At 71.0% G+C, this 56,504-nt stretch carries 49 protein-coding genes and 2 pseudogenes (1 of these 51 cut by a window edge); 28 read left to right on the top strand and 23 right to left on the bottom strand.

What is annotated here, in order from left to right; genetic code table 11:
• Nucleotides 1-418 precede the first annotated feature (418 nt).
• The 6 genes from D1369_RS36425 (at nucleotide 419) to araD (ending at nucleotide 8,234) form a co-directional block, all read left to right on the top strand.
• On the top strand, nucleotides 419-1,561 hold the full coding sequence (locus D1369_RS36425; RefSeq protein WP_007380219.1) for a substrate-binding domain-containing protein: 1,143 nt from the start codon (nucleotides 419-421) through the stop codon (nucleotides 1,559-1,561).
• A 2-nt stretch (nucleotides 1,562-1,563) separates the two neighbouring features.
• Nucleotides 1,564-3,129: a sugar ABC transporter ATP-binding protein gene (locus tag D1369_RS36430; protein ID WP_007380218.1), complete on the top strand. Its 1,566-nt coding sequence runs from the start codon at nucleotides 1,564-1,566 to the stop codon at nucleotides 3,127-3,129.
• Nucleotides 3,126-4,145 (top strand): ABC transporter permease, encoded by a 1,020-nt coding sequence (locus tag D1369_RS36435; RefSeq protein WP_007380217.1) that lies wholly within the window; start codon nucleotides 3,126-3,128, stop codon nucleotides 4,143-4,145. The genes D1369_RS36430 and D1369_RS36435 overlap by 4 nt, the downstream gene beginning before the upstream one ends.
• Nucleotides 4,146-4,229: 84 nt before the next feature.
• Nucleotides 4,230-5,912 carry a ribulokinase gene (araB, locus tag D1369_RS36440; protein WP_037899079.1) on the top strand — a complete coding sequence of 561 codons (1,683 nt, stop codon included), beginning with the start codon at nucleotides 4,230-4,232 and terminating at the stop codon, nucleotides 5,910-5,912.
• A gap of 50 nt (nucleotides 5,913-5,962) precedes the next feature.
• Complete coding sequence (araA, locus tag D1369_RS36445) at nucleotides 5,963-7,480, top strand: L-arabinose isomerase (protein WP_007380215.1); 1,518 nt, start codon at nucleotides 5,963-5,965, stop codon at nucleotides 7,478-7,480.
• A 25-nt stretch (nucleotides 7,481-7,505) separates the two neighbouring features.
• Complete coding sequence (araD, locus tag D1369_RS36450) at nucleotides 7,506-8,234, top strand: L-ribulose-5-phosphate 4-epimerase AraD (RefSeq protein WP_007380214.1); 729 nt, start codon at nucleotides 7,506-7,508, stop codon at nucleotides 8,232-8,234.
• Between the two features lie 87 nt (nucleotides 8,235-8,321).
• On the opposite strand, the gene D1369_RS36455 is transcribed toward araD, so the two are convergent.
• Nucleotides 8,322-9,407, bottom strand: coding sequence for a glycosyl hydrolase (locus D1369_RS36455; RefSeq protein WP_037899078.1), 1,086 nt, complete (start codon nucleotides 9,405-9,407; stop codon nucleotides 8,322-8,324).
• Between the two features lie 293 nt (nucleotides 9,408-9,700).
• Here D1369_RS36455 and D1369_RS36460 point away from each other — a divergent pair, with 293 nt between their 5' ends.
• Nucleotides 9,701-10,288, top strand: a complete 588-nt coding sequence (locus tag D1369_RS36460; RefSeq protein WP_037899077.1) for a hypothetical protein — start codon at nucleotides 9,701-9,703, stop codon at nucleotides 10,286-10,288.
• A 111-nt stretch (nucleotides 10,289-10,399) separates the two neighbouring features.
• On the opposite strand, the gene D1369_RS36465 is transcribed toward D1369_RS36460, so the two are convergent.
• Together D1369_RS36465 and D1369_RS36470 are read right to left on the bottom strand one after the other, a co-directional pair.
• On the bottom strand, nucleotides 10,400-12,457 hold the full coding sequence (locus D1369_RS36465) for a hypothetical protein (RefSeq protein ID WP_007380211.1): 2,058 nt from the start codon (nucleotides 12,455-12,457) through the stop codon (nucleotides 10,400-10,402).
• Between the two features lie 137 nt (nucleotides 12,458-12,594).
• Nucleotides 12,595-14,250: an acyl-CoA dehydrogenase family protein gene (locus D1369_RS36470; protein ID WP_007380210.1), complete on the bottom strand. Its 1,656-nt coding sequence runs from the start codon at nucleotides 14,248-14,250 to the stop codon at nucleotides 12,595-12,597.
• Nucleotides 14,251-14,322: 72 nt separating this feature from the next.
• On the opposite strand from D1369_RS36470, the gene D1369_RS36475 reads away from it, so the two are divergent.
• On the top strand, nucleotides 14,323-15,081 hold the full coding sequence (locus D1369_RS36475) for a PaaX family transcriptional regulator C-terminal domain-containing protein (RefSeq protein ID WP_007380209.1): 759 nt from the start codon (nucleotides 14,323-14,325) through the stop codon (nucleotides 15,079-15,081).
• A 64-nt stretch (nucleotides 15,082-15,145) separates the two neighbouring features.
• Here D1369_RS36475 and D1369_RS36480 read toward each other — a convergent pair whose 3' ends face one another.
• Nucleotides 15,146-15,949, bottom strand: a complete 804-nt coding sequence (locus D1369_RS36480) for a pectate lyase (protein WP_007380208.1) — start codon at nucleotides 15,947-15,949, stop codon at nucleotides 15,146-15,148.
• Nucleotides 15,950-15,997: 48 nt separating this feature from the next.
• Complete coding sequence (locus tag D1369_RS36485) at nucleotides 15,998-16,975, bottom strand: polysaccharide lyase family 1 protein (protein WP_007380207.1); 978 nt, start codon at nucleotides 16,973-16,975, stop codon at nucleotides 15,998-16,000.
• Nucleotides 16,976-17,298: 323 nt separating this feature from the next.
• Here D1369_RS36485 and D1369_RS36490 point away from each other — a divergent pair, with 323 nt between their 5' ends.
• Nucleotides 17,299-18,594 (top strand): PHB depolymerase family esterase, encoded by a 1,296-nt coding sequence (locus D1369_RS36490; protein ID WP_037899076.1) that lies wholly within the window; start codon nucleotides 17,299-17,301, stop codon nucleotides 18,592-18,594.
• Nucleotides 18,595-18,598: 4 nt separating this feature from the next.
• Here D1369_RS36490 and D1369_RS36495 read toward each other — a convergent pair whose 3' ends face one another.
• The 3 genes from D1369_RS36495 to D1369_RS36505 form a co-directional block, all read right to left on the bottom strand.
• Nucleotides 18,599-18,778 carry a hypothetical protein gene (locus tag D1369_RS36495; RefSeq protein WP_037899075.1) on the bottom strand — a complete coding sequence of 60 codons (180 nt, stop codon included), beginning with the start codon at nucleotides 18,776-18,778 and terminating at the stop codon, nucleotides 18,599-18,601.
• A 423-nt stretch (nucleotides 18,779-19,201) separates the two neighbouring features.
• Nucleotides 19,202-20,590: a nucleobase:cation symporter-2 family protein gene (locus D1369_RS36500; RefSeq protein WP_007380203.1), complete on the bottom strand. Its 1,389-nt coding sequence runs from the start codon at nucleotides 20,588-20,590 to the stop codon at nucleotides 19,202-19,204.
• Nucleotides 20,591-20,686: 96 nt separating this feature from the next.
• The gene (locus D1369_RS36505) at nucleotides 20,687-22,024 is read right to left on the bottom strand and encodes an FAD-dependent oxidoreductase (protein WP_037899074.1); all 1,338 of its coding nucleotides are present in this window, start codon (nucleotides 22,022-22,024) and stop codon (nucleotides 20,687-20,689) included.
• Between the two features lie 189 nt (nucleotides 22,025-22,213).
• Here D1369_RS36505 and D1369_RS36510 point away from each other — a divergent pair, with 189 nt between their 5' ends.
• Nucleotides 22,214-22,672, top strand: coding sequence for a DUF6214 family protein (locus D1369_RS36510; RefSeq protein ID WP_007380201.1), 459 nt, complete (start codon nucleotides 22,214-22,216; stop codon nucleotides 22,670-22,672).
• Between the two features lie 27 nt (nucleotides 22,673-22,699).
• On the opposite strand, the gene D1369_RS36515 is transcribed toward D1369_RS36510, so the two are convergent.
• A complete protein-coding gene (locus D1369_RS36515; RefSeq protein ID WP_007380200.1) occupies nucleotides 22,700-23,356 on the bottom strand; it encodes a DUF305 domain-containing protein in 657 nt (218 codons plus the stop codon).
• 107 nt (nucleotides 23,357-23,463) lie between these two features.
• Between D1369_RS36515 and D1369_RS36520 the strand changes: the two genes are divergently transcribed.
• Nucleotides 23,464-24,966, top strand: coding sequence for a hypothetical protein (locus tag D1369_RS36520; RefSeq protein ID WP_007380199.1), 1,503 nt, complete (start codon nucleotides 23,464-23,466; stop codon nucleotides 24,964-24,966).
• Here the strand turns inward: D1369_RS36520 and D1369_RS36525 are convergent.
• From D1369_RS36525 to D1369_RS36540, 4 genes are all read right to left on the bottom strand, one after another.
• Nucleotides 24,954-25,628 (bottom strand): TetR/AcrR family transcriptional regulator, encoded by a 675-nt coding sequence (locus D1369_RS36525; protein WP_037899072.1) that lies wholly within the window; start codon nucleotides 25,626-25,628, stop codon nucleotides 24,954-24,956. The two genes, D1369_RS36520 and D1369_RS36525, sit on opposite strands and share 13 nt — an antisense overlap.
• Nucleotides 25,629-25,865: 237 nt before the next feature.
• The gene (locus tag D1369_RS36530) at nucleotides 25,866-26,558 is read right to left on the bottom strand and encodes an HAD-IA family hydrolase (protein WP_007380197.1); all 693 of its coding nucleotides are present in this window, start codon (nucleotides 26,556-26,558) and stop codon (nucleotides 25,866-25,868) included.
• Nucleotides 26,559-26,753: 195 nt separating this feature from the next.
• Nucleotides 26,754-27,425: a phosphatase PAP2 family protein gene (locus D1369_RS36535; protein WP_007380196.1), complete on the bottom strand. Its 672-nt coding sequence runs from the start codon at nucleotides 27,423-27,425 to the stop codon at nucleotides 26,754-26,756.
• A gap of 230 nt (nucleotides 27,426-27,655) precedes the next feature.
• On the bottom strand, nucleotides 27,656-28,186 hold the full coding sequence (locus tag D1369_RS36540; RefSeq protein ID WP_037899071.1) for a DUF5134 domain-containing protein: 531 nt from the start codon (nucleotides 28,184-28,186) through the stop codon (nucleotides 27,656-27,658).
• A gap of 161 nt (nucleotides 28,187-28,347) precedes the next feature.
• On the opposite strand from D1369_RS36540, the gene D1369_RS36545 reads away from it, so the two are divergent.
• From D1369_RS36545 to D1369_RS36555, 3 genes are all read left to right on the top strand, one after another.
• Nucleotides 28,348-29,961 carry an FUSC family protein gene (locus D1369_RS36545; RefSeq protein WP_118082858.1) on the top strand — a complete coding sequence of 538 codons (1,614 nt, stop codon included), beginning with the start codon at nucleotides 28,348-28,350 and terminating at the stop codon, nucleotides 29,959-29,961.
• Complete coding sequence (locus D1369_RS36550) at nucleotides 29,958-30,497, top strand: MarR family transcriptional regulator (protein WP_118082859.1); 540 nt, start codon at nucleotides 29,958-29,960, stop codon at nucleotides 30,495-30,497. The genes D1369_RS36545 and D1369_RS36550 overlap by 4 nt, the downstream gene beginning before the upstream one ends.
• A 134-nt stretch (nucleotides 30,498-30,631) precedes the next feature.
• Nucleotides 30,632-33,226, top strand: coding sequence for a cellulosome protein (locus D1369_RS36555; protein WP_118082860.1), 2,595 nt, complete (start codon nucleotides 30,632-30,634; stop codon nucleotides 33,224-33,226).
• On the opposite strand, the gene D1369_RS36560 is transcribed toward D1369_RS36555, so the two are convergent.
• From D1369_RS36560 to D1369_RS36570, 3 genes are all read right to left on the bottom strand, one after another.
• Nucleotides 33,223-34,278: an aldo/keto reductase gene (locus D1369_RS36560; protein WP_037899068.1), complete on the bottom strand. Its 1,056-nt coding sequence runs from the start codon at nucleotides 34,276-34,278 to the stop codon at nucleotides 33,223-33,225. The two genes, D1369_RS36555 and D1369_RS36560, sit on opposite strands and share 4 nt — an antisense overlap.
• A 104-nt stretch (nucleotides 34,279-34,382) precedes the next feature.
• On the bottom strand, nucleotides 34,383-35,705 hold the full coding sequence (locus D1369_RS36565) for a diacylglycerol kinase family protein (RefSeq protein WP_118082861.1): 1,323 nt from the start codon (nucleotides 35,703-35,705) through the stop codon (nucleotides 34,383-34,385).
• A 94-nt stretch (nucleotides 35,706-35,799) separates the two neighbouring features.
• The gene (locus D1369_RS36570; RefSeq protein ID WP_007380189.1) at nucleotides 35,800-36,192 is read right to left on the bottom strand and encodes a VOC family protein; all 393 of its coding nucleotides are present in this window, start codon (nucleotides 36,190-36,192) and stop codon (nucleotides 35,800-35,802) included.
• A gap of 71 nt (nucleotides 36,193-36,263) precedes the next feature.
• Here D1369_RS36570 and D1369_RS36575 point away from each other — a divergent pair, with 71 nt between their 5' ends.
• Nucleotides 36,264-36,800, top strand: coding sequence for a GNAT family N-acetyltransferase (locus D1369_RS36575; RefSeq protein ID WP_037899064.1), 537 nt, complete (start codon nucleotides 36,264-36,266; stop codon nucleotides 36,798-36,800).
• A 3-nt stretch (nucleotides 36,801-36,803) separates the two neighbouring features.
• On the opposite strand, the gene D1369_RS36580 is transcribed toward D1369_RS36575, so the two are convergent.
• Complete coding sequence (locus tag D1369_RS36580) at nucleotides 36,804-37,487, bottom strand: glycerophosphodiester phosphodiesterase family protein (RefSeq protein ID WP_007380187.1); 684 nt, start codon at nucleotides 37,485-37,487, stop codon at nucleotides 36,804-36,806.
• Between the two features lie 271 nt (nucleotides 37,488-37,758).
• Between D1369_RS36580 and D1369_RS36585 the strand changes: the two genes are divergently transcribed.
• From D1369_RS36585 to D1369_RS36610, 6 genes and pseudogenes are all read left to right on the top strand, one after another.
• Nucleotides 37,759-39,156, top strand: coding sequence for a DUF6421 family protein (locus D1369_RS36585; protein WP_007380186.1), 1,398 nt, complete (start codon nucleotides 37,759-37,761; stop codon nucleotides 39,154-39,156).
• A gap of 35 nt (nucleotides 39,157-39,191) precedes the next feature.
• Nucleotides 39,192-39,941 carry an SDR family oxidoreductase gene (locus D1369_RS36590; protein ID WP_050789671.1) on the top strand — a complete coding sequence of 250 codons (750 nt, stop codon included), beginning with the start codon at nucleotides 39,192-39,194 and terminating at the stop codon, nucleotides 39,939-39,941.
• Nucleotides 39,938-41,011 (top strand): low specificity L-threonine aldolase, encoded by a 1,074-nt coding sequence (locus D1369_RS36595; RefSeq protein ID WP_007380184.1) that lies wholly within the window; start codon nucleotides 39,938-39,940, stop codon nucleotides 41,009-41,011. Before D1369_RS36590 ends, D1369_RS36595 begins: the two co-directional genes overlap by 4 nt.
• Before the next feature lie 30 nt (nucleotides 41,012-41,041).
• Nucleotides 41,042-41,388, top strand: a pseudogene (locus D1369_RS36600) (GNAT family N-acetyltransferase); the annotation flags it as partial.
• A 110-nt stretch (nucleotides 41,389-41,498) separates the two neighbouring features.
• Nucleotides 41,499-42,083, top strand: a complete 585-nt coding sequence (locus D1369_RS36605) for a transglutaminase domain-containing protein (protein WP_037899061.1) — start codon at nucleotides 41,499-41,501, stop codon at nucleotides 42,081-42,083.
• A 7-nt stretch (nucleotides 42,084-42,090) separates the two neighbouring features.
• Nucleotides 42,091-42,614: pseudogene (locus tag D1369_RS36610) on the top strand (cytoplasmic protein).
• Here the strand turns inward: D1369_RS36610 and D1369_RS36615 are convergent.
• Nucleotides 42,577-43,305, bottom strand: a complete 729-nt coding sequence (locus D1369_RS36615) for a lysophospholipid acyltransferase family protein (protein ID WP_007380180.1) — start codon at nucleotides 43,303-43,305, stop codon at nucleotides 42,577-42,579. The pseudogene D1369_RS36610 and the gene D1369_RS36615 sit on opposite strands and share 38 nt — an antisense overlap.
• A 183-nt stretch (nucleotides 43,306-43,488) precedes the next feature.
• The gene (locus tag D1369_RS36620) at nucleotides 43,489-43,905 is read right to left on the bottom strand and encodes a DUF4395 domain-containing protein (protein ID WP_007380179.1); all 417 of its coding nucleotides are present in this window, start codon (nucleotides 43,903-43,905) and stop codon (nucleotides 43,489-43,491) included.
• Between the two features lie 75 nt (nucleotides 43,906-43,980).
• Here D1369_RS36620 and D1369_RS36625 point away from each other — a divergent pair, with 75 nt between their 5' ends.
• From D1369_RS36625 to D1369_RS36640, 4 genes are all read left to right on the top strand, one after another.
• On the top strand, nucleotides 43,981-44,394 hold the full coding sequence (locus D1369_RS36625) for a thioredoxin family protein (protein ID WP_007380178.1): 414 nt from the start codon (nucleotides 43,981-43,983) through the stop codon (nucleotides 44,392-44,394).
• Nucleotides 44,395-44,602: 208 nt separating this feature from the next.
• Nucleotides 44,603-45,112: a flavin reductase family protein gene (locus D1369_RS36630; protein ID WP_007380177.1), complete on the top strand. Its 510-nt coding sequence runs from the start codon at nucleotides 44,603-44,605 to the stop codon at nucleotides 45,110-45,112.
• 227 nt (nucleotides 45,113-45,339) lie between these two features.
• Nucleotides 45,340-46,128, top strand: a complete 789-nt coding sequence (locus D1369_RS36635; RefSeq protein ID WP_007380176.1) for an electron transfer flavoprotein subunit beta/FixA family protein — start codon at nucleotides 45,340-45,342, stop codon at nucleotides 46,126-46,128.
• Nucleotides 46,129-46,200: 72 nt separating this feature from the next.
• Nucleotides 46,201-47,163, top strand: coding sequence for an electron transfer flavoprotein subunit alpha/FixB family protein (locus D1369_RS36640; protein ID WP_007380175.1), 963 nt, complete (start codon nucleotides 46,201-46,203; stop codon nucleotides 47,161-47,163).
• Nucleotides 47,164-47,221: 58 nt separating this feature from the next.
• Here the strand turns inward: D1369_RS36640 and D1369_RS36645 are convergent, their stop codons facing one another.
• Complete coding sequence (locus D1369_RS36645; protein WP_037899059.1) at nucleotides 47,222-48,115, bottom strand: endonuclease/exonuclease/phosphatase family protein; 894 nt, start codon at nucleotides 48,113-48,115, stop codon at nucleotides 47,222-47,224.
• A gap of 191 nt (nucleotides 48,116-48,306) precedes the next feature.
• Here D1369_RS36645 and D1369_RS36650 point away from each other — a divergent pair, with 191 nt between their 5' ends.
• A complete protein-coding gene (locus D1369_RS36650) occupies nucleotides 48,307-49,611 on the top strand; it encodes an aldolase/citrate lyase family protein (RefSeq protein ID WP_007380173.1) in 1,305 nt (434 codons plus the stop codon).
• Nucleotides 49,612-49,732: 121 nt separating this feature from the next.
• On the top strand, nucleotides 49,733-51,727 hold the full coding sequence (locus D1369_RS36655; protein WP_007380172.1) for a serine/threonine-protein kinase: 1,995 nt from the start codon (nucleotides 49,733-49,735) through the stop codon (nucleotides 51,725-51,727).
• Here D1369_RS36655 and D1369_RS36660 read toward each other — a convergent pair.
• Together D1369_RS36660 and D1369_RS36665 are read right to left on the bottom strand one after the other, a co-directional pair.
• The gene (locus D1369_RS36660) at nucleotides 51,673-52,485 is read right to left on the bottom strand and encodes a hypothetical protein (protein WP_118082862.1); all 813 of its coding nucleotides are present in this window, start codon (nucleotides 52,483-52,485) and stop codon (nucleotides 51,673-51,675) included. The two genes, D1369_RS36655 and D1369_RS36660, sit on opposite strands and share 55 nt — an antisense overlap.
• A gap of 6 nt (nucleotides 52,486-52,491) precedes the next feature.
• Nucleotides 52,492-53,541, bottom strand: a complete 1,050-nt coding sequence (locus D1369_RS36665) for a LacI family DNA-binding transcriptional regulator (RefSeq protein ID WP_118082863.1) — start codon at nucleotides 53,539-53,541, stop codon at nucleotides 52,492-52,494.
• Between the two features lie 195 nt (nucleotides 53,542-53,736).
• Between D1369_RS36665 and D1369_RS36670 the strand changes: the two genes are divergently transcribed.
• Nucleotides 53,737-54,687, top strand: a complete 951-nt coding sequence (locus D1369_RS36670; protein ID WP_118082864.1) for an ROK family protein — start codon at nucleotides 53,737-53,739, stop codon at nucleotides 54,685-54,687.
• A gap of 82 nt (nucleotides 54,688-54,769) precedes the next feature.
• Here the strand turns inward: D1369_RS36670 and D1369_RS36675 are convergent, their stop codons facing one another.
• A protein-coding gene (locus tag D1369_RS36675) for an NPCBM/NEW2 domain-containing protein (RefSeq protein ID WP_202477293.1) crosses the window boundary here: on the bottom strand, nucleotides 54,770-56,504 show its 3' portion. It continues 290 nt past the right edge of the window; 1,735 of the gene's 2,025 nt are visible here — the last part of the coding sequence; its start codon lies beyond the right edge, outside the window; it ends in the stop codon at nucleotides 54,770-54,772.

A 56,504-nucleotide genomic window follows, 5' to 3' on the forward strand; every position in this document is an offset into this window, starting at 1 on the left:
TCTCCTTCGTCAACGTCCTTCCCCGCAAGGCATGTTGTGGGCTGAATGCTGTACGGACCACCGTCGCGCCGATCGTGAGCGAACGGCCGTGACGCCCACCCGGCACGACAGCTCCACCCCGGCACACCGCCCCGAGCGGTCGGCCCCTCCCCGGTCCTGACACTCCGTCAGGCACCACCGCACCGGCGCCCGCGCGCCCTCGCCGCGCTCACCTGATGAGCCCCCCCCGCCCGGCGACGCCGACGCCCTTCGCCACGTACCGCTTCCCTGTGGCCCTCACACCTGTCCCCGCCTGCCCGGCACCGGCATGCCCGTGAACAGGTGTGCGTTCCCGGCGTTCCCGGCGTTCCCAGCCTCCCCAGCCTTTCCACCCGCCCCGAGACCCCTCCAGACACGCCTAGAAGGGCGCTGATCACCCATGATCCGCAGCAGAAGGTCCCGCACCCTGGTCGCCGCGACCGCCGTCCTCATCTCGCTCGCCGCCGCCGGCTGCTCCAAGAACGCGGGCGGCTCCGAGGCCACCGGCTCGACCGGTACGAAGGCCGCCGCCCCCGTCACGCTGGCCGGTTCGGTCACCTTCAACCAGACGAACCTCGCCAAGCTCGACGCGGCGCTGAAGTCCGCGCTGGCCGGCAAGGACCTGTCCAAGGTCGACATCGCGATGGTCGTGAACGTGGCCGCCGACTACTGGAAGGCCGGTCAGGTCGGCTTCCTCAAAGGCTGCTCCGACCTCGGTATCGCGAAGAGCAAGTGCACCTACTTCGCCCCGCCCAACGGCAAGTTGACGGAGCAGAACTCCGAGCTGGAGACCCTGCGCTCGCAGGGCGTCACCGGTTACTCGATCTCGGCGATCGACCCGACCTCGGCCGCGGGGACCATCCACACCGACGTCCAGAAGGGCATCGGCGTCCTCGCCATCGACTCCCCGCTGCCGGGCACCGACGCGGCCTCGCTGTATCTGGGCACCCCCAACTACACCGCCGGCTTCCAGGCGGGCACCGCGATGAAGCAGGTCCTCGGCGGCAAGGGCAAGGTGGCGATCCTCGTCGGCTCGCTCACCGCGTCCAACGCCACCCAGCGCATCGCCGGTTTCGAGGCGGCACTCAAGGGCACCAAGATCACCGTTGCGCAGAAGGTCAACGACAACCTCCAGGCCAGCACGGCGACTTCGGACGCCGAGACCATCCTCGCCAACAACCCCGACGTCAACGGCCTGTACGGCGTCTACTCCTACGACGGCCCCGCGCTGGCGCAGGCGGTCACCTCGGCCGGCAAGACGGCTTCCGTGCACATCGTGTCCGACGACTCCGACGCCCAGACGCTGAAGTTCATCAAGTCCGGCGTGATCTCCGGCACCGTCGTGCAGATGCCGTACCAGCAGGGCTACACGGGGGCGTACATCCTGGCGGCCGAGAAGGTGCTGGGCAAGGACAGGACGATGGCGCTCGTCAAGCCCTACCTGGAGAAGGACGGCTCGACCCTGAGCTCCGGCGTGGGCCTGGTCACCAAGTCCGACCTGAGCGCGTACCAGTCCCTCGAGTCGCAGCTCGGGATCGGCTGAGCATGACGGCCACGAAGAACGCCCCCGGCCGTGCGATCACCGCGCGGCTGCGGGGGGTGCACAAGTCCTACGGCCCGGTGCGCGTCCTCGATCTGCCCGAACTCGACCTCTACGCCGGCCAGGTGGTCGGCCTGGTCGGCGAGAACGGTGCCGGGAAGTCCACGCTGATGGGCACCCTGGCCGGATCGGTGCACCGGGACGGCGGCGAGATCCTGATCGGCGGCGAGCCCCTCGCCGCGGGCTCGACCGAGGCGGCGGGTCAGCTGGGTGTCGCCATGGTCTCCCAGGAGTTCCCGCTGGTCGGCCAGTTGTCGGTGGCCGAGAACCTGCTGCTGGGACGCCGACCGCGCGAGTCGAGGCGCCGGTTCCTGGTGGACCGTGCGGCGCAGCGGGCCGAGGCGAAGGCGATGCTGGCGGAGATCGGTCTGTCCGCCGAGACCATCGCGGTGGGCCGGGAGGTGCGCACCCTTCCGGTGCCGACCCGCCAGATGATCGAGATCGCCAAGGCGTGGGGCCGCGAACCCAAGCTGCTGATCCTGGACGAGCCGACGTCCTCCCTGGGGCCCGTCGAGGCCGAGATGGTGCTGGGCCTCGCCCGGCAACTGGCCGAGCGCGGTGGCACGGTGCTGTTCATCGGGCATCGTCTCGACGAGGTGCGGGAGATCAGCGACCGCGTCCTCGTGCTGCGCAACGGCAGGCTGGTGGCCGACCTCGAACCGGCCGAGGCCACCGAGGAACGGCTGATCCGGGAGATGGTCGGCGGCGAGGTGGCCCAGGGTGAACCGAAGGCACCGCCGGCCACGAGCCCGGTCCTGCTGCAGGTCGAGGGCCTGACCTCGGACGGTCTCGGACCGGTCGACCTGGAGGTGCGCGAGGGCGAGATCCTGGGCGTGGCCGGGCTGATGGGCTCGGGCCGCAGCCGGCTGGTACATACGATCGCGGGCGCGCAGCCCTCGACGGGAGGCCGGATGCGGCTGGGCGGCGAGCCCTACCGGCCGCGCGGGGCGGGGGACGGTGTGGCGGCCGGGATCGCGCTGATCCCCGAGGACCGCAAGGAACAGTCCCTGGTGCTGTTCGCCTCGATCCGGGCGAACGTCCTCGTCTCGGTTCTTCGACGGATCAGCACCCGCGGCCTGCTCGGCCCGGGCCGGGAACGCGTCGAGGCACGGAAGATCACCGAGAACGTCAACGTGCGGATGCAGTCGGTGGAGCAGCCGATCGGCTCCCTGTCCGGCGGCAACCAGCAACGCGCCATCTTCGGCCGCGCCTTCGCCGCCGAACCACGATTGCTGCTGCTCGACGAGCCGACCCGCGGTGTGGACGTCGGCGCGAAGGCGGAGATCTACAAGCTGATCGACCGGGCGGCCGAACAGGGCATGGCGCTGGTGGTCGCCTCCTCCGAGCTGGAGGAACTGCTGTGGATCTGTCACCGCATCGCGGTGATGAACCAGGGGCGGGTGGTGACCGTCATCGACCGGGCCGCTGCCACCAAGGAACGGATCATGACGGCCGCGGCCGGTACCGCTCCTCTTGAGACACACCGAGTGACGAACGGAGCTACAGCATGAGCGCGCAGAGCACGCTCGCCCCGAACGAGGTCGCGTCGCCGTCCCGTTCGGCCGTGTCGACCCTCGCCCGCAGACTCGCCGCCTCCCCGGAGGCCGGCGTGATCATCGCCTGCGTGGTGGTGTTCGTGGCGATCGCCGCCAACGCGGAGACGTACACGGCGGTGGGCAACCTCCAGGTGATGGGCCGCGACCTGTCGCAGGTCGGGATCCTCGCGATCGGTGAATCCCTGGTCATCCTGACCGGTGGCATCGACCTCTCGGTGGGTGCGCTGGCCGGTCTGGCCGGCATCCTGGCCGCCTGGATGAACGTCAACGAGGGCCTGCCCGCCCCCCTCGCGATCCTGCTCACGCTGGTGATCACCGCCGCCGTCGGTCTCTGGCACGGCGTCATGGTCACCCGCCTCAACGTGCCGCCCTTCGTGATCACCCTGGTCACCTACACCGTCGCGCAGGGCACCGCCCTCGCGATCACCAGCGGCTCGCCCATCAACAACCTCGATCCGCTGTTCAGCAGCCTGAGCCAGTACTACGTCGGTGAAGTGCCGGTCCCCGCACTGTTCTTCGTGGGCGCGGCCGCCGTCGCCTGGTTCGTGCTGGAGCGCACCTACGTGGGCCGGCAGATCTACGCGGTCGGCGGCAACAAGGAAGCCGCCCGGCTCGCGGGCATACCGACCGGCCGCCGGATCACCTCGACCTACGTCGCCAGTGCCGTGCTCGCCGGGGTGGTCGGCGTCCTGGTGATCGGCCGTATGAACGTGGCCGATCCCTCGGTCGGCGCGGGCTGGGAACTGACCGCGATCGCCGCCGCGGTGGTCGGCGGGATGTCGCTGTCGGGCGGCGAGGGCCGTATCGCCGGCATCGCGGCCGGCGCGATCCTGCTGGAGTTCATCACCAACGGCCTGCTCGCCCTGAAGGTGAGCCCGTACGACCAGCAGGTGGTGCAGGGTGCGGTCCTCGGCGTGGCCATCTTGCTCGACCGGGCGCGCGCACGCTACTTCGGCAGAAGCCGCGGTTAGGCCGCCGGGCGCCTTGGCTGTCCTGGCACTCGTATTTTTTCGAACGTGGATCGATATGTCGAACACTCAATGTGGAGGAGACTGATGGTGAACGCCGGAGACGAGCCGACCGGGAGCCCGGAACCGTGCGTCGTGGGAGTCGACTTCGGGACGTTGTCCGGACGGGCCGTGGTGGTCCGCGTCCGCGACGGCGAGGAGCTCGCGTCGGCGGAGCACGTCTATCCGCACGCGGTCCTGGACCGGGAGCTGCCGGACGGCACCCGGCTGCCTCCGGACTGGGCCCTCCAGGTGCCCTCGGACTATGTCGACGTCCTGCGGCACGCGGTGCCGGCGGCGCTGGCGGCAGCCGGTGTACGGCCGGACCAGGTGATCGGCATCGGCACCGACTTCACCGCCTGCACGGTGCTGCCGGTGCTCGCCGACGGCACGCCCCTGTGCGAACTGCCCGAGTACACCGCCCGTCCGCACGCCTACGTCAAGCTGTGGCGCCACCACGCGGCCCAGGGCCAGGCCGACCGGATCAACGTGCTGGCCGCCGAACGCGAGGAGCCGTGGCTCGAGCGCTACGGCGGGAAGATCTCCTCGGAGTGGGAGTTCGCCAAGGCGCTCCAGGTGTTGGAGGAGGACTCCGAGATCTACCAGCGCATGGAGCGGTGGGTGGAGGCCGCGGACTGGATCGTGTGGCGGCTGTGCGGGACGTACGTCCGCAACGCCTGCACCGCCGGTTACAAGGGCCAGTACCAGGACGGCGCCTACCCCTCCCGGGACTACCTGGAAGCGCTCGCCCCCGGCTTCGCCGGCTTCGTGACGGAGAAACTGGCGCATCCGATCGGTGCGTTGGGCGCGAGGGCCGGGCACCTGACGGCCGAGGCCGCGGCCTGGACGGGGCTGCCGGAAGGCATCGCGGTGTGCGTGGGCAACGTCGACGCCCATGTCACGGCCCCGGCGGCCGGGGCGGTGGAGCCCGGCCAGATGGTGGCCATCATGGGCACCTCGACCTGCCATGTGATGAGTTCCGACCAGCGGGGCGTGGTGCCCGGCATGTGCGGTGTCGTCGAGGGCGGCATCCTGCCGGGGCTGTGGGGTTACGAGGCCGGGCAGAGTGGCGTCGGCGACATCTTCGGGTGGTTCGTTCGGACCGGTTTCCCCGCCGAGTACGCCGAGAAGGCCGCGGCGGCCGGGCAGACCGCGCACGAGTACCTGACCGCGCTGGCGGCCGGGCAGCAGGTCGGCGAGCACGGTCTCGTGGCCCTGGACTGGCACAGCGGCAACCGTTCGGTGCTGGTCGACCACGAACTGAGCGGTGTGGTCGTGGGGCTGACGCTGTCCACCCGCCCCGAGGACGTCTACCGCGCCCTGCTGGAGGCCACCGCCTTCGGCACCCGCACCATCATCGAGGCCTTCGAGGCGTCCGGAGTGCCGGTCGGCGAACTGATCGTCGCGGGCGGTCTGACGAAGAACGCGCTGCTGATGCAGATCTACGCCGACGTCACCCGCCGCCCGCTGAGCATCATCGGCTCCGCACAGGGGCCGGCGCTCGGCGCGGCGATGCACGCCGCGGTCGCCGCCGGGGCACACCCCGACATCCAGGCCGCCGCACGCGCCATGGGCAAGGCCGACCGAGGCGTGTACCAACCGGACCCGGAACGCGCCGCGGCCTATGACCGCCTGTACGCCGAGTACCGGCTCCTGCACGACTACTTCGGCCGCGGCACCAACGACGTCATGCATCGCCTGCGCGCTCTCCGCGCCGAAGCGTCCGCCTGAGCGATCCGGCCACCCCTCCCGCAAGCAGCTCCACGTGAAAGGACCCCGCCATGACCACACCCGAAGGGCCGTCGACCGGACAGGAGATCTGGTTCCTGACGGGAAGCCAGGGACTGTACGGCGACGACACGTTGCAGCAGGTCGCCCAACAGTCCCGGCAGATCGCCGAACGGCTCGACGCAGCGCCCCAGATACCGCTGCGGATCGTGTGGAAGCCGGTGCTCACCGACGCCGAGTCGATCCGGCGCCTGTGCCTGGAGGCCACCGCCTCGGACACCTGTGTAGGCGTCCTCGTGTGGATGCACACCTTCTCCCCGGCGAAGATGTGGATCGCCGGACTCAGCGCCCTGGACCGGCCCGTGCTGCATCTGCACACCCAGTACAACCTGTCGCTGCCCTGGTCGAGCATCGACATGGACTTCATGAACCTCAACCAGGCCGCCCACGGCGACCGCGAGTTCGCGCACATAGAGTCCCGCGTCGGCGTCAACCGCAAGATCGTCGCCGGTCACAGCACCGATCCGCGGGTCGTGAGGCGCGTCGCCGCCTGGACCCGGGCCGCGGCCGGGCGTCACGCCTCGCGCACCCTGCGGCTGGCACGCTTCGGCGACAACATGCGCGATGTCGCCGTGACCGAGGGCGACAAGGTCGAGGCGCAGCTGCGGTTCGGGTTCTCCGTGAACACCTATGGCGTCAATGACCTGGTGGCCGTGGTCGACGCGGTCGAGGACAAGGCGGCGGCCGAACTCGCCGAGGAGTACGTGGAGTCGTACGACGTCGTACCCGCCCTGCGCCCCGGCGGCATCCGTCACGACTCGCTCCTGTATGCGGCTCGCCAGGAGATCGGCCTGCGGACCTTCCTGACCGAGGGCGGCTTCACCGCGTTCACCACCAACTTCGAGGACCTGGGCGGGCTGCGCCAGCTGCCCGGCCTGGCCGTGCAGCGGCTCATGGCCGACGGCTACGGCTTCGGCGGCGAGGGCGACTGGAAGACCGCCGCGCTGCTGCGCACCATGAAGGTCATGGGCGCCGGACAAGCCGGCGGCACCAGCTTCATGGAGGACTACACGTACCACCTGGGCCCCGGCACCCCGCGCATCCTGGGCGCCCACATGCTGGAGGTCTGCCCCTCGATCGCTGCCGACCGGCCCAGCTGCGAGATCCACCCGCTGTCCATCGGCGGGCGCGAGGACCCGGTCCGCCTGGTCTTCAACGCGGCCGAGGGCCCGGCCGTCGTCGTCGGCCTGTGCGATCTCGGCGACCGCTTCCGCCTCACCGCGAACGCCGTCGACGTCATCGCTCCGAGCCAGCCGCTGCCTCAGCTTCCGGTCGCGAGGGCCGTGTGGACGCCACGTCCCTCGCTGGCCGAGTCGGCGGAGAGCTGGCTGCTGGCCGGAGCCCCGCACCACACCGTGCTCAGTTCGGCCGTCGACGCCGAGACGCTGGGCGACTTCGCCGCCATGACCGGCGTCGAACTGCTCACCATCGACGAGCACACCACCACCGACCAGTTCGCCAAGGAGATCCGGTGGAACGCCGCCTACCACCGTCTGGCCCAGGCGCTGTGACTCCCCGTACCGAAGGAGACGACCGATGAGCGTGCCCGTCCGGGAGGGTCTGCGCCGGGAGGTACTGGAGGCGAACCTGGCCATCCCCCAGGTCGGCCTGGCGACCCTGACCTGGGGAAACGTCAGCGGAGTCGACCGCGAGGCAGGCGTGTTCGTCATCAAGCCCTCCGGCGTGCCCTATGACGCCCTGACCATCGACGACCTGGTCACCGTCCGCCTGTCCGACGGCGCCGTGGTCGACGGCGAACTACGCCCCTCCACCGACACCGAGACCCACCGCTGCCTCTACCTGGCCTTCCCCTCCATCGGCGGGGTCACCCACACCCACTCCACCCACGCTGTCGCCTTCGCCCAGGCCCGCCGCGACGTCCCCGTCCTGGGCACCACCCACGCCGACACCTTCAACGGGCCCCTGCCCGTCACCCGCGACCTCACCGAGGAGGAGTGCGCGAAGGACTACGAGTACAACACCGGCCGCGTCATCGTGGACCTGCTGGACGGACAGGACCAGCGGGCGGTCGAGGTCCCCGCCGCCCTCGTCGCCGGCCACGGCCCCTTCACCTGGGGCGCCACCGCCCGCAAATCACTGGAACACGCGATCATCTGCGAGGCCGTCGCCGACATCGCCCTGCACACCATGTCCCTGAACCCGACGGCACCGCCGCCCGCCCACCTGCTGGAACGCCACTACACCCGCAAACACGGCCCCGGCGCCTACTACGGCAACCCTGACATGACGCCGACCTCCGGATGACCGGCGTGCGTCGCCGCCGACGCGATCGCGCTGTGCCGGGCGTGCCCCCTCACCGGTGGCCAGGACCTCGGGGTGACCCCGTCAGGATCACGCGACCACCGCCGCCCGCACACACAGCACATCCGGCAGATGTGAGGCCAGCTGCCGCCAGCTGTCGCCGTCGTCGGCCGAGGCGTACACCTCGCCGTTGCGGTTGCCGAAGTAGACGCCGGCCGGGTCCGCGTCGTCCGTGCACATCGCGTCCCGCAGCACCGTGCCGTAGTGGTCCTCCTGCGGCAGGCCCGCAGTGAGCGGTTCCCAGCTCTTGCCGGCGTCCGCCGTGCGGAAGACCCGGCACCGGTGACCGGCCGGGACCCGGTCCGCGTCGGCGTTGATCGGGAAGACGTACGCCGTCCCACCGCGGTGAGGGTGGGCGGCCGTCGCGAAGCCGAAGGTGGACGGCAGCCCCTCGCCGATGTCCGTCCAGTGCGTCCCCGCGTCGTCGCTCGTGTACACACCCCAGTGGTTCTGCAGGTACAGCCGGTCCGGGTCGGCCGCGTCCCGGGCGACCTTGTGCACGCACTGGCCGAACTCCGGGTTCGGGTCGGGCAGGAACACCGCGGAGACACCGGAGTTGGACGGCTCCCAGCTCGCGCCGCCGTCCGCGGTGCGGAACACCCCCGCCGTGGAGACGGCCACCGTCACCGCGCGCGGGTCCCGTTTGTCGGTCAGGACGGTGTGGAGCCCCTCACCACCGCCGCCCGGCACCCATTTCGAACGGGTCGGATGCTCCCACAGGGGCCGGACCAGCTCGAAACTCTCGCCGCGGTCCTCGGAGCGGTACAGCGCGGCGGGCTCCGTGCCCGCGTACACCACGTCCGGTTCGGCCGCCGCAGGATGCAGCTGCCAGACCCGCTCCAGGGAGGCCCCGGTGTCCTTCGGGAACTTCACGGCGGGCTGGGCCGGCTCCGTCCAGGTGCGGCCCAGGTCGTCGGAGTGGAACACCGACGGGCCCCAGTGCGCGCTGTCGCCGCCGGCCAGCAGCCGCGGGCGCGCGCCCCGGGTGTCGATCGCGACCGAGTACACGGCCTGCGCGTTGAAATACGGACTCTCGTCGAACGCCCAGGTGCCGCCTCGCTCGCGCCCGATGAACAGGCCCTTACGCGTCCCCACGGCAAGCAGCTTCTCCGTCATACCGATCGCCTCCGCTGTGCTCTGACGTCTTTGTCCCAGCCACCGGCCAGTCTGCACCCCGCCACTGACAGTCACCTCTGGAACGGGCTCCATCGCAGGTCAGGGCGGGGATGGTAACCGGCAGCGGCGCTGGACGGGCGGCTTTCGGCAAGATGAGCGCGGGGAGGGGCGGGCGGTGGGACCGTCGTGACGGAGAACTCGCCCTGAGCCGTGAGCATCGCGGCGGGCTCTCCCGTATGGGAGGTCGGTCCGGCATGTTCGTGCGCCCGTCGCTCATGAGGAGGATGCCCTCGATGGCGTTCCGTGGTCCCAAGGTCTGGCTGTGGCGCTGGCGGCGTAATCCGCTCAGACGCCGTGCCGACGCCGTCGAGGCGTGGGTCGTGCTCGGTGCCTGGCTGCTCACCGTGGTGGCCGGGGTGCTCGCGGGGCTGGGGGTGAGCCGGGCCGTCGAGCATCAGCTGGCGCTGGAGCGTGTCGAGTGGCGGCCCGTCGTGGCCCGGCTCGCCGACCAGGCACCCGGCGCGGCCGATCCGGGCACGTCGAGCGGTGAACGGGTGTGGGGCGAGGTGGTCTGGACCGGGGCCGACGGGTCGGCCCACACGGGTCAGGTGCGCGTCGATCCGGGTAGCACCCAGGGCACCCCGGTCACCGTCTGGACGGACGCCCAGGGCCGCCTGATGACCCAGCCCGCCACAAAGAGTCAGGCCCAGATCCGCGCAGCGATGATCGGCGTACTGGTCGGCATCAGCACCGCGGCCGTCCCCTTCGTGGGCGTCCGAGTCCTCCGCGGCCGCCTGGAGCGCCGCCGCCTCGACCAGTGGGACACCGACTGGGCGCACTTCGGACCGTTGTGGGGCGGCAGGCGGGCCGACGGGAGGTAGCGCCGGCGGGAGGGGGCGCGTGCGGTGTGCCGGCGGTGTGCAGCCGCGCCGGGCGGGGCCATCCTGTGTGCGGGCCGTGAGTGACACCTCGCGAACCGCACCCGGCTCACCTCACTCGCCGCACTCCCTCCGTGCGTGGGCCGCCTCCCAAGCGCCCCCCAGCACCTCCCGGCACGCCCGCATCAACCGCTCGTCGTCCAGCACGTCATGGCTGCCGTACCCGCCGGACGGCGACACCAGATGCCGTCGCCGAGCCGCCAGTTCCGCACGAAGAAGATCGTGCAGGGGCACTGACGCAGGCCCCAGGGCGGCGAGGCAGGCGGTGATCGTCCGACGGGTGTACGGATTCTCCGCCCAGGCCGTCCGCAGCACCGGCGCGGCGAGCTCCCCTTCCCCGGAGATCCGCCACACCGCGCACGCGGCGGACACCCGCTCCCACAGGTCCTCCGCCATAACCATCCGCCGCAACCCCGGCAGCGCCGCACCGGCCTTCGGCCCAAGACGCGCCAACGCCCCCGCGGCCGCTCGTCGCCGAGGCATCCCCTCCGTCAACTCGCCGGTCAGCACGGGCAGTACGGCCGACGCGTCCCCTTCCACGGACCACAGCGCCCCCGCGGCGACCGCCGCGCACTCCGTCTCCAGCAGCTCGCGCAGGACGGGCACCACCAGGGAGGGCGCCGCACTCCCGAACGCCTCCAGAGCGTGAACAGCCGCCTCCACCACGGCGTCCCGCAACCGCAGTCGCACCGGCAGGCCCCGCAGAAGCCGCAACACCTCCGGTACGGCCTCCGCGTCGCCCAGTGCGGTGAGCGCCGACAACAGCGGCACGGCCCGCTCGAAGGTCCCGGCGGAGTCCGGCGCGACCTCACCCAGCCGACGACGCAGTGCGGGCGCGAGCAGGGCCGCCCCCGGGCCCAGGTGACCGATCACATGGCCCAGATCGTCGGGTACGACCGGACCGGCCAGCACCTCCGCCAGCACCGGTGTCGCCCGGGAATCCCCGGTCCTGGCAAGGGCCTTGAGCGGACCGCCGAGTGTCGGTGCCCCGCGCTCCGGGCGCCGTACCCACAGGTCGGGCCGGGAGGTCACCAGGGCGGCCAGGTCGTCGGCGGCGGGTGCGGCCAGGTCGAACAGGTCCTCCAGGACGGACACTGCGGCGTCACGCAACCGGCCCTCCTCGGCGGCGAGTTGAGCGCCGATCAGAGTGACGGGCTCGGCCCAGTCGGCGCGCCACTCACGGAACAGCCCCGCCGACATCCACACGGCGTTGCACCGGTCGACGGCGTCCGGGCTGGTCAACTGCCCCTTCAGCAGGGCAGTGCGCTCGTCGAGCCGGTCACCGAGCCCGCGGTGCAGGGTCCGCAGCAACTGCGAGCCCTCCTCGTCCGAGGGCCGCAACCGTCGTAGTCGGCCGGCGAGGGTGCCGGCGTGGGGGCAGTCGACACCATGCCGTCCGGTGGACCGCCGGGCGGACCGCTCTCTGAGCAGCTCGACGGCGACCGGCACCAGGTCGGGCGGGAGCCGGTCGGGGGCGCAGTCGGCGAGCTGGCCGAGGGCGGCGAGGCGCAGCCCGGGGTCGTACGGCGCGGTGCTCTGTGCCGTCAGCAACTCCAGTGCTCCGGCCCCGTGTCCGGGATGCCGCCGGGCGAGGAGGCCCAGGCTCTCGGTGAGGGCGTGCAGGACCCGGTCGTCCCGCTCCAGCGCGCAGCGCTCCCGCAACAGGGCGAGCACGCGCACCGGTTCGTCCAGGAAGCACACCAGAGCTCTCGGGACGGCCCGGCGGACGGCGGGGTCGGCGTCCCCCGCCAGCCGGACGAACACCTCGGCGCCGGCGCGCACTGCTTCCCGGGCCCGCGTGCGCGGACCGTCCTCGGCACCGTCCTCCGCGCCCGCGCTCTCGGCTCCGATGCTGACGACGAGTTCGACGATGCCGGCCCGGTCCGCGACCTCCCCGCTCGCCACGAGCGCGAGCAGAAACGGAACGCAGGCCAGGGTCGAGTCGTACACGTCTCCCTGGTGGTGCACGGCGCCGTACATCCCGTCGAGGGCGGTCTCCCGCTCGGCCGGGTCCGCGGAGGCGAGCCCCCGCAGCAGCCCGGGCACGTCCTCCGCGCTGCCGTACGCGTGCCGCAGCGCGGCCCAGTCGACCTCGTCGATCCCCGTGAACACGTTGTCCTCCCCAGGCGAAGTACCAACTGATCGGAGTCTGCACCACGGGACCGACAACGAAGCGGAATCAGTGTGTGACGGTGAGCGATCCGGACAGGGAGGTGGTCCGGTTTTCGCCAGGCAGCCGCGGAACGGCCTCAGTTGGCGCCGGGCAGTGCCCTCCCGAGGATCGCGGCCACGTCCGCCGCGTCGGGCAGCGTGCCGAAGGCGTGCCCCCAGTCGCCGCCGAGCCGGGTCGCGCAGAACGCGTCGGCGACCGCCGGCGGGGCGTGCCGGACGAGGAGGGAGGCCTGGAGCGTCAGCGCCATGTACTCCACCAGTCGGCGGGCGCCCGCCTCGGACGCCGTGGCCAACTGGTCCCTGAGGCGGGCGACGGCCGCGTCCAGACGGGCGTCCGCCCCCTGGGCCAGGGCGAGTTCGCCGAACAGCGCCTGAGCGGTGTCCGGATCGCGGCGCAACGCCCGCAGGACGTCGAGGGCGTTGACGTTCCCGGAGCCCTCCCAGATCGACAGCAGGGGCGCCTCCCGGTAGTGCCGGGGCATGCCCGAGTCCTCCACGTAGCCGTTGCCGCCGAGGCATTCCAGGGCCTCCGCGGTGAAGGCCGGACCCCGCTTCGTGACCCAGTACTTGCCGACCGCGGTGGCGATACGGCGGAACGCCTGCTCGCCTGCGTCCCCGCGTACGGCCCGGTCGGCGGCGCCCGCCAGCCGTAGCGTGAGGGTGGTGGCGGCCTCGGACTCCAGTGCCAGATCGGCCAGGACGTTGCGCATCAGCGGCTGGTCGATCAGCCGGGCGCCGAACGCGCTGCGGTGCCGGGCATGATGTCCCGCCTCGACGAGCGTCCTGCGCATCAGGGTCGCCGACATCATCACGCAGTCCAGCCGCGTGCAGTTGACCATCTCGATGATGGTCTTGACGCCCTGTCCCTCGGGGCCGACCAGCCAGGCGACCGTCCCGTCGAACTCGGGCTCGGAGGAGGCGTTGGACCTGTTGCCGAGCTTGTCCTTGAGGCGCTGGATGCGGAAGGTGTTGCGGCTGCCGTCCGGCAGGACGCGCGGGACGAGGAAGCACGACAGCCCGCCGGGCGCCTGTGCCAGCACCAGGAACACATCGCACATCGGCGCCGACGTGAACCACTTGTGCCCACGCAGGGTGTACATCCCGGACTCCGCGGTGGGCGTGGCGGTGGTGGTGTTCGTCCGGACGTCGGAGCCGCCCTGTTTCTCGGTCATCCCCATGCCCGCGAGCAGGCCGCGCTTTCGGGTCGGCACCCTGAGCTCCGGCTCGTACTCACGGCCGGTCAGCAGGGATTCGTAGACCTTCGCCAGCTCCGGCTCCTTGCGCAGCGCCGGGATCGCCGCGTACGTCATCGACGTGGGGCAGCCGTGGCCAGCGTCCGTGTGTCCCCACACCAGGCCGCCCGCCGTGCGGGCGACATGGGCGCCGGTACGGTCCTCCGCCCAGGGTGTGCCGGCCAGGCCCTCGGCGACGGCGGTCCGCATCAGGTGGTGCCAGCTCGGGTGGAAGTCGACCTCGTCGACCCGGTTGCCGTACCGGTCGTGCGTGCGCAGCACCGGCTCGTGCCGGTTGGCCTGGTCCGCCCACTCCTGGGCCTCGGCGCTGCCGGCCCGCAGACCGAGCCGCCGCAGGCCCTCCTCGGCCCAGTCGGCGCCCTCGCGGCGCAGCCCCTCCAGCAGGACGGGGTCGTCGGAGGCGTCGTACGGGGCAAGGGGAGGGGGCTGGTTGGTGACGGCGTGGGTGGCGGCCTGCTCGGGCGCGGCGAGGGAGTCCATGCCATCAATGTTGCACTTTGCCTGCGGTCGTAGCAATAGTGCAACAGGACGGGAGTCGTACAGTACGTGACCATGCGCAGGAACGTGTCGGAGCAGCCCGGTGAGGTGGACCTGCGGCCGCTGTCCGCCCGGTCGGTCGTGCTGAGCCTGTTGCTCGGCGCGCATCCACCGCAGCTGCCGGTGAAGGACCTGGTCCGCGCGGTGGAGCCGTTCGGGGTCGGCGGCTCCACGCTGCGTGCCGCGCTCAGCCGGATGGTGAGCGCCGGGGACCTGCGGCGTGCCGAGGGCGTCTACGGCCTCAGCGACCGGCTTCTCGCCCGTCAGCGCCGCCAGGACGACTCCGTGCACCCCCGCACGCGCGCGTGGAGCGGCGACTGGGAGATGGTCGTGATCACCGCTACCGGCCGTGGACCGGCCGAACGCGCCGAACTGCGCGCGCGGCTGACCGCCCTCCGGCTCGCCGAACTGCGCGAGGGCGTCTGGCTGCGCCCCGCCAACCTGCTCCGACCACTCCCGGAGGACCTCGACGGGATCGCCCAGCGCTGCACGGCCCGCCCTGCCGGTTCCGGCCCCGAGCTCGCCGCCGGCCTGTGGCCCCTGGACCGCTGGGCGGCCGACTCCCGGGCGTTGCTCGCCCATGTCGCCCGCGCGGACCGGCCGGCGGACCGGCTCACCGGCTTCGCGGCGGTCGTACGCCATCTGCTGACCGATCCGGTCCTGCCGCCCGAGCTCCTGCCGCACGACTGGCCGGGCGCCGCACTGCGGTCCGCGTACGCGGCCTATCAGGGCGAGCTCGCGGACACCGTCCCTCAGGACCACCTGCGCGCATGACACGGCGGCCGTGCGAAGCGCCGTGCGGGGACGCTTCGTACGGCCGCCTTCACCTGCCGAGCGACTACCTGTAGGTGATGTCGGAGGTGGCGTACTTGCAGTAAGTACTGTCGGGTCCGGAACCGTTGGTGGTCGGCTCCTTGCCCGTGTTGTTCCCGATGTACTTCTGGCAGGGGACGATCTTCTTGCCGGAGTCCCCGACGATCGTGATCTTCTTCAGGGTCGCGCTGTCGCCGTAGTTGGTGTTGATGCCGACGAGCTTGTTGCCCGAATAGGTCGCCTCGATGGTGTTGAGGTTGATCGTCCGCTTGTACTGCGTCGAGCAGTTGCCGCAGGAGCGGACGAAGGTGCCGAAGTTCTGCACCGCGAAGTTGGAGACGTTGAGCGTGCCGGCGCCGTTGAACTGGAACACCTTGTCGCTGGCCGACCGCGCGCCACCACCGGAGACCGTGTACACGTTCGACGACGAGGAGCCGCGGAAGGTCGCCGCGTCCTCGCCGACGTCCTCCCACCACACGTTCTGCAGCGTGCAGCTGCCCGCGCAGTGGATGCCGTCGGCGGCGGGGGCGCCGATGATGACGTTCTTCAGGACCGTGCCGGCGGCCAGGTTCAGGATCGGCCCCTGGTCCTCGTCCTGGCTGTCGCTGCCCAGGTCGCCCGTGCCGTACAGGCGCTTCATCCCGTAGTCCTTGGTGCCGGACAGCTGGATGGTCGAGGAGACCGCCTGGCTGCCGTTCGCGGTGGGCCAGGTGGCGGCGCTCGCCGTCGGTGCCGTGAGTGTCATGATCATGCCAACCGAGAGGCCGAGGGCGGCCGCGGCGCCGGTCAGCGCGCGTGTACGCGCGCGTGGGCGTGCCGAAGAAGTCATGTCCCGAATCCTTCTTCCTTGTGGTGGGGGTGGACTGGTGGGGGAGGGTCAGAGCTTGCCGGCGCCCGCGCCGCCCGTCACCGAGGCGACGACGGAGGAGGCGGGCTCGGCGGTGTAGCTGTACGGAGCGGTGGTGAAGGTGCCGACCTGCGAGACCTCGGTGGCGGCTCCGCCGAGGTCGTTGCCGCGCAGGTTGGCGTATCCGTCCACGTCACTGTTCCGGTTCGTGGTGACAGCGACTCCGGTGCTCCGGAAGACGTTGTTCTCCACGAGCATCTGGGCGCCCATGCGCGAGTGCACCGCGGTCTCGGCGCCGACGACGTAGTTGTCGTAGAAGTGCCCGGTCCCGAAGCGCAGGCTGGGGATGCGCGAGTTGACCTTGTTGAACCAGTTGTGGTGGTACGTCACCCTCAGGTGGCCGGTGTCCTCGCTCGCGTTCTTGTCGCTGTGGCCGACGAGCGAGCCCTTGAAGTGGTCCTTGAAGGTGTTCCAGGACACCGTGACGCTGTCCGAGCCGTGATTGATGTCCAGCAGCCCGTCGTAGTAGTCCTTGTCATGATCGCGGTCCGCCGAGAAGGAGTTGTGGTCGATCCACACCTTCGTCGAGGCCTGCACCTCGATGCCGTCGGCGGGCGCGAGGGGCTTGCTGATGTTCAGGTTGCGGACCACGACGTTGGTGACCTTCTTCAGCCGCAGCCCGCCGCCGGTGAACCCGGACGACGAACCGACGCCCAGCACCGTGGTGTTGGAACCGACGTCGACCGTGCCGCTCAGCGAGATCAGGGCGTTGACCTTGACGACCTTCGCCGTGCTGCCGGTGACGGCTGTCTTGAAGGCGCTCAGCGTGGAGACGGTGACCGCGGAAGCGCTGCCGCCGCCGGTGGTGCCGGCGCCGAAACCGATGGGGGAGGTCTCGGCGGCCCCGGCCGGCTGCGGGACGGCCAGGGCGGCCGCCGTCGCGAGCGCGACCGCACCGGCGGCCAGGGCGGATCTCTGCGCGTGTGTACGTGGGGGGCGAGTACGCATGCGGGTGCGTCCCTTCCATGGTGCCTGCATGGTGCCTGTGGATCACATACGTGATGAATGTTCGCAAACTTGAACGACATGCGCAGTGCAGAGCCGCAATGCAAGGACTCGGTGAGGCGAGTCGGTCACATCGCTGAACGGAACGTAGGGGGTAAGCGCTTTCTGGTCAACGCTTTGCGCAGAAGACATTCGGCCACCCTGGTGGGGGAGGGGGTGGTGGACGCGAGCGAATGATTTCGACGCGTGGGAGCGCTTCCATGGAGGCCATGTGCATGCCACGATGCTCGCCGGACGCTTCCCTTCCGAGAGAGAGGGGCAAGGACGTGCCCATCACCCCGAGGAGACCGCTGGGTTCGGTGTTGGCGGTTGTGCTGTCGTTACTCGCGGCGGTGCTCTTCGCCGCCGTCCCCACCGCATCCGCCCGCACGCAGGCCGTCCCCACGGCGACCCTCACCGAGATCACCAATTTCGGTACGAATCCCAGCAACCTTCAGATGTACCTGTATGTGCCGGACAACGTCACCGCGCACCCGGCGGTCGTCGTCGCCGTGCACTACTGCACCGGCTCGGGACCGGCCATGTACAACGGCACCGAGTGGGCGCGACTGGCCGACACCTACGGCTTCGTGGTGGTCTACCCCTCGGTCACCCGGTCCAGCAAGTGCTTCGACGTGTCCTCGCCGCAGGCGCTGAAGCGGGGTGGCGGCAGCGACCCCGTGGGCATCAAGTCGATGATCGACTGGACGGTGAACACCTACTCCGCCGACACCGGCAGGATCTACGCCACCGGCATCTCCTCCGGCGCGATGATGACGAACGTCCTGCTCGGCGACTACCCGGACGTGTTCGCGGCGGGCGCGGCCTTCTCCGGCGTCCCCTTCGGCTGCTTCGCCACGACGGACGGCTCCGAGTGGAACAGCGCCTGCTCGGGCGGCACGATCGCCCACACCCCGCAGCAGTGGGGCGACCTGGTCCGTGCCGCCTACCCGGGCTACACCGGCACCCGGCCGCGCATGCAGGTGTGGCACGGCACCAACGACGACGTGCTGCGCTACCCCAACTTCGGCGAGGAGATCAAGCAGTGGACGAACGTCCTCGGCGTCAGCCAGACGCCGGCCGTCACCGACACGCCCGTCTCCGGCTGGACCCGCACCCGCTACGGCGCCACCGGTGACCGCGCCCCGGTCGAGGCGATCAGTCTCCAGGGCGTCGGCCACAACCTCTACACGACCGGCATGGCCGCCCGCGCCCTTGCCTTCTTCGGTCTCGACGGCTCGGGCCCGGCACCGCAACCCCAGCCGGGCGCCTGCAAGGTGACGGCCACGACCAACGCCTGGAGCACCGGTCTGACGGCGTCCTTGACGATCACCAACACCGGCACCACGGCGATCAACGGCTGGCAGTTGGCCTTCACCCTCCCCACCGGCCAGACCATCACCAACGGCTGGGGCGCCACCTACAGCCCGTCCTCCGGCGCGGTGACGGGGACGAACGCGACGTACAACGGCACGATCGCGCCGAACGCGAGTGTCAGCATCGGCTACCAGGCCAACCATGGCGGGAACAGCGCGGCGCCGGGTGCTTTTGCGCTCAACGGCAAGACATGTACGGCGAGTTGACGACTCACCGGCCGTCGCGGCCCTCCGGCGGGATGTTCCGGCGCAGTGCGCGGGCGTCCCGCCGGACGGCGTGCCAGGAGCGCAGCAGACCACGCGCCTGGTCGAGCAGTCCGGTGAGGGTGTAGAGAAACACGGACACCACGCTTGCCGCGCCCAGAATGTCCAGGACGATCCGCGACTCCATGCTCGGGTCTCCTCCGAGAGGGAGGGTGATCGAACCGAGCGCGAGCCGCAGGCGGGATGGCAGGTGTCTCAGGCCGACCACCCGGTACCGACGGTGATCAACTGAGGCCCTGCCGGCGTGCAGGCCGCGTGTGAAGTTGTCGCGATTGACGCGTCGCCGATCCCTCGGCGGACGCGCCCGAAAGGGACGCCGGACCCATTCCCGTCGCAGTCGGCGAAACCGAAACCGACCGTGCGCAGGAGAGCCTACTTCCCGTGCCCCCTGCGCCGGAGGCCCTTTGCGGAAACGGCTCAGACCGACCGGTGGTACTGGTCCGGCCCGTGCACGTTCCCGCCCAGCTCGCGCGCCCTCCCCTCGCCGTCAGCAGTCGTGCCCTTCCGCATCCGGAGCGCGGCCAAGATGAACGGCCTGCGCCGGGACGACCTAGACGATCTCTTCCCGGGGCTTCTCGACAGCCTCCTCGACGCCGCCGCCCGCCAGGCCGTCCGGGTCGGGAGCGGCTGAACGGGCCTTCCCCGGAAGGTGGTTGAAGAGCAGGTTCAGCACGATCGCCGTGAGGCAGCCCGCGCTGATGCCGCTGTTCATCACCGTCTGGAACCAGTCGGGGAACTTCTCGTAGATCGTCGGCACGCCGACCGGCAGTACACCCATGGCCACCGAGACGGCCACCACGGTCAGGTTGTTGTTCCCCTTGAAGTCCACCTGGGTGAGGGTCCTCAGGCCGCTCGCCGCCACCGTCCCGAACATGACCAGGCCCGCCCCGCCCAGCACCGGAGCGGGTATCGCCGCGACGACCGCGCCCAGTTTGGGCAGCAGCCCCAGCACGACCAGGATGCCGCCGGCCGTGGCGACGACCCAGCGGCTGCGCACCCGGGTCATGCCGACGAGGCCCACGTTCTGGGCGTACGCCGTGTAGGGGAAGGTGTTGAAGACACCGCCGAGCACGGTCGACAGGCCGTCCGCGCGCAGACCGTCCGAGAGGGATCGCGGTTCGACCCTGCGGTCCGTCATCTCGCCGACCGCTATCAGGTCACCGGTCGTCTCGGTCATCGTCACCAGCGCCACCACCAGCATCGACACGATCGCCGAGAACTCGAACGTCGGTGCCCCGAAGTGGAACGGCGTGCTGATCCCGACCCAGTCCGCGTCCCCGACCCCGCCGAAGTCCGTGAACCCGAAGGGAACGGCCACCGCCAGGCCCACCGCGATGCCGATCAGTACCGCGATCCGGCTCAGGAATGCGGGCGCGAACCGCTGCACCCCCAGCACCACCGCCAGGACGAAGACGGCCAGCGCGATGTTCTTCGGTGCGCCGAAGTCCGCCGATCCGACGCCGCCGGCCACCCAGTTGCCCGCGACCGGCAGCAGGGAGATACCGATGATCAGGATCACCGTGCCCGTGACCAGCGGCGGGAAGAAGCGCAGCAGCTTGCCGAAGACCGGGGCGAGCAGCATGATCGCGAGTCCCGCGACGATCACCGAGCCGTAGATCGCCGGGAGTCCGCCGCCCGTGGTGCCGATCAGGACCATGGGGGACACGGCCGCGAAGGTGCAACCCTGCATGATCGGCAGTCGCACGCCGAAACGCCAGAAGCCGATGCACTGGATGAGGGTGGCGATGCCGCACACCAGCAGGTCGGCGGTGATCAGATACGCCAGGTCCGCCGGTGACAGCTTCATCGCACCGCCGACGATCAGCGGGACGGCCACGGCGCCCGCGTACATCGCGAGCACGTGCTGGAGACCGAAGGCGGCGAGCTGTCGTACCGGAGGTACTTCGTCCACGGGATGCGCAGGGGTGGTTTGGGCCATGTCCGAGACCGTAGGGGTGTTGAACAGTTTGTTGATTTCGGCGGTGTTGCCGATTGGTTGCCCGGTGCGGGCAGTTTCTTTGGGGCCGAAGACCGGCTAACGACCACGCGCGGCGTTCATCAGGGACTGCCAGTCCGGGAGTTTCACCACACCTCGGCCCAGCGAGGCTCCCAGCTCCGCTTCCGCCGCCTCTATCGCGCACCAGCCCGACCATCCCACCGGCTCGACGCCCGCCGCCCGCAGCGCCTCCAGCGGGTCGCCGGGCAGGTCTTTGTGGACGAGCGTGGAGGCGTCCTCCAGCAAGGACGTCGCCGTCTCCTTCGCGCATGGCCGGTTCGTGCCGATGACGCCTGTCGGGCCGCGCTTGATCCAGCCGGCCACGTACTCACCCGGGGCCACCGTGCCCTCGCGCAGGACCCGCCCGCCGAGGTGGGGAACGGTTCCCGTGGCGGGGTCGAACGGCAGACCCTCCAGCGGCACCCCGAGGTAGCCCACCGAGCGCAGCACCAACTGGGCCTCGATCTCCTCGAATTCACCAGTGCCGCGGACGCCGCCGCGTCCGTCCGGCACCGTGCGCTCGAAGCGGACCGCGCCCACGCGTCCGCCGTTGGCGAGGAGTTCGACGGGGCGCAGGAAGAACCGCAACGAGATCCGGTGGGCGGACGGCCGTGACTCCGCGGCCGCCCAGCCCCGCAGCACCTCCACGTTCCGGCGCTGCGGCGCCGGCAGGGCGGAGGGGTCGAGGTAGGCCGGGTCGCGCGCCAACTCCTCCGCGTGCACGGCCACTTCGGTGTCCGGAAGCGAACCGAGCTCGCGCAGCTCCTTGGTGGTGAAGCGGGCCTGGGAAGGGCCCCGCCGGCCCACCATGTGGACCTCCGTCACCCGGCTGGCCGCCAGCGCGGTGAGCGCCGGATGCGGGATGTCGGTCGGGCTGAGCTCGGTCACCCCGCGCGCCAGCATCCGCGTCACGTCGACGGCGACGTTGCCCACACCGATGACCACCGCCGACCGGGCGCCCGCCACGAAACCGTCGGCCGCGGAGTCGGGATGCGCGCTGTACCAGGACACGAACTCCGTCGCCGACCAGCTGCCCGGCAGCTCCTCGCCCGGGATCCCCAGATGCCGGTCGGTGGCGGCGCCCACGCAGTACACCACGGCGTGGTACAGCTCGCGCAGCCGCTCGGCCGGCACCCCGCCGGGGCCGATCCCGACACCGCCGAGGAACCGCACCCGCTCGTGCTCCAGGATCGTCCGCAGACTGGTCTGGAGCGATTTGATCTTCTCGTGGTCCGGTGCCACCCCGTAGCGCACCAGGCCGTACGGGCAGGGGAGCCGGTCCAGGACGTCGACGAGCACGTCGGGGTCCTGCTGGACGAGGCTCTGGGCGGTGTAGCACCCGCTGGGCCCGGAGCCGACGACGGCGACACGCAGCACGGCGGAACTCCTTACGAGAGGAGTCGCTGACACCTCCAGGATCGCACCGCCGGTGCTGCTCTGACAGGGTGCCGGAGCGACCGGGGCGTGCGTGTCCGGTCGTATGGAATGTGATCATGCGGTTACGTTGCGTGTGTGCTAGAAGCATCCTTTCTTAATCTTTCTGATCGTTGTCCGGCGGACGGCAGCGTGTCCGTGTGGCCCGCGTGGGAAGTGCGGGAGGACGCCGGTGCGATGGCGTGGTTCGACGTCCGGCTGGTCTTCTCCGACGGCGCCCGGGTCGACGCGCTCGCCGTGGTGGCCCAGGGAGGTGTCTGCCTGGAGGACGTACGGGCAACGCCCGCCTTGTCACTGGACGACCTGGGCGTGCTCGCGGACTGGATCGAGGGGCCGCTCTTCGCGGCCTGCGGAAGGGAGCCCGAGGTGGCGGCCGGGGAGGCCGGACCGCGTCGTGCTCGCCCGGCCTGGCCGCGCGGCCTGGAGGGGAGATGGCTGGTGGCGCAGGAGTACCGGGCCGCCCAGGAGGACGGCGTCGACCCGGTCCTCGCCGTGATGTGCGCGACCGGGCACAGCCGCCGCAAATCGCTCCGGCTCATCTCGCAGGCGCGTGACGCGGGCTTCCTGACACCACGTCACGCGCGGCGCTGAGCGCGGCGGTTGTGCCGACCGGCCTGTTCAGAGCATGTTCCGCATGCGGTTGATCTCGCTCGTCTGCTGGGCCACCACGTCGTCCGCCATCTCCTCGATCCGGACGTTGTTGCCCTGCCCCTTCACGTCCGTCGCCATGGTGATCGCCCCCTCGTGGTGAGTGATCATCAGGGTGAGGAAGAGCTCGTCGAAGGCCTTCCCCTTCGCCGCGCGCAACTTCTCCAACTGCGCCTCGGTCGCCATGCCGGGCATCCTGGTGTGCGCGTGGGCGTCGCTCTTCTCGGACTGGCCGTACTCCTTCAGCCAGGCCCTCATCGCCTCGATCTCCGGCCCCTGGGCGGCGGAGATCCGCTCGGCGAGGGCCTTGAGCCGCGCCGACTCGGCGCGCTGCGGGGCCAGTTCGGTCAGTTCCAGGGCCTGGGCGTGGTGCGCGATCATCATCCGCGCGTACGAGACGTCCGCCGAGTTGGGGGCGTCGTCGTCGGCCCGCTGCTCCTCCGCGTCCTGGGCCGACAGCGTGCGGTTCGCTTCACCGGGCTTGCCGGGCACCAGCACCGAAGGCCCGGTCGCCGAGGCGGACTTCGGGTCCGCGTCCGAGTCGCAGCCCCCGAGGGCCAGGGCTGCCAGCGCGGCCAGAGCGATCGTCGCGTACGGCGCGCGGCGGAAAAGCACGGTGCTCACCATGGCCCCCTCATGACGATTTCGTTGCCCCCTGTTGATCTGTGCATGGTGAAGACGATACTGCGGTGACGCGTGAACCGTTCCACATGAACGGCACAGGGAGGAAAACAGTGATCCTGTTGCAAGAGTCCCGAACCCGTCACAGACGTCTGGGAGTTGCCGCGGCCGCCGCAGGTCTCCTGGCCGCGCTGCTGACCGCAGGCCCCGCCGTCGCGACCCCCGACCCCGGGGACGGCCCGACGGCGGGCAAGGGAGTCTCCAAGAGCACCGAGGCCGAGGTGAAGGCGGCGATCGCCGACGGCGAGATACCCGGGCAGGACGAGATCGTCCACTCCGGCAACATCGAGCACCTCGTCAACATCCCCAAGGACGCCCTGCCCGGCACCAATTCGGACCTGGCCTTCCAGGGCCGGTACGCCTTCGCCGGCAACTACGACGGCTTCCGCATCTTCGACATCAGCAACCCGAAGGCGCCGAAGACGATCGCCCAGGTGTTGTGCCCCGGCTCGCAGAACGACATCTCCGTCTCCGGGAACCTGCTGTTCCTCTCCACCGACTCCTCGCGCAGCGACAGCAGTTGCAGCAGCACCACCCAGCCCGCGACTGAGAAGTCATCGTGGGAGGGCATGAAGGTCTTCGACATCAGCGACAAGAAGAACCCGAAGTACGTCGCCGCCGTGGAGACCGCCTGCGGCTCGCACACCCACACGCTGGTGCCCGAGCGCAGGAACGTCTACATCTACGTCTCCTCGTACTCGCCGAACGCCGCCTACCCCGACTGCCAGCCGCCGCACGACGGCATCTCCGTCATCAAGGTGCCGCGCAACGCCCCCGAGAAGGCGGCGGTCGTCGGCTTCCCGGTGCTCTTCCCCGGGGAGGGTCCCGACGGCGGCGGCAACCCCGGTTCGCCCACCAACCCGGGCGTCTCCAAGACCACCGGCTGCCACGACATCACGGTGCTCCCGGACCAGGACCTGGCGGCGGGCGCCTGCATGGGTGACGGCATCCTGTTCTCCGTCAAGGACCCGGAGAACCCGAAGGTCATCGACCGGGTGCAGGACAACGTGAACTTCGCGTTCTGGCACTCGGCGACCTTCAACCAGAAGGCGAACAAGGTCGTCTTCACCGACGAGCTGGGCGGCGGCGGTGCGGCCACCTGCAACGCGCAGATCGGTCCGAACCGAGGCGCCGACGGCATCTACGACATCGTCGGCAAGGGCGACAAGCGCAAGCTGGTCTTCCGCAGCTACTTCAAGATCCCCCGCTACCAGGCCGACACCGAGAACTGCGTCGCCCACAACGGCTCGCTGATCCCGGTCAAGGGCAAGGACCTCATGGTCCAGGCGTGGTACCAGGGAGGCGTGTCCGTCTGGGACTTCACCGACTCGTCGAAGCCCCGGGAGATCGGCTACTTCGAGCGCGGTCCGCTCAACACGAGCACCATGCAGACCGGCGGGGCCTGGTCGGCGTACTACTACAACGGCTACATCTACTCCAACGACATCGTCAAAGGCTTCGACGTCCTGAAGCTCAGCGACAAGCGGACGGATCCGGCCAGGAAGGTGCGGCTCGGCGAGCTCAACGTCCAGACCCAGCCGGACTACTTCGACTGATCCCCGGCCTGCCGGCCCGTCTCGAAGAAACGCGACAGATCTTTGTCGCACGTCCCGTCGGGTGCTTCGGCGCCCGGCGGGACGCCCTGCTCCCAGTCGAGCCGGTAGCGGGTGAACAGCTCGGCGCGCAGGGTCGCGATCGGCAGGGGGACGTTCGGCAGGACCATCGCGTAGACCGCTCCCATGAGCTGGGAGCGCAGCATCGGGTAGTCCGTCCCGACCGTCTGCGAACCGTGCCGTTCCATCGTGTCCCGCAGCAGTTCCGCCAGGCGCTGCTGCTCCGGGCACTGTACGAAGCCCTCGGTGTCCAGCAGTCCCGCCATGTGCTGGCGCATCAGCACCGTCCGGTCCCGGGCCAGGCCCAGGACCGCGTCGATGGCGCGGGCCATCCGCTCCCGGCCGTCCTCGGTGTGCGGCTCGCGCTCCAGCGCCTCCTCCAGCGTGCGGTGCATCAGCCGGTGCACTGCGGACTGCACGAGCTGGCGCTTGCCGGGGAAGTAGTACGACACCAGACCGCGCGCCGAACCCGCCCGGTCCGCGATGTCGCCGAGGGTCGTGGCCTCGTAACCCCGCTCGGAGACCAGTTCGAGTGCCGCCTGCAGGAGCCGCTCCCGGGAACGGCGGCGCAACTCTTCGTTGACCGAGGCGCTGCGCGGGGACATGCCGTAACTCCTGTGTTGACTGGCTATCAGCCAACTATACTCAGTGCGTCCGGACCGGCCCGAAAATGGCCTGGTCGGGGCTGCTGCCTGCTCTGGGCGACGCGGGGGATCGTCCAGGGTGGGCGAGCATGCGCCCCAATGGTGTCCTCAGGCGACCTTCTGGCGGGGCGACCACCCCGTTTTCAGACAGTTTTCCGGTGCCGATTCCGAGCGGGCGTCCCGACGGAAATCCCGGGCTCAGTCCACCAGGTCGAGGACGGGCCGCAGTGCGTCGGGCCGCTGCGCCGCCGGCAGATGATCCACGAAGTGCACCGCGCAGCCCAGGGCCGCCGCACCGCCGTCCGCCCGCCTGTCGTCGCCGACCATCAGAACGTCCCGGGGCTCGGCACCGAGCGCCGTGCAGGCGGTCTTGAACAGCCGGGGGTCGGGCTTCTGGACGCCGTGCTCGTACGACAGCACATACGCGTCGACGTACGGGTCGAGCCCGTGCGCGCGGAACACCGGGCGCAGGTCCCAGCCGATGTTGCTGACGACGCCCACCTTCGTCCCGCGCGCGCGGAGTGCGCGCAGCACCTCGGCGGCATCGGGATACGGCTGCCAGGCGGAGGGGAGCATGTGCCGGTCGTAGAGCGCGTCGTGCAGGGCGGGATCCGGCAGCGCGACGAGCCGCGAGAGCCCGGTGTACGCGGCCCGGTGCAACTCGGCGCTCTCGTCCCGGACGTCCCACACGGCGGCGAGCTCGTCCGGCATCGGCACCCGGGGCGCCACCCCACCGGGCAAGGCCCCCACGTGCTCCAGCTCCCGCGCGATCCGGGTCGACTCGGCCTCGGCGAGAGGGAGTCCGGCCTCGTCGAGGACGGCCCTCAGCCAGGAGGCGGTGGACTCGATCCGGAAGAGGGTTCCCGAGAAGTCGAACAGAACGGCAGCCATACGATGATCTTACGGGCCCGGCGTTCCATGTCCGGGGGAGTGCGTTCCCGCGGAACAGGCAGAGGAAATCCTGCTCGCGCACCGGGCAGCAGCCCGCGTACGCCATGTGCTGGTCTCGGCTGCCCCGCGCCCGGACCGCCAGGTGTGGAGGTCGGCGGCGGAACGGATGGCCCGGCTCAGGGCTCGGGCCGTCGTTCACGGCCGGTACCGCTGGTGGACCGTCACCGCCAGCGTCACCAGCATCGCGCCCAGCAACCAGCCGCCGAGCACGTCGGAGGGCCAGTGGACGCCGAGCCAGATACGGGTGAGGCCGACGCCCACGACGGAGATCACGGCGACGGTCAGGGCCGTGAGCCACAGGGTGCGGCCGACGCCGTAGTGGTGCAGGAGCCACAGGAGGAGGCCGCACACGACCGTGGCCGTCAGCGCGTGGCCCGACGGGTAGGCCGCGAAGTGCGCGGTGTCGACGGGGTCGGGCCAGACGGGGCGTTCGCGGCCCACCGCGGCCTTCAGGGTCTGCTGGACCAGTGTGCCCAGCGCACATGTGGCCACCAGCCACACGGCGGCCCAGCGGTCGTTGCGGCGCAACACCAGCCAGATCGCCGCGACCGCCGCCAGGAGGCGCATCGCCCATGGGTCCCAGACCCAGTCCGTGAGGATGCGGAAGACGTGCGTGAGCCCCGGTTCGTCGACCGCCCAGCGGTGGGTCGTGTCGGCGATGTCGCCGTCCACGCTGAGCAGCGGGTGCCACTCGACCACGACCAGGGCGAGCAGCAGCACCGAGCACAGTGCGAGGACACCGGTCGCGCGGGCGGCGGTCCGGTGCTCCGGCGGACGGGGCGGGGAGTCGACGGACGGGGTGTGCATGCTGCGATCCTCGTCGACCGGTGCGGTGGGAGGCGAATTCCGGAGCGGGTGGGCCGGACCGGCCGTCGTCCGGGGCCGCGGTCATGGCCGGCTGTCCGCCATGGGGGGCATGGTCATTGCCGGGTTCCCTGTTGTCCGCGAGTCCATGCCCCCGGCCGTCCGGCGCCGCCGCGGTCGTCAACAGGCGGTGAACTCCTCTTCCCGCGTGTGCGACTCCGGCGGCCGAACCGTCAGAGCGTCAGCAGCATGGCCACCATCGCGATGCCCATCGACAGCCGGCACGCGCGAGCGAGTTCGGGCCGGTCGCCCCAGCCGACGGTGCCGCCGCCCGCGGTCACCGGTATCAGGCGGACGCCGGACAGCAGGACGTATCCCGCGAAGTAGAGGAGCAGCGTGCCCGTCACGACGGGGACTCCCGCACCGCCGTGGTGTCCGGGGGAGGCCGCCATCACCACCGCCATGTAGACCATGGCCCCCGCCCCCACCAGGTGATGCAGATGATGGGTGCTGGCGCGCGCCGCCCACAGTGCGCGCAGCGCGGCCCCGCCGAACACCGCCGTATAGAGCGGCCAGGCCCACGACGGGGGCGTGAACACGGCGGCCGGTACGGCCATCGCGGCCATCCCGAAGCCCATCAGCGCCTCACCGCCCGCGGCCCGGCGCTGCTCCTCCACGCTGCTGCGCATCCGCAGCAGGCAGTACGCCCCGGTCGCCGCGCAGAGCGCCACCAGCAGCCAGCCGGACGAAGCCGGTCCGTGCACGCCAACCTCCCCCGCTCGACGGTCGGTCAAGGGATGCCCGGGCCATGCGGCGCGCAATCGAGCGCAAGGGTGTACGCGGGGAGCGTGCGGCGGAGCACGGCAGGTCAGGGTGATGACCGTCATGTCGTTTACAGGTAAAACACCTGCTAAAGTAGTGCCTCATGAGCAGTGCGACCCCCCACCCCGACACTCCGCGCGTACGCCGTCTTCCCTTGGCCGGCGTGCTGCGCCTCGGCAGGCCTTCCGACATCTGGTTCAAGCCCGCCCTGAGCGTGGTGGTCGCGGTCGCCCCGCCCAACCTGACCCTGTTGGCCCTCGGCCGCCTCGACCTGGCGATGTACACCATGGCCGGATCCCTGTGCGCGCTCTACGCCCACAACCGGCCCTACGCCGCCCGGGCCCGCGCTCTGGCCTGGGTGGTGCTCGGCATGGTCGCCGGCCTGGCTGCGGGCCTGGTCGCCGCCTCGCTCACCGGCAGCGCGGTCGTGCTGGTCACCGTCGGCGCGCTGGTGGCCGCCGTACAGAAGACGCTCTGCGACGCGACCCGGATCGGCCCGCCGGGACATGTGGTCCTCACCTTCATCAGCTCCGCCTCCCTCTTCGCCCCGCAGACCCTCGTCCAGGTCCCCGGCCACCTCGCCCTGGCCCTCGCGACGGGCGCCTGGGCCTGGCTGGTGGGGATGGCGCCCGGCCTGTTCCGGCCGCACGGTCCGGAGCGACGGGCCACCGCGCGCGCCCTGGACGCGGCCGCCGCGTACGCCGAGCACCCGCGCCCCCAGGCGAGCGGAACCGCCCATGCCGCCGTGCAGGCCGCCTGGCAGACCCTCCTGTCGGCCGGAACCCGCTCCGAAACCCGGCGCGCCCTCGGACGCCTCGTCGTCCGTGCCGAGGTCGCCCTCGCCGCCCCGGCCGACGCGGACCCGGACCGCCTCCGCGCCTGGGCCCGCGAGCTGCGCGGCACCGCACCGGTCCCGCAGGCGCCGGACGACGACGAACTCCTCGGCGTGGAGATCGAGCTCGCCGCCCCCGCCCACCCGGTGTGGCGCATGCTCGCCCCGATCGCCGTACGCACCGCCCTGGGCTGCGCCCTCGCCGGCTACGCCGCCCTCGCGCTCGGCGTCGGCCGCCCCTACTGGGCCCTGGTCACCGCGGCCTCCCTCTACCAGGCCAACGTCACCCTCACCTGGAGCCGGGGCGTCCAGCGGGTCGTCGGCAACCTTGTCGGGGTGCTGGTGTTCGCCACTGTCGTCCCGCTCGCCCATCTCGGGCCCGCCGCGCTCGTCCTGTGCTGCCTCGCCTTCAACTTCGGCGCCGAGGCGCTCATCGCCCGCAACTACTGGCTCGGCAGCGTCTGCGTGACCCCGATGGCGCTGCTCATCACCGAGTTCGCCGGACACCAGGAGCCCGGCCGGCTGATCACCGAGCGGGTCATGGACACCCTCGTCGGAGCGCTGGTCGGATTCGTCGCCGCCGTGGCCGTCACCAACCGGCGCGCGGGCGACCGTGTCGAGCAGTCGCTGGCCGCGGTGGAACGCGCCCGCGCACACACCGCCCGACTCCTGGCCGGGCCGCATCCCGCGCCCGGCGCCCTGGCCTCCGCCCGCCGCGCCCTCGCCACCGCCCTGGTCGATCTGCGCGCCACTCTCGAGGCCGCGTCCGGCGAATGGTGGCAGCGTGCCCTGCCCCAGGAGAGGGTCGTGCGCGCCGAGCAGGCCGGACACCGTACGCTCGCCGCGACGATCCGGCAGCGCAGAACGGAGGGCGTACGTCCATGACGGCACCGAACGGACGACCGGCGGACCCGACGAGGCACGACACCGTCGCCGCGGTCGTCCGGCAGTGGCAGACCGTCCACCCCGGTCTCGACACCGGCCCCATGGAGATCATCGGCCGCGTCAACCGCTGCGCGGCCCTCCTCCAGCAGGCCGAGGACGCCCCCCTGCGCCGGGCCGGGCTCAGCCGCCCCGAGTTCGACCTGCTCGGCGCGCTGCGCCGCACCGGTCACGAGCTCACCCCCGGCGATCTGGCCCGCGAGACCTTCTCCTCCGGCGCCGCCGTCACCAAGCGCCTCAAGCAGCTCACCGAACGGGGCTTGGTGGAGCGCCGGGGCGACACCCGCGACCGGCGCGTCGCCCATGTCCGGCTCACCGACGCCGGCCGCGAGCTGGTCGACGGGATCCTGCCCGAGCAGCTGGAGTACGAGACGGCGGTGCTGTCCGTCCTGACCCCCGAGGCGCGGGACGAACTCGCCGCCCGGCTGGGAGAGCTGCTCGGCCGACTGGAGGGCATCCTGGGCGTGCTGCGCGCCTGACGCCTGCGACCTGCGGTTTCGGAAGTTTCGAAGCCCGCTTCCTGTTGACGCGGTCCACCCGCGCTTCCTACGTTCGTCCAGGTCGGTGCGGATCATCGACTGTCGTACGGAATACCGAACGAAGGAATGATGCCGTGGCAGCCGAAGGCCCCGCCCGCGAGAAGCTCACCATCGACCTCGGCACCGAGACCGGCCCCTTCCACGGGGGAGCGAGCGGCACGCTCTACGGTCTGTACGGCGACGGTGTGCCCAGCCGCGTGGTGGTCGAGGGCATGTACCCGCGGACGGTGACGACCAAGGCCCAGGACGGCACCCAGCATCCCGGGGGCGACGCCCTGGAGATCCTGCCGCCGTTCGTCGCGGCGGGCGGCAAGGACGTCTACGTCTATCTGACCGACTTCTACCGGGGGTTTCCGTACGAGTGGCCGGGCGCCACCGGCGAGGAGCGGCTCGCCGGGCATCTGGACGTGATCCGCAGCCAGGTCGAACACGTCCTGACCCTGGGGGAGTTGAGGTCCCACGTCGTGTACGTGCCGTTCAACGAGCCCGAGGGCAACATGTTCGGCGAGGGGGAGTGGAGCTACGACGGGGTGTCCTGGCGGACCGCGCCGGACCACTATTTCGCCGCCTGGGAAGCCGCACACCGCCTCATCAAGGACCTCGACCCGGACGCCCGCGTGGCCGGACCCAACACCTGCGTCCTGTACCCCGAGGTCAGGGACTTCCTGGAGTTCGCCAAAGCGCACGACGTACTGCCCGACATCGTCACCTGGCACGAACTGTCCTCGCCTGCCGAGGTCCGTACCAATGTCGCCAAGTATCGTGCACTGGAACGGGAGTTGGGCATCGGTCCGCTGCCCGTCAACATCAACGAGTACGCGCACAACTATCACGTCTCCGTCCCCGGGCAGATGATCCAGTGGATCGCCGCGATCGAGGAGTCGAAGGTCGACGCCGACCTCGCCTACTGGAACATCGCCGGCAACCTCAACGACTCGGCGGTGGAGGCGAACAAGGCCAACGGCCAGTGGTGGCTGTACAACGCCTACGGACAGCTGACCGGGAACACCGTCCGGGTCGTCGCCCCGCACCCCAACGAGCAGTACACCCTCCAGGGCGTGGCCACCCTCGACCGGGTCAAGCGCCAGGCCAGGGCGCTGTTCGGGGGCGCGGGCGGTACCGCGGACGTCGTGTTCGAGGGCGTGGACGCGGAGGTGTTCGGCACCGTGGTCCACCTGCGTCTCGTGGAGATCGCCTGGACGGGACAAGTGGGGTCCGGCGCACAGCCGTTGCGCCTGCTGGACGAGGAACTCCCGGTCCACGACGGCAAGGTGACGTTGCATCTCGCCGACCTGGACGCGATGTCCGCCTACCAGGCGATCCTGTCGCCGGGCGGCAACGGGGCCGTGACGCTGCCGTCCGCGGTGCGCTGGAGACGGACGTACGAGGCCGAGGACGCCACCTGGACGGGCGGCGGTTACTCGAAGAACGGGCCCGAGGGATCGCCGTTGGCCGTCGACCGGTTCGCGACCTCCGGCGGCTACCACGTGGGCGGGCTGCGCACCGGCTCCGACGGCGTGCTCGCCTTCGACGTCGAGGTCCCGGAGGACGGGACCTACGACCTGGCCGTCTTCGCGGGCTCCCACAACCTCGCCGAACTGGTGCGGGAGCAGGGTCCCACCAACGTCTTCCTGCGCGTCGACGGCGAGGACCCGCGCGAACTGCGGCTGCCGCTCGGCTACAAGTGGGCGGTGTGGGGCCACACCGACACCCGCGTGGAGCTGACCGCGGGCCCTCACCGGATCACCCTCGCCGCCCAGGACCCCGACCTCGGGCTCACCAAGGGGGACGCGGCCGTCGACAAGCTGGACGTCATGCTGCGGGAGAAGGACGAAACCGCGCTGTACGACGCCGAGTTCGCGGACCTCGGCGGCGGGGCCCGGGTCAGCCACGCGCACCGCGGCGCCTCGGGACCCGGGGTGGCGGTGCTCCCGCGGGGTGGCACCGTCACCTTCTGGGCGTACGCGGCCGACGACGGCGAAGCCTCCGTGACCGTCGACGTGCTCGGGCCCGGAGAGGGCGTGCTGAGCGTCAACGGCGAGGAGGTCGGGCGCGTCGAGCGCGGCGCCGTACCGCTCTTCCTCGCCGGAGGCGTCAACAAGATCACGGTCACCGGGAGCTCGGACCGGCTGATCGTGGACCGGCTGCGCGTCGCCCCCTCGCGCGGCCTGCTGCCCACGACCGTGTACGCCGCCGAGGAAGGCATCCTGACCGGCGCGGCGACGGTCACCGGGTACCCGTACGCCACCGGCGGCAAGGCGGTCGACGGCGTCGGTGCCGGGCCCGCGAACGCGCTCACCCTCACGGTCACGGCGGACCGCGCCGGACGGCACGCGCTGACGATCCGCTACTCCAACGGTGAGCAGCCCCCGTCCACCCACTACAACCCGGACCCCGTCTGCCGCCACGCCGACGTCTCCGTCAACGGCGCCCCCGCCCACCGCGTCCTGTTCCCCACCACCTTCCACTTCAACAACTTCTGGAACCTGTCCCTGCCGGTCACCCTGCGCCCGGGCCTCAACACGCTCACCTTCACCGCCGACGAACTCCCCGACTTCGCCGGGGACACCAGGAACGAGTTCGGCCAGCGCTCCGCCCACGCCCCCGTCATCGACCAGATCACGGTGACCCCGCTCGCGCCCACGGAGACCGAGGCGCGTCCCTTCTAGAGCACCTCGGTCGCGGTGCGCCGGTACCCCGAGCGCCGGTCGTCGATGGCCTGCCAGCGGTCGCCGTAGATGTTGCTGACGATGGCCGGCTCCCGTACGAAGTCGTGCGGGAAGCCGAGCGGCACCGCGCTCACCTCGTCCAGACGGGCGAGAGCGTCGGCGTCGAGACGGACGTCGACGCTGCCCAGGTTGTCGGCGAGCTGGCTCTCCCTGGTGGCCGCGACGATGGGCACGACGTTGCCGGGCCGGCCGAGCAGCCACGCCAGCGCCACCTGGGCCGGGCTCCAGCCACCCTGTTCGGCGATCTCCATGACGGCCGTGACGATCTGCTCCTGCTGCGGGCTCGGCTTGTCGCCGCCCCAGGTGTCCAGGCGGCCGGTCTCACCCCGCCGGTACTTGCCGGTCAGCTTCCCGCCCGCCAGCGGCGACCACGCCAGCACCGCCTGGCCGAAGGCCCGTGCCTGGGGGAGCAGTTCACGCTCCGGAGTGCGCTCCAGCAGGTTGTAGTGCAACTGTGAACCCGCGAAGGCGGTCCACCCCCGCAACTCCGCAAGGGTGCCGGCCTGCGCGATCTCCCAGGCGGGCCAGTCGGAGACCCCGACGTAGAGCACCTTGCCCGTGCGTACGAGGTCGTCGAGCGCCCGCATGACCTCCTCGACCGGCGTGAAGTTGTCGCGGGCGTGCACCCACAGGATGTCCAGCCGGTCGGTGCGCAGCCTGTCGAGACTCGCCTCCACCGACTGCACGAGGTTCTTGCGGTGGTTGCCCGCCGAGTTGACGTCCCCCGCACGGGTCCCGCAGGTGAACTTGCTGGCCAGCACGAACTCCTCACGCCGCCCGCCGAGCAGCTCGCCGAGGATGCGCTCCGAGGTGCCGCCCGAGTAGTTGTTCGCCGTGTCGACGAAGTTGCCGCCCGCGTCGGCGTAGGCGTCGAGAAGCCTGGCACTGGTCTCCTTGTCGGAGCCGTAGGCGGGATCCTCGCCCATGACCATCGCGCCGAGGCTCAGCTCGCTCACGCGCAGGCCGGTCTTGCCGAACAGTGTGTACCGCACGATCAGTTCCCCTTCAGGCAGGTCGTGCGTACGACGCTAGGAGCTGGAGCGCACTTCAACGCAACCCCCTTCCGGGACGGCGGCCAGTCGGCCGACGGCCCGCGTCACCCCCGTCCGGCCGGCGCCGCCAGCTTGCGCAACCGGCGCCAGTTCAGGCGGGGTTGTGCCGTCGGTACGCCCGGACGTTTCCTCGGGACGCGGACGCGAAGTGCCCCGGGGGCGATACGGCAGTGGACCGGGGCGGGCAGCACCAGGGCCTCGCCGTCGACGCCGACCTCGATCTCCGGGTGGTCGGCGTCGACGACCACCTCCCGCGCGGACAGCACCGCGAGACCCTGCGGAGCGGGGTCGAGGAGCAGCGCCGCCGCCTCGGCCGCACTGTCCACCCGGACACCGAGGACGCCGAGCAGCCCGGAATCGAGCCGCTCGCGGCGGCCGAGGCCCACGGGGTCACCGGTGCGGTAGGCGTTGTTGCTCACCAGCACGGCCTGCGGGCCGTCGATGGTGGTCGCGTCGATCCGCGCGGTCAGCTGCGGGCCGCGCTGCCGGGTGAGCAGATCGGGCAGGAGCTCCAGCGTGGTGCCGATCTTGTCGTCGCGGTAGGCGGGACTCTGGACGACCGCCGCGTACGCGCCGAAGGAGGCGTTGTTGACGAACGGACGGCCCGCCACGAAGCCGAGGTCCACCCGGAGTTCGACCCCGTCGGTGAGCGCGTCGAGGCAGGCCGAGGGGTCGGTGCGGTCGAGGCCGAGGTCCATGGCGAAGTGGTTGCGGGTGCCGGCGGAGACGACGAGGAACGGCAGGTCGTGTTCCGCGGCGACGGCGGCGACCAGCGCCTGGGTGCCGTCGCCGCCGGCGACGCCGAGCAGGTCCGCTCCCTCCGCCACGGCCGCCCGTGCCAGCGCGGTCACGTCCTGGTGTTCCTCCGGGTCCAGCAACACCACCTGGGCGCCCAGGTGTTCGGCCTTCTCCCGCAGCCGGAACTGCTCGACCTTCCCGCCTCCGGAGCGGGGGTTCATGATCAGGAAGGGGCGCCGCACGGACCGCGCCCGGTGCTCCTTCATCCGCTTCGGTCGGGTACCTGCGCTGCGCAGCGCGTACCGTCCGCTCCACACGGCCACGCTCCACAGCACCGGCGTCAGCAGGATCACCCATCCCAGGGTGACCACGAACAGGACCAGGACGAGCGCGGGGGTGACGACCGTGAGGCCCGCCGCCAGCCAGCGCTCCGGGCCGCGCCGCGTCAGCGTCCACCACACCGCCGCCGCCGTGACGGCCGCGCCCGCGAGCCCGGCGGCCAGCAGCAGAACGCCGCCGAGGCCGCCGTAGGCGAGAGGGAGCAGGACCGCGAGGGCGGCCGTCGCCAGGGACGTCCTGGCCGCCCATCTCTGCCTGCGAAAGGCCGGGGCGTTCAGGTCCACGCTCATGTGCTCCTCCACTGCTCGGCGCCCTCCGGCCACGGCGGTCGGCGGAGCATATCCAAGTCGTCGAAACGACCGGCACCGTGTGGGGGTACCGGGCTCAGGTTCCCGGCCGGTACCGGATCGGATGGTCCGCCGGCACCTCCACCAGCACGATCGGGGTGCCGTCCGGGTCCGCCACCCACATCTCGACGAGCCCCCACGGTTCCCTGACCGGCGGCCGTACGATCTCGACACCCTTGGCCAGAAGCTCCTCGTGCGCCGCGGTCACGTCCGGGACCTGGAGCCACAGCCGGACGTCCGCGGCCGGCGGCGCCTCGGAGCGTCCCGACAGCTCCAGGAACCCACCGCCGAGGAAGTAGACGGTGCCCCGCTCCGGGCCCGTACCGAACTCGCGGTATACGGCGAGGCCCAGCTGGTCGCCGTAGAAGACTCGGGAACGCTCCGGATCCGTTGGCCGCAGCAGGACGCGGCCACTCAGTACGTGCACCATGCGGGCGAGCCTATCCGGGGCGTTACTCTCGACTCTGCCCCAGTCGTGCCTCTGAAGTGGAGATGCGCCCCATGGAGACCACCGCCGGCCTCACTTTCCGTGACGCCACCGACGCCGACGTGGACACGCTGGTCGCGCTGGTCGAGTCGGCGTACCGCGGCGAGGACAGCCGGGCCGGGTGGACCACCGAGGCGGACATCCTGGAGGGGCAGCGGACGGACCCGGAGGGTGTGCTGGCGGTCATCAAGTCGCCCGACAGCAGGCTGCTGACCGTGGAGCGGGACGGGCAGGTCGTCGCCTGCTGCCAGCTCGAACACCGGGGCACCCACGCGTACTTCGGGATGTTCGCGGTCAGCCCGAGCCTTCAGGGCGGCGGCCTCGGCAAGGTGATCATCGCGGAGGCGGAGCGCATCGCGCGGGAGACCTGGGGTGTCACCGAGATGCACATGACCGTGATCTCCGTGCGCGAGGACCTCATCGCCTGGTACGAGCGGCGCGGCTACCGCCGTACGGGACAGATGACGCCCTTCCCGTACGGCGACGAGCGCTTCGGACTTCCGCAGCGCGAGGACCTGCAGTTCGAGCTGCTGGTCAAGAAGTTCGCCTGATCGTCACGCCGTGAAGCGGCCGGTGCGCTTGATCTCCGGGTAGTCGGTCGTCGCGCCGTCCAGCCCCAGGGCCCGTACCAGCCGCAGCTGGTCCTGGGTGTTCACCACCCAGCCGATGATCTTCAGGTCCGCCTTGCGGGCCGCCTGCACGACCTCCAGGGTCAGCCGGCGGATGTTCAGGCAGACCGTCTCCGCACCGGCCTCGACGGCGCGCTCCACGATGTCGGGGCCGAACCGGCTGCCGATGAGCGCGGTCCGTACGCCGGGCACCAGCCGGCCGATCTCGGCGATCGCCTCGTCGTGGAACGAGGAGACCTCGACCCGGGAGACCAGATCCCGCCGGAGCAGGACCTCCGCCAGCGCGCGGGCCGCCCCGAGGTCCTTGATCTCGGCCTGGAGCGGCGATCGCACGGCGTCCAGGACCTCCTCGAACACCGGGACGTGTTCCCCGCGGCCCGCGTCCAGGGCGCGCAGTTCGCTGAGGGTCTTCTCGGCGATCGGGCCGGTTCCGTCGGTCGTGCGGTCCACGTCGGTGTCGTGCATGACGACGAGGGCGCCGTCCTTGCTCAGATGCAGATCGAGTTCGATGACGTCGAGGCCGGCCTGCTGGGCGGCGACGAAGGAACGGAGGGTGTTCTCGGGTTCGGTACCCATGACTCCGCGATGACCGATGGTAAGGAAGTTCAAGGTTCAACTCGCTTCCGTCGACGGCGGCTCGGTGCAGAGCCGCAGCCTAACGGCTACGCCGCGTGAGGGACCCGTGCGTGCGCGAGGGATCGCGGGGGCGGACGGGGGAGTGGGCACGGTTACCCGGAATCGCTGCGTTCATGGCGCTCGACAGGAAAAAGTTCGGTGACCATTGGGTTGCGCAGGACAACTTCCCGAGGCTCCTCTTGCTGGGAGGAAGCTCGTATGTATACGGTCTCCGTACGTGAGGTTCTCCCGTGGAGGATGGGGCATGACGGAAATTCTTGTGCAGGCGGCGTCGGAGGAGCGGATTCCTCCCATGGCAAGGGTGGTGGAGCGCCCGGCATGGCCTGTGCTCAAGGATGCCGTGGAGCGGATCCGGCCATGGCAGTCCAAGGACGGGTCGATCGACTTCGAGGCCGAGGGTGCGCCTACCCGCGAGGACGCCGAGACCGCCGTACGGCGTGTCGTCGAGGCCGTGCAGGAGCTGTCACCGCTGCTGCCGCACGACGCCGACTACCACGCCGCGCTCGTCAAGGACCTCCTGCGCTGGTCCGAGGGCGGCTTCGAGGTACCCGACTTCCTCGACTCCCTGCTGGCCTTCCAGCCCGCCGCGAACCGCGCTGACGGCCTCCAGCACCTGGTCGTCTTCCCGATGTACACGCAGAACGGCAACCCCGACCGCAACCTGGAGGCGGTCGTGCTGCGCATGGTCTGGCCCGAGTGGCTGGCCGAGCTGGAGCGCACCCGCTACGACAACCCCCTGTTCTGCGGCATCAAGTTCGAGGACTTCACGGCCGGCTACGACACCAACTCGGCCGTCCTCTTCCCGGAGACCATCGCCGTGCGCGAGGCGCCTGAACGTTTCTCCTGGGGCGGCATCTTCTGCGACCGCGAGGCCGCCCGCTTCCGCCGGGTCACCGACGCGGCCGTCGACATCCTGGGCCTGGAGCTGCCCGAGGACATCGCCGCGATGGTCCACGACCAGAAGCGCTGCGAGGAGGCCTTCGTCCTGTGGGACATGGTCCACGACCGCACCCACAGCCACGGCGACCTGCCCTTCGACCCGTTCATGATCAAGCAGCGCCAGCCGTTCTGGATGTACGGCCTCGAGGAGCTCCGCTGCGACCTCACCGCCTTCAAGGAGGCCGTGAAACTGCAGGCCGACGGCGTCCCGCAGGCCCGTGACGTGCAGTACGCGGTCCTCTTCGACCGCATGTTCCGTTTCCCGGTCACCGGCGAGCGCGTGCGCAACTACGACGGCCTCGGCGGCCAGCTCCTCTTCGCCTACCTGCACCAGCACGACGTCGTCCGCTGGACCGACAACAAGCTGTTCATCGACTGGCAGCGCGCCTCCGTGGTCACCAACCAGCTGTGCGCCGAGATCGAGGACCTGTACCGAGCGGGCATCGACCGCCCGAAGCTCGTCCACTGGTTCGCCGCGTACGACCTGGTGTCGCAGTACCTCGCCCCGCACCCGGGCTCCAAGTGGGCCAAGGGTCCCGACGCCCTGGACCTGTCGCTGCCGCCCCGGAAACTCGTCGATGACGTGCTTCCGGACGAGTTTCCGCTGAGCATGTTCTATGAGGCCCTCTCCAAGAAGCTCAAGAACGTGATCGCCTCCACGCGGGGCATCACGGCGGAGAGTGCCGAGCGGGTCGCCGCGTGAGCGACCGCACCACAACAGCTCAGGAGGCGAAGCGCATGGTGGGGAACGGAGCTCTCAGCGGTGCGGTGATCGCGGTGGCGGGCGCGGGCGGTCCCGCGGGCCGCGCGACACTGCTGCGACTCGCCGAGGCGGGCGCGACCGTCGTCGGCGCGGACAACGACCCGGAGCGGCTCGCGGAGGCCGTCGACGCGGCGAGCTACGCCTCGGGCGGCGCCACCGTGACCGGTGAGCCGGTCGACCTGCTCGACCTGGAGTCCACCCGCGACTGGGCCGCGCACATCGAGAAGGACTTCGGCCGGGTCGACGGCCTGGTCCACCTCGTCGGCGGCTGGCGCGGCAGCGAGACCTTCATCAAGTCGAGCCTGGACGACTGGGACTTCCTGGAGCTGCTGCTCATCCGTACCGTGCAGCACACCTCCCTGGCCTTCTTCGAGGGCCTGCAGCGCAGCGAGCGCGGCCGCTATCTCCTGATCAGCGCCGCCGGCGCGACGAAGCCCACGGCGGGCAACGCCTCGTACGCCGCCGCCAAGGCCGCCGCCGAGGCCTGGACGCTCGCTCTCGCCGACGCCTTCCGCAAGGCCGGGGGCGCCGACGGGCCGACCTCCGCGGCTGCGATCCTGGTGGTGAAGGCACTGGTGCACGAGGCCATGCGCGCCGAGCGGCCCAACGCGAAGTTCGCGGGCTTCACGGACGTCAAGGATCTGGCCGAGGCGATCGCCGGTGTCTGGGACAAGCCCGCCGCCGAAGTGAACGGAAACCGTCTGTGGCTCACCGAGAAGCCGTGAACCCGACCGCCTTTACGCAGGCTCGACGCCATCACGACCCGGACGTCCGCGGCTTCGCCAGCGACAACTACGCCGGGGCCCACCCGGAGGTGCTCGCCGCCCTGGCCCTCGCCAACGGCGGGCACCAGGTCGCGTACGGCGAGGACGACTACACCGAGAACCTCCAGCGGATCGTCCGCAGCCACTTCGGTGCCACGGCCGAGGCGTTCCCGGTCTTCAACGGCACCGGCGCCAACGTCGTCGCGCTCCAGGCGGTCACCGACCGCTGGGGCGCGGTGATCTGCGCCGAGAGCGCGCACATCAACGTGGACGAGGGCGGCGCCCCCGAGCGCATGGGCGGCCTCAAGCTGCTCACCGTGCCCACCCCGGACGGCAAGCTCACGCCCGAGCTGATCGACAAGCAGGCCTGGGGCTGGGAGGACGAGCACCGGGCGATGCCGCAGGTCGTCTCGATCACCCAGTCCACCGAGCTCGGCACCCTCTACACGCCCGACGAGATCCGCGCGATCTGCGACCACGCCCACGCGCACGGCATGAAGGTCCATCTGGACGGCTCCCGCATAGCCAACGCGGCCGCCTCCCTGGACGTCCCCATGCGCACGTTCACCAACGCGGTGGGCGTCGACATCCTCTCTCTGGGCGGGACCAAGAACGGCGCCCTGTTCGGCGAGGCGGTCGTCGTGATCAACCAGGACGCGGTCTCCCACATGAAGCACCTGCGCAAGCTGTCCATGCAGCTCGCCTCCAAGATGCGTTTCGTGTCGGTGCAGTTGGAGGCCCTGCTCGCCAAGGACCTGTGGTTGCGCAACGCCCGTCACGCCAACGAGATGGCCCAGCGCCTGGCCGAGGGCGTCCGTGCCGTCCACGGCGTCGAGATCCTCTACCCGGTCCAGGCCAACGGCGTCTTCGCCAAGCTCCCGCACGACGTGAGCGAGCGCCTCCAGAAGCGCTTCCGCTTCTACTTCTGGGACGAGGCCGCGGGCGTCGTCCGCTGGATGTGCGCCTTCGACACCACCGAGGACGACGTGGACGCGTTCGTGGCGGCGCTGAAGGAGGAGATGGCGCGCTAGGCCGCAGGCCGCCTGGGCTTGCATGCCGGTGTGGACACCACACAGCCCCGGGTCCGGCCGAGAACCGATGACGACGTCGAAGCATGCGTACGGGCCCTGGCGGAGGTTCACCGCCGCGCCGGCTGTCCGCTGAACTGGCCCGCCCGCCCGGGGCATTGGCTGTCACAGGCTTCGGCGCTGGGCAGCTGGATCGCCGCCTGGACGGCCGGGTGGCGGGTCACGTCAGCCTGTCCCGCGCCGACGAAGGCGACATGGCCCCCGTCCTTTGGAGCGAGCGCAACGGTACGAGCGGGGAACAGGCCGCGGTGGTCGGCCGGTTGTTCGTCGCCCCGTGGGCGAGAGGGCACGGGATCGGTGCCCTGCTGATCGGTCGAGCAGCGGTGGAGCGCGATCCAGGTGGTGTCCGTCCACTGCTGCTCTGTATAAATATACAGAGCCACGTAAATCAATTGACCGCTGGGTGATCGTCTTTCTATGCTCTGCGGGCATGGAGCTGATCCAGAACACCCCCGACCTTTCCGCGTACTTGGCCGCCGACGAGGTCATCGACCATGACCACCCGATCGTCCGGGAGGTGGCCGCACATCTCGCCGAAGAGGCGGTCGACTCGTATGCCTATGCGCGGCTGGCCTTCGAGTTCGTCCGCGACACGATCCCGCACTCCCAGGACTCCGGCGACCTCCGCGTCACCTGGCGGGCCTCCGACGTCCTGGAGCAGGGCACCGGTATCTGTTACGCCAAGGCCCACGCGCTGGCCGCCCTGCTGCGCGCCGAGGACATCCCCACCGCGCTCTGCTACCAGAAGTTCGACGTGGTGCACGGCCTGGTCGCCGTCCGGTTCAACGGCGCGTGGCACCGCCAGGACCCTCGGGGCAACAAGCCGGGTGTGGACGCCCAGTTCTCCCTCGACGGCGAGCGGCTGGCCTTCACGCCCGAACCGGGGTCCAATGAGATGGACTATCCGGTCCTGTACGCCGAACCGCACTCGGCCGTTCTGAGCGTCCTCAAGGCCGCCCCCGACCGGCCGTACCTCTGGAAGACGCTCCCCACCGCACTCCGAGGCACTCGATGACCTCTCCCTGGCCGTGTCCGACGAGGTGCGCGCTCTCGCGCCCGGCTTCGCACATGTCGCCGTCAAGGCCCACGGACTCGTCAACGGGCCAGCACCGAAGCCAGTTCGGCGCTGCTCGACGACGCGGCCCGCCGGCTCGCCGTACGACTGGACGGGCGCGCCCCGCAGGAGGACCCGCACATGGCGGCCTGGCGGGTCTGCACGGCGTTCGGCTCCAAGCCGTCGCGCGCCTTCGTCCCCGTCGGCGGTGAGGACCTCGACCGCGTCCAGGGCGGGACGCGCCTCGTCCGGGCCTGGCGGGACGAGGCCGGCGTGACGTGCCGTCGCTGGAACTGGCGCCAGGGTCCTCGCCCCCGGCTCACCGAGGAGACGGTCTCGGGCGTCTTCCTGCTGGAGGCCATGGCCCCGATGCCGCGTGCCGACATGGAGAGGGCGGCCACCGAACTGGCCGAACTGCTGGAGAAGTTCGGTCCGGGGGCGTGGATCGAGGTGGCTACCGCGCCTCTGCCTCGCGCACCTGCTCCGGAGTAGGTGCCGTACCCCCGAGATGCGCCGGCATCCACCAGGTGTCGTCCGGCCCCTTGGGGCGCACGGGGTAGGCGCGCTGGGCGGCTTCCAGCAACTCGTTGACCCGCTCGCGCAGCTGCCGGGTGATCGCCCCCGCGTACTTGTCGCGGGGCGCCGCGACCGCCTCGCCGACCCGCATGGTGATCGGGATGTGGCTGCGCTTGAAGTTGCGGGGGTGCCCCTTGGTCCACAGCCGCTGGGTGCCCCAGACGGCCATCGGGATCAGGGGCACGCCGGCCTCCTGTGCCATCCGCGCCGCACCCGACTTGAAGCTCTTCAGCGTGAAGGACTGCGAGATCGTCGCCTCCGGGAAGACCCCGACGATCTCGCCCGAGCGCAGCGACTCCAGAGCGTGCGCGTACGCCGTCTCGCCCTGTGTGCGGTCGACCGGGATGTGCTTCATCCCGCGCATCAGCGGGCCCGAGACCTTGTGGCGGAAGACGGACTCCTTCGCCATGAAACGCACGAGACGCTTCTGCGGGAGCGCGGCCAGGCCGTTGAAGACGAAGTCCAGATAGCTGATGTGGTTGCTCACCAGCACGGCGCCGCCCGAGCGCGGGATGTTCTCCGAACCCTTGCAGTCGATCTTGAGATCCCAGGCCTTGAACAGGGCCTGGGCGAATCCGACGACGGGACGGTAGACAAACTCGGCCATGGGCGGGGTGAGCCCTTCCTGCTCTGCCCGGGAAGTTCCCGGCATTAAGTTACGCAGCCGTAGGTTTACGGCATCTCGCAGATCGTGCCCGAAGAACGGGCGGGTAGCCAGTCCTGGTGCCCGCCCGCGGCGAGATTCTCGTCACGTCTGCCCGGTGATCCACCTTGGGCTTTTAAACCGCCTTTACTCCGCGCGTACCGCCACCCGCCGCACGAGCAGGTACATCTCGCATCCCAGGCAGTACCCGAAGGTGGCGTTGAGGAACGCTGCCGCGAGCGCCGCGCCGGTGGCGGCGAGCCCGAGCCACTCCGGTCCGATCCCGTATCCCACGAGCCCGAGGGCCGCGAAAACCAGGCCCACGGCCTGCGCGAACCGTGGCGGCTCCGGCGCCTCGAACTCGGTCGGCGGCCCGATCCGCGGCCGTACGGCCCTGCGGAACAGCAGGCCGTACGGTGAGCGGCCCACCCCGCCCGCCGCGCCCAGCGCGAACGCCAGCGTCTGCCAGGCCAGCAACCAGACGCTGCCCGTGATCAGAACGGCCGCCAGCACGACGGTCGTCACGGCCGCGCCGAAACGCGGCCCCCTTGCATCGATGTCCATGAATCAAGCATTCCGCAACGGAAAGACAGGGGGGAGTCGGGAATCTTTGCAGTCTCGTGAATGCTTGTGCGGGTGATGACCGGACTGGTGGTGTGCGTGGCGGTGCTCGCGGCGGCGAGCGCATACGGAGTGCTGCAACGGCGGCGGAGCGGGAGAGTGCGGGTGCGCGAGCGCGATGACGGCAAGAGGCTCGGGGCGGCCGAGTTGGGCGAGGACCTCGGTGAGCGCGCCACTCTCGTCCAGTTCTCCAGTGCCTTCTGCGCGCCCTGCCGGGCGACCCGGCGGGTGCTCGGCGAGGTCGCCGGCCTGGTCCCGGGCGTGGCCCATGTCGAGATCGACGCGGAGAAGAACCTCGACCTGGTCCGTGCGCTCGACATCCTCAAGACGCCGACCGTGCTGGTCCTCGACGCCGACGGCAGGGTCGTGCGGCGGGCCACCGGCCAGCCGCGCAAGGCGGACGTCATCGCGGCGATCGGGGAGGCGGTTTGACACCGGGTGTGTGCACGGTGAGGCATCTCCCATATGCCGGAACCCACTTGACTGTGCACCACACCTATCGTCAGCCTGACCGTATGCCTACGGAACTCCTTCTGTTCGGGCGGGTCCACGTCGACCTCGCCCGCACCGCGAGCGCGCGCTGTCCGGCCTGTTGAGCAGTCACGGTCCGGCTCGACACTCCTCGCAGAAGGAACACCCCATGACGGCCACGTCCGACCTCGGCAGCCCCCAGCTCGCCTCCCCCGACCTCCTGCGCTCCGTCTTCCGGCGGCACGCGGCGGGAGTCGCGGTGATCACCGCGCACGGTGACGCCGGCCCCGTCGGCTTCACCGCCACCTCGCTCGCCTCGGTCTCCGCCGAACCTCCCATGCTGTCCTTCGGGATCGGGACCGGCGCCTCCAGCTGGCCCGCGATATCCCGGGCCGACCACGTCGGCGTACACATACTCGGCGAGCACCAGGAGGAGCTGGCGGCCACCTTCGCCCGCAGCGGCGCCGACCGTTTCGGCGCGCCCACCGCATGGCGCGAGGGGCCCGAAGGCGTCCCCGTCCTCGACGGCGTGCTGGCCTGGCTGGTGTGCCGGGTCCACGCGCGCGTGCCCGCCGGTGATCACCGCATCGTGCTGGCCGAGGTGCGGTTCGGAGACCCGGCCGGCGTCGGCAGGCCGCTGCTCTACCACCAGGGCCGGTTCAACGGCCTGCGCGACTGATCGGCTCACCGACACGTCCCGCCGTGCTGCGGGGCCGTCGAGTTCCGATTACGCTGCGTTGCGAAGGTCACAGTTCAAAGCGCTTGCTTAGCGGGCAGGAACTGGATGTACTGGTGAGTAATATTGCGGTCGGAGCGCAGCCCGCCCCGACCGGGATCGGCCGCTTGGGGCGCCTATGCTGCCTGCAAGAGGCAGCCGAAAAATGACGATGCAGTAGGAGAGCCGGCGTGAGCTTGAGGATCGTTGTCACTGTGAAGTACGTGCCCGACGCCACCGGCGACCGGCACTTCGCCGATGACCTGACCGTCGACCGGGACGACGTGGACGGTCTGCTCTCCGAGCTCGATGAGTACGCGGTCGAGCAGGCGCTGCAGATCTCCGAGAACTCCGACGACGACGTCGAGGTCACGGTCCTGACCGTCGGCCCCGAGGACGCCAAGGACGCGCTGCGCAAGGCGCTGTCCATGGGCGCCGACAAGGCCATCCACGTCGAGGACGACGACCTGCACGGCACCGACGTCATCGGTACCTCCCTGGTGCTGGCCAAGGCCATCGAGAAGGCCGGCTACGACCTGGTGATCTCCGGCCTGGCCTCCACCGACGGCACCATGGGCGTCGTCCCGGCCCTGCTGGCCGAGCGCCTGGGCGTCCCGCAGATCACGCTGCTCTCCGAGGTCTCCCTCGAGGACGGCACCGTCAAGGGCCGCCGTGACGGCGACGCCGCTTCGGAGCAGCTGGAGGCCTCTCTCCCGGCCGTGGTCTCGGTCACCGACCAGTCGGGCGAGGCGCGTTACCCCTCCTTCAAGGGCATCATGGCGGCCAAGAAGAAGCCGGTGGAGTCCTGGGACCTGTCCGACCTGGACCTGGAGGCCGGTCAGGTCGGCCTGGAGGGCGCCTACACCACGGTCGACTCCGCCACGGAGCGTCCGGCCCGCACGGCCGGCACGATCGTCAAGGACGAGGGCGAGGGCGGCAAGCAGCTCGCCGAGTTCCTCGCGAGCCAGAAGTTCATCTGAGGGTTCTGGCCCGCTGAGGCTCAACCCCCTTACCGCCCCTCAAGCCTTCGCAATCCGCAGGAGAGCATTCCCATGGCTGAAGTTCTCGTCTATGTCGACCACGTGGACGGTTCCGTCCGCAAGCCCACCCTGGAGCTGCTGACCCTGGCCCGCCGCGTCGGCGAGCCCGTCGCCGTCGCGCTCGGTGCCGGTGCCGCCGACACCGCCGCCGTCCTGGGCGCGCACGGCGCCGTCAAGGTCCTCACCCACGACGCCTCCGAGTACGCCGACTACCTCGTCGTACCCAAGGTCGACGCCCTCCAGGCGGCCGTCGAGGCCGTCTCCCCGGCCGCCGTGCTGGTGCCGTCCTCCGCCGAGGGCAAGGAGATCGCCGCCCGTCTGGCGCTGCGCATCGGCTCCGGCATCATCACCGACGCCGTCGACCTGGAGGCCGGCGACGAGGGCCCGGTGGCCACCCAGTCGGTGTTCGCCGCCTCCTTCACCACCAAGTCCCGCGTCTCCAAGGGCACACCGGTCATCACGGTGAAGCCCAACTCCGCCGCCGTCGAGGCCGCCCCGGCCGACGCCGCGGTCTCGGAGCTGAGCGTGACCTTCTCCGCGCAGGCCACCGGCACCAAGGTGACCGGCCGTACCCCGCGCGAGTCGACCGGGCGTCCGGAGCTGACCGAGGCCGCGATCGTGGTCTCCGGCGGCCGCGGCGTCAACGGCTCCGAGAACTTCGCGATCATCGAGGCCCTCGCCGACTCCCTCGGTGCGGCCGTCGGCGCCTCGCGTGCCGCGGTGGACGCGGGCTGGTACCCGCACACCAACCAGGTCGGCCAGACCGGCAAGTCCGTCTCGCCGCAGCTGTACATCGCCAACGGCATCTCCGGTGCGATCCAGCACCGCGCCGGCATGCAGACCTCGAAGACGATCGTCGCGGTCAACAAGGACGCCGAGGCCCCGATCTTCGACCTCGTCGACTACGGCGTCGTCGGCGACCTCTTCGACGTGGTCCCCGCCCTCACCGAGGAGATCAAGACCCGCAAGGGCTGATCCCGCTCCGGGCGTACGAGGCCCCCGTGACCGCCGACGCGGTCGCGGGGGCCTCGGCTCATCCCAGGGTCAGCGTGGCCTGCACCGGCAGGTGGTCGCTCGGGAACTGCCCGTCCATCGCGAAGGTGTTGATGACGGCCCGCTGCACGGTCGTGCCGGGGGTGGCGAGGATCCAGTCGATGCGGTCGCCGTCGGGGGTGAGGGGTCTGTAGCCGTGGAAGGTGGCGTACAGCCTGCTGCGTTCGGCGGCCGCGTCCCAGGTGTCGACGAGTCCCGTCGCGAGCAGGGTGTCGTACGCCCGGTTGTCGTGGGCCTCGGCGTTGAAGTCGCCGGTCACGAGGACCGGTGACGTGCGGTCGAACTCGGCGATCCGCCGGCTGAGGAACTGTGCCGAACGCTCGCGCGCGTACTGGCTCACATGGTCGAAATGGGTGTTGAGGACGTAGAACTCCCGTCCGCCGGCGGCCCGGTCGCGGAAGCGGACCCAGGTGACGATCCGGGGGAGGGCGGCGCCCCAGGTGTTCGAGCCGACGACCCGGGGAGTGTCGGAGAGCCAGAGCGTGTCGTGCTCGACGGGGGCCAGGCGCCGGGTGTCGTAGAAGACCGCCGTGGACTCGTCGTGGCTGCCGCCCTCGCGGCCGGTGCCGATCCAGTCGTAGTGCGCTCCCAGGTCGGAGTGGATGTCGAGGAGCTGCTGGTAGAGGCCCTCCTGGGTGCCCAGCACGGTGGGCGCCTCCTGGCGCAGGAGTTGGCGCATCACCGGGCGGCGGACGGCCCAGCTGTTGGGTTCGGAGGTACTGGCGAAGCGCAGATTGAACGTCATGACATCGAGTCGGCGGCGGTACGGCTTGGCGGCGGAGGCCGGCAGCGTGCCCATCAGCGGCACGGTGACGGCGGCGGCCACGGCGGTTCTGAGGCCCATGCGACGCGTCATTCTGTGGGTGTCCGACATGTTGTTTCCCTCCCGACGGGACAGGATGAATGGTCGAGCCGGTGTGCGGTAGACGGCGTAGGGGATCTCGGCACCTTGCGTGAACGTGACGGCTCATGCTGTGGACGGGGTGTTGACCCTCGGGAGGCATCGCGGATAACTTCGCTCTACGGATTGTTGATTCCGTAGAGCGGAAAACAGGAGGGTGTGGGATGGGTCAGGGCCAGCAGGAGCAGGTGGCGACAAGCCTCGCGGGAGCCGTCAGCGAGGAGATCAGCGCCTCCCTCGCGCCGGTCGACGCGGAACTGGAGCGCCGCTACCCCGGAGACCCCGGCACCCGCCAGCCCGTGCACACCGTCTACGTCCCCGGTGACGCCTTCGCCGTCGACACCATCCGCTCCTGGGGCGAGAAGGCCCTCACGGCCCTCGACACCCACGCCCCGGACGCCGCGTCCTTCGCCGCCGTCCTCGGGCTGTCCGACGAACTCGCCGAGCCCGTCCACGCGCGCGTGCGGGCCAAACTGGAGCACGAGCCGATCGAGGACCTGCGCGTCGACTTCGAGGACGGCTACGGCCCGCGCCCGGACGTCGAGGAGGACGAGACGGCGGCCCGCGCGGCCCGGCTGATCGCCGAGGCGTACCAGAACGGCACGGCGGCGCCGTACATGGGCATCCGCATGAAGTGCATGGAGGCCGCGGTCCGGGACCGGGGCATCCGGACCCTCGACGTCTTCCTCACCGGTCTGATGGTCGCCGGTGGCCTGCCCGAGGGGCTGGTGCTGACCCTGCCGAAGGTGACCTACGCCGAACAGGTCACCGCGTTCGCCCGGCTCCTGGAGGCCTTCGAGAAGACCCACGGCCTGGACTCCGGCCGGCTGGGGTTCGAGATCCAGATCGAGACCAGTCAGTCCATCCTGGCCACCGACGGCACCGCCACCGTCGCCCGCATGATCCAGGCCGCCGAGGGCCGCGCCACCGGACTGCACTACGGCACCTTCGACTACAGCGCCTGCCTCGGGGTCTCCGCCGCCTACCAGGCCAGCGACCACCCCGCGGCCGACCACGCCAAGGCGATCATGCAGGTCGCGGCCGCGGGCACCGGCGTACGGGTCTCGGACGGGTCCACGAACGTCCTGCCGATCGGGCCGACGGCCAAGGTCCACGACGCCTGGCGGCTGCACTACGGCCTGACGCGCCGGGCCCTGGCCCGCGCCTACTACCAGGGCTGGGACATGCACCCAGGCCACCTCCCCACCCGCTACGCGGCCGTGTTCGCCTTCTACCGCGAGGGCTTCGAGCAGGCCGCCGACCGTCTCGCCCGGTACGCCAACCGGGCCGGCGGCGACGTCATGGACGAGCCCGCGACCGCCAAGGCGCTCAGCGGCTATCTGCTGCGCGGTCTCGACTGCGGCGCCCTGGACATCGGTGAGGTCGCGCGGCTGACCGGCCTGACCCGGGCCGATCTGGAGGGCTACGCTGCGCCCCGGCGCGGTGATCTGACCGCCTCCACGAAATAGTCTCCACGAAGGCGAGGGAGACGTAGCGGCCCTGTCACAGTCGCAACCACCGGCTGGAGTTGTCACTCCTGCCCCGTAGTCTGTACCGCACGCATTGACGTGTCACAGGAACGGGGCAGCGGTGTCTTCGGGGGAGACCAAAGGAAAGGGCCAGGACGAGACGGGTCGGCTGCTGGCCGGGCGTTATCGTGTCGTGGCCCAGCTCGGGCGCGGCGGTATGGGTGTGGTCTGGCGGGCCGTGGACGAGGTCCTAGGCCGTGAGGTCGCCGTCAAGGAACTGCGGACCTACACCGACGCCGACGGCCCCGAACTCGCCGATTTGCGGCTGCGGATGCAGCGCGAGGCGCGTGCGGCGGCCAGGGTCCGGCATCCCGGCGTCGTCGCGGTGCACGACGTGGCCGAGGTCGACGGACGCCCGTTGATCGTCATGGAGCTGGTCGAGGGCCCCTCCCTGGACCAGGTGCTACGCAAGCAGGGGACTCTCGACCCGCGGGAGGCGGCCGGCATCGGCGCCAAGGTCATGGACGCCCTGGCCGCCGCCCACGGCGCGGGCGTACTGCACCGGGACGTCAAGCCCGGCAACATCCTGCTCGACCGCTCCGGCCGCGTCCTGCTCACCGACTTCGGCATCGCCACCATGGACGACCCGGGCGACGGCTCGGCCACCAGCCTCACCCGCACCGGCCACCTCGTCGGGTCCCTGGACTACATGGCCCCCGAGCGTGCCCAGGGCGCCGACCCGGGACCGGCCTCCGACGTGTGGGCCCTCGGTGCCACGCTGTACGCGGCCATCGAGGGGGCCTCCCCGTTCCGCCGTACGTCGACGTTCTCCACCCTCACCGCGATCGTCGGCGAACCGCTCCCCGAATCCCACCGTGCCGGGCCCCTCGGCCCCGTTCTCCAGCGCCTGCTGGACAAGCGGCCCGAGGCCCGCCCCGGGGCCGAGGAGGCGCGCGACCTGCTGCAGGCGGTGGCGGACGGCGCCGAGGCCGGGGCGGACAGTCCCACGACGACCTTGCGGGGTACGGCGGGAGCGGTGAGGCAGGCCGAACCCGTCCCCGACGTTCCGGCGGTGCCTGTTGCCACTGCCGGTCCGGCGTCGGCGGATCCGACGAGACCGGTGTCGGCGCCGGAATCCGGATCGCAGGCGACGGAGGGGGCCGAGCCGGCCGCGGGGGCCGGGCAGCAGCATGGCCGGGTTCAGCCGGCCGGGGGTGCTGCAGGGCAGGTCGAGGCTGCGGCTCCGGCGCCCTGGTGGGTGGGGTCCGCTTCCCAGGACGGGGCCGTGGGACACGCCGGTTCGCCGGAACAAGGCGTCGGTGCCCCTTCTCAAGCCGGCAGTCCGGGACCATCCGCCGCTCCTCGGACACCGTCGGCGCACAGCCATGAGCTGTCTCGCGACACGACCCCCATGGCTCCCTCCCGTACGCCCCGTCGCCACAGGCGCGTCCTGCTCGCCGCCGCGGCCGTCACGGCCGTTCTCGCGGTGGCCGGCACCGCCGTCACGTTGATGAACAACTCGGGCCAGGCCGAAGCGGACGCCCGGCCGATCGCGTCCGGCACGAGTGCGCCGGCCTCCTCCTCCGCCTCCGCCCGCACCGACGCCGACCCTTCAGGCAGCGCCGCGCTGACGGACGGGGAAGCCGAGAAAACCCCGAGTGCGAAGGAGACGCCGGGCGAGGACGGCAGCGCCAAGCCCACGGGCCATGCCTCCGCGTCCGCCAAGGAGCACTCCTCCGGCGGTGGCTCGGGTGGCGACGACGCGGGCGGCAGCGACTCCGGGAACGGCGGCGGCACGACCGGGGACGGCGACCCCAGCACCCCGGCACCGGCCCCGGTCTGCACCGCCATCGGCGGCGGCAAGTACAACTGCACCGTCTGGAAGACCGCCAAGTCCTACACCGCCTCCGGCGCCGAGGCGGGTGTCCTCAACGCGGGCACCAACTACTTCTACTGCCAGTCGAACCTGGGCCGTCGCGAGACGTCCGGAGGGTGGACCAACGTGTGGTGGGCGAGGACGGACGACGACAGCGGCAACACCGGCGTCTACGTCAGCGACGTCTACATCAAGGGCGGGAACAACGACGAGCCGGTGCCGGGACTCCCGGTCTGCTGAACCGTCACGTACCGCTCCAGGCCGGACTCCGTGACCCGCTTCTCGTCGGCGAACAGCCGGGTGCCCGCCTCGCACCGGTGCCGGTCGTCGCGGGCCCGTGCCACGAACTCCTCCGGGGTGACGCCGAACAGCTCCCGCAACCGGGCCGACCCCACGAGGAGTTCGGTCAGCAGCTCCCGCTGGCCGGGATGGGTGCGCGGAGCGCCGGTGCCGTCGTGCAGGACGCCGTGGCGGTTGACGTACGAGTGGACGCCCGGCAGCGTGACGCCGCCCCGCAGCTCGACCCGCACCTCGGGCGCGGGCAGCCAGGCCCGACCGTAGTTGCCGTGCGGCAGTGGAACCCCCTCGCTCGCGTCGATCACCGCGAGCTGCTCGGCGTCCAGCCAGATGACGAACAACTCCCTTACGGCGTACGGCGCTTCGAAGGGTGACGCGGACACGTACCCCATGCGGCTCACGTGTGCGGAGACGCCCACGTCGACGCCGGTCACCCGTGCCTTCACCATCGGGACCGGTGAGGTGATGGCGCACTCGGCCATCTTGTGCCGCAGCTGTCCCGGACTGGCGTTGGAGCCGACCGCGAGGACGGGGGCGCGGTCCTCGCGCCGCCACCGGTCCAGGGGCAGCGACCCGGCAAGGGGTACCAGCCGGTCGCCGTCGAGCAGCGCGGAGTCCTCCGGCCAGGCGCCCGGGTACAGCAGCGGATGATCGCGAGGAGCCTCGGCCAGGCCGAGTGCCTTCAGTGTGAAGCCGTCCATGATCGCTCAGTCCGCCGGCGGCAGCTCGCCCGAGCCCCGGGTGATCAGCCGCGTCGGCAGTTCGATCCGCTCCGGCGTCAGCAGGGTGCCGTCCAGCTGGCGGAACAGCCGCTCCGCGGCCGTACGCCCCAGCGTCGCCGCGTCCTGGGCGACGACCGTGACACCCGGCTGGAGCAGATCGGCGAGTTCGATGTCGTCGAAGCCGACGAGGGCGACCCGGCGGGTGTGCTCGGCGAGGACCCGGATCACGGTGACCGTCACCCGGTTGTTGCCGGTGAAGATCGCGGTGACGGGGGAGGGGCCGGAGAGCATCTCCTCGGCCGCCCGGCGCACCCGCTGCGGGTCGGTGACGCCCAGCGACGTCCAGGCGTCCGCCGGCTCGATGCCCGCGTCCTCCATGGCGGCCCGGTATCCGCGCAGCCGCTCGGCGGCCGTGTGGATGCGGGGCATGTCGCCGATGAAGCCGATCCGCCGGTGGCCGTGGGCGATGAGGTGGGCCACGGCGTCGCGGGCGCCGCCGAAGTTGTCGGACAGGACCACGTCGGCGTCGATCCGGCCCGCCGGGCGGTCCACGAACACCGTGGCGACGCCCGCCTTCAGCTCGGGTTCCAGATAGCGGTGGTCGTCACCGGCCGGGATCACCACCAGGCCGTCCACGCGCCGGGCGCACAGGGCCAGCACCAGTTCCTGCTCGCGCTCCGGGTCCTCGGCGCTGGAGCCGTTGATGAGCAGGGCGCCGTTGGCCCGGGCCACCTCCTCCACCGCGCGGCTGAGCGGGCCGTAGAACGGGTCGGCGAGGTCCTCCAGGACCAGGCCGATGCTGGCGGTGCGGCCCTTGCGCAGCACGCGCGCGCTGTCGTTGCGGCGGAAGCCGAGGGCCTCGATGGCCTCCCGGACCCGGTGTTCCGTCTCGGGCGTGACCCCTGCTTCGCCGTTGACCACGCGCGAGACCGTCTTGAGCCCGACGCCGGCTCGCGCGGCCACGTCCTTCATGGTCGGACGGTTGCCGTACCGGGTCGTGGCGAGGCGGTCTGCTCGGCTGTGGGTCTCGGGCACGATACGGCGTCCTGTCCTGTCGTCGACGGGGATGCGCTGGTCCATGATTTTGTATGAGGATGTGGCGTCGAGCATAGAGCCTGGACAACGTTGTCAGATGCGGGAGACACTGTCCACCGCAATCTGTCGGCCGGCGCCCCCACCGCGAGACCGGCCTGTCCATTCCTCAAGGTTGACCGGGGAGAACTGACACTGATGCACACCGACCTCGTGGCTGCGCTCGACATCGGCGGCACCAAGATCGCCGGAGCGCTGGTGGACGGCCACGGCCGGATCCTGCTCCGCGCCCAGCGCGCCACGCCGGCGCAGGAGAACGGCGAGAGCGTGATGCGTGCAGTCGAGGAGACCCTCGGCGAGCTCACGGACTCGCCGCTGTGGGGGCGCGCGGGCGCCCTCGGCATCGGCAGCGCGGGCCCGGTGGACGCCTCCACCGGAACCGTGAGCCCGGTGAACGTGCCGGGCTGGCGCGACTATCCGCTGGTCCGCAGGGTCCGGGAGGCGGCCGGCGGGCTCCCCGTGGAGCTGATCGGCGACGGGGTGGCCATCACGGCGGCGGAGCACTGGCAAGGGGCCGCGCGCGGGCACGACAACGCGCTGTGCATGGTCGTGTCGACCGGGGTCGGCGGCGGACTGGTGCTGAACGGTCAGCTGCACGCCGGGCCCACCGGCAACGCCGGTCACATCGGGCACATCAGCGTCGACCTCGACGGCGACCCGTGCCCGTGCGGCGCGCGCGGCTGCGTGGAGCGCATAGCCAGCGGTCCGAACATCGCCCGGCGCGCGCTGGAGAACGGCTGGCGACCGGGTCCCGACGGTGACACGTCCGCCGCCGCGGTGGCCGACGCGGCCCGGGGCGGCGATCCGGTCGCGGTGGCCTCCTTCGCCCGGGCGGCCCAGGCGCTGGCCGCCGGTATCGCGGCCACCGCGACCCTGGTGGAGATCGACATCGCGGTCATCGGCGGCGGGGTCGGCAAGGCGGGAGACGTCCTCTTCGACCCCCTGCGCAAGGCGCTTGCCGACTACGCGACCCTGTCCTTCGTCCAGCGCCTGACGATCGTGCCCGCGCAGATGGGCACGGACGCCGGGTTGGTCGGAGCGGCCGCGGCGGCGCTGGCGAAGCGGACCGACACGGCCGCGGTGGTCTGACGGCACCCGAGCCGACCGGTGCGAGAGAAACGTTCACGCGGCGGCCGGGCCAGGCTCGGCCGCCGCATGCGTACGGCGGCTCTCAGCAGCTCAACTGCGCGTCGCCCCAGTCGGCGTGGTCCGAGTCGATGCCGTCGCCGCCATCGGTGACGACCAGCCGGACCAACTGGGCGCCGGTGACGTCCGCGGTGAGCGGCTGGGCAGGCATGGCGTTGGTCAGGACACCGGTGGACGCCACCTTGGTGCCGTCCGCCCACACCTCGAAGGCGACCGTGCCGTTCGCGCCCTTCTCGTCGTCCACGCCGACCTGCGCGGTGACCGTCTCGCAGGCCGCGCCCGTGTAGTACTCGACGGAGCTCTCCGCGTGCACCCCGAGCCCCTTGGCGTACACGACCCCGCCGATGGTGATCGGGTGACCGTCGCCCGCGGCGCTCTCCCCGTTGCTGGTGTTGCGTTCGACGGGACCGTAGCCGTTGGCGGCGGACAGCCACGGCAGATCACCGAGCCCTGAGGTGCCCGAGGGCGGCGGGACCACCACGGTCGCGCTGAAGGGCAGGGTGCTGTCGGCCCGGACACCGGTCGGTGAGCGGTAACTCGCCTTGAGCGTCAGGTCGTACGACCCCGTCGGCGTCCCCTGGGGAGCAGTGAGCGACCACTTCGTGCGCAGTGAGCGGCCCGTGGACAGGACCCCGGCGGAGGCCGGCGAGGTCGCCTTCACGGTCCAGCCCGCGGGCCCTGACAGCCGTACGGTGACCTGCCTGGCCGGGGTGCGTCCGAGGTCCGTGACCGTGGTCGTCAGTGCGGCAGGCGCGCCCGCCTGGACCAAGGTGCCGCCGTCCAGGCCGAGTTCGACGGCGGGCGGGTGCTGCTGCCACCTGCGGTCGGCGGCGACCCGTACGAGGACCGTTCCGTGCGCGGGGACGGTCGCCGAGATCGTGCCCGCGGTGTTGTAGCTCCGGTGCTGCCACAGGTCCCGCAGCGTGTACGCGTCGGCGTCGGGCAGGCCGACGGCCGCGGCGGTGGTGGCGATGCGCCGGGGGCTGCCCGACTCGTTGAACAGGGCGACCGTACGACTGCCGTCCTTCATCTCCTTGGCGACGACCCAGCGCCCGCCCTCGGACGAGACCACGGTGCCCTGCTTGCCCAGCGGGTCCTGGTCGACGGCGATGACCTCCTTGTTCGACAGGATCTCGAAGGTCTCCGCGGAGGCCGTGCGCAGGTCGCTGCCGATGAGCAGTGGCGCGGCCATGACCGACCACATCGAGAAGTGTGAGCGGTACTCGGTGTCCGTCATGCCGCCGTTGCCGACCTCCAGCATGTCGGGGTCGTTCCAGTGGCCGGGGCCGGCGTGGGGCGCCAGCGGCAGGTTCTGCTTGAGGATCGACAGCATCGAGCCCCAGCTGTCGCTGATGTCACCGGTGGTGCGCCACAGGTGGCCGACGTCCGAGGCCCACTCCCAGGGCTTGTTCTGGCCCCATTCGCAGATGCTGTAGACGATGGGTCTGCCGGTCGCCTTGAGGGCGTCGCGCATGGTCGTGTAGCGCAGCTTGGCGTCCACGCCCTGGTTGTTGCAGTTGTCGTACTTGAGATAGTCGACGCCCCAGTCGGCGAACTGCTGGGCGTCGCTGTACTCGTGGCCCAGCGCGCCCGGGAAACCGGCGCCGTCGCAGGTCTTGGTGCCCGCGCTGGTGTAGATGCCGAGCTTGAGCCCCTTGGAGTGGACGTAGTCGGCAACGGCCTTGATCCCGTTCGGGAAGCGGACCGGGTCCGGGACGAGTCTGCCGTCGGCGTCCCGGTTCGGCAGGGCCCAGCAGTCG

Source organism: Streptomyces sp. CC0208 (genome assembly GCF_003443735.1).
In the GTDB taxonomy this organism is placed as follows: Bacteria; Actinomycetota; Actinomycetes; order Streptomycetales; family Streptomycetaceae; genus Streptomyces; species Streptomyces sviceus.

What these genes read in the sequence shown, in the direction of transcription:
- D1369_RS36620 (WP_007380179.1), bottom strand. Translation starts at nt 43,905, where the DNA reads ATGGACATCGATGCAAGGGGGCCGCGTTTCGGCGCGGCCGTGACGACC.
- D1369_RS36515 (WP_007380200.1), bottom strand. Translation starts at nt 23,356, where the DNA reads ATGGTGAGCACCGTGCTTTTCCGCCGCGCGCCGTACGCGACGATCGCT.
- D1369_RS36475 (WP_007380209.1), top strand. Translation starts at nt 14,323, where the DNA reads ATGCGCAGGAACGTGTCGGAGCAGCCCGGTGAGGTGGACCTGCGGCCG.
- araB (WP_037899079.1), top strand. Translation starts at nt 4,230, where the DNA reads ATGGTGAACGCCGGAGACGAGCCGACCGGGAGCCCGGAACCGTGCGTC.
- D1369_RS36545 (WP_118082858.1), top strand. Translation starts at nt 28,348, where the DNA reads ATGAGCAGTGCGACCCCCCACCCCGACACTCCGCGCGTACGCCGTCTT.
- D1369_RS36605 (WP_037899061.1), top strand. Translation starts at nt 41,499, where the DNA reads ATGGAGCTGATCCAGAACACCCCCGACCTTTCCGCGTACTTGGCCGCC.
- D1369_RS36625 (WP_007380178.1), top strand. Translation starts at nt 43,981, where the DNA reads ATGACCGGACTGGTGGTGTGCGTGGCGGTGCTCGCGGCGGCGAGCGCA.
- D1369_RS36615 (WP_007380180.1), bottom strand. Translation starts at nt 43,305, where the DNA reads ATGGCCGAGTTTGTCTACCGTCCCGTCGTCGGATTCGCCCAGGCCCTG.
- D1369_RS36480 (WP_007380208.1), bottom strand. Translation starts at nt 15,949, where the DNA reads ATGACTTCTTCGGCACGCCCACGCGCGCGTACACGCGCGCTGACCGGC.
- D1369_RS36485 (WP_007380207.1), bottom strand. Translation starts at nt 16,975, where the DNA reads ATGCGTACTCGCCCCCCACGTACACACGCGCAGAGATCCGCCCTGGCC.
- D1369_RS36585 (WP_007380186.1), top strand. Translation starts at nt 37,759, where the DNA reads ATGACGGAAATTCTTGTGCAGGCGGCGTCGGAGGAGCGGATTCCTCCC.
- D1369_RS36470 (WP_007380210.1), bottom strand. Translation starts at nt 14,250, where the DNA reads ATGGACTCCCTCGCCGCGCCCGAGCAGGCCGCCACCCACGCCGTCACC.
- D1369_RS36650 (WP_007380173.1), top strand. Translation starts at nt 48,307, where the DNA reads ATGGGTCAGGGCCAGCAGGAGCAGGTGGCGACAAGCCTCGCGGGAGCC.
- D1369_RS36455 (WP_037899078.1), bottom strand. Translation starts at nt 9,407, where the DNA reads ATGACGGAGAAGCTGCTTGCCGTGGGGACGCGTAAGGGCCTGTTCATC.
- D1369_RS36425 (WP_007380219.1), top strand. Translation starts at nt 419, where the DNA reads ATGATCCGCAGCAGAAGGTCCCGCACCCTGGTCGCCGCGACCGCCGTC.
- D1369_RS36670 (WP_118082864.1), top strand. Translation starts at nt 53,737, where the DNA reads ATGCACACCGACCTCGTGGCTGCGCTCGACATCGGCGGCACCAAGATC.
- D1369_RS36525 (WP_037899072.1), bottom strand. Translation starts at nt 25,628, where the DNA reads ATGTCCCCGCGCAGCGCCTCGGTCAACGAAGAGTTGCGCCGCCGTTCC.
- D1369_RS36495 (WP_037899075.1), bottom strand. Translation starts at nt 18,778, where the DNA reads ATGGAGTCGCGGATCGTCCTGGACATTCTGGGCGCGGCAAGCGTGGTG.
- D1369_RS36550 (WP_118082859.1), top strand. Translation starts at nt 29,958, where the DNA reads ATGACGGCACCGAACGGACGACCGGCGGACCCGACGAGGCACGACACC.
- D1369_RS36570 (WP_007380189.1), bottom strand. Translation starts at nt 36,192, where the DNA reads ATGGTGCACGTACTGAGTGGCCGCGTCCTGCTGCGGCCAACGGATCCG.
- araA (WP_007380215.1), top strand. Translation starts at nt 5,963, where the DNA reads ATGACCACACCCGAAGGGCCGTCGACCGGACAGGAGATCTGGTTCCTG.
- D1369_RS36660 (WP_118082862.1), bottom strand. Translation starts at nt 52,485, where the DNA reads ATGGACGGCTTCACACTGAAGGCACTCGGCCTGGCCGAGGCTCCTCGC.
- D1369_RS36630 (WP_007380177.1), top strand. Translation starts at nt 44,603, where the DNA reads ATGACGGCCACGTCCGACCTCGGCAGCCCCCAGCTCGCCTCCCCCGAC.
- D1369_RS36530 (WP_007380197.1), bottom strand. Translation starts at nt 26,558, where the DNA reads ATGGCTGCCGTTCTGTTCGACTTCTCGGGAACCCTCTTCCGGATCGAG.
- D1369_RS36565 (WP_118082861.1), bottom strand. Translation starts at nt 35,705, where the DNA reads ATGAGCGTGGACCTGAACGCCCCGGCCTTTCGCAGGCAGAGATGGGCG.
- D1369_RS36535 (WP_007380196.1), bottom strand. Translation starts at nt 27,425, where the DNA reads ATGCACACCCCGTCCGTCGACTCCCCGCCCCGTCCGCCGGAGCACCGG.
- D1369_RS36435 (WP_007380217.1), top strand. Translation starts at nt 3,126, where the DNA reads ATGAGCGCGCAGAGCACGCTCGCCCCGAACGAGGTCGCGTCGCCGTCC.
- D1369_RS36500 (WP_007380203.1), bottom strand. Translation starts at nt 20,590, where the DNA reads ATGGCCCAAACCACCCCTGCGCATCCCGTGGACGAAGTACCTCCGGTA.
- D1369_RS36645 (WP_037899059.1), bottom strand. Translation starts at nt 48,115, where the DNA reads ATGTCGGACACCCACAGAATGACGCGTCGCATGGGCCTCAGAACCGCC.
- araD (WP_007380214.1), top strand. Translation starts at nt 7,506, where the DNA reads ATGAGCGTGCCCGTCCGGGAGGGTCTGCGCCGGGAGGTACTGGAGGCG.
- D1369_RS36590 (WP_050789671.1), top strand. Translation starts at nt 39,192, where the DNA reads ATGGTGGGGAACGGAGCTCTCAGCGGTGCGGTGATCGCGGTGGCGGGC.
- D1369_RS36460 (WP_037899077.1), top strand. Translation starts at nt 9,701, where the DNA reads ATGGCGTTCCGTGGTCCCAAGGTCTGGCTGTGGCGCTGGCGGCGTAAT.
- D1369_RS36575 (WP_037899064.1), top strand. Translation starts at nt 36,264, where the DNA reads ATGGAGACCACCGCCGGCCTCACTTTCCGTGACGCCACCGACGCCGAC.
- D1369_RS36640 (WP_007380175.1), top strand. Translation starts at nt 46,201, where the DNA reads ATGGCTGAAGTTCTCGTCTATGTCGACCACGTGGACGGTTCCGTCCGC.
- D1369_RS36430 (WP_007380218.1), top strand. Translation starts at nt 1,564, where the DNA reads ATGACGGCCACGAAGAACGCCCCCGGCCGTGCGATCACCGCGCGGCTG.